Raw genomic sequence first — 57,671 nt, forward strand, 5'->3', positions numbered from 1 at the left:
TTCCTTAATGGAATTGCTTTCATCACATTTCCATTGCTTTGCACCAGATCTATTTGGCTTCGGTGAATCCGAACGTCCAAACATCCATCATTCGATAGATTTACACGTTGAATGTCTGGCAGAATTTTTGCAAGCGTTAAAGCTAGAAAGGGTATACTTGGTAGGGCATTCCCTCGGAAGTTGGATTGCTGCTAGTTATAGTTTGAAGTATCCAGAACAAGTTTGTGGTTTGGTGTTGATATCACCAGAAGGTATCGCAATTGAAGGGCAAAAAAAGCGTTTGCAACTGATGCGGCGTATTATTAAGTTTCCACTCACATTATTTCAAATCTTGAGAGTCCTCCGCCCAATTACTAAAATTTTTGGCTGGGACGATCAAATTGAACGAGATTGGAAGTTACGTCAGGCAATGCTCAATTATCCTACAGCCTGTGAATTACTCTTCGAGCGTCAGGAACCAGAAATTAAAGCAGAGTTGTTGCAAGAACAATTGTCCTCAATACTTGCTCCTGTTTTAATTTTAGAAGGTGGAAAAGACTCGAAAGAATTTCTAGACATGAGTCGAGCCTGTGCTCAGTACCTTCCTCAAGCAGAGTTGAAGGCGATCGCCCATGGTGCTAACGATCTACCTGAGTCTTGTGCAGGAGTTGTTGCTGGAGATATCCGTGACTTTATCAAATTAACAGTCAGCACTGACCAGTAACAAGTCATATCATTAAGAGTATTTTCCCCCCTTTTTAAGGGGGGCTAGGGGGGATCGAAACTGCTAGAAGGCATTTTAGGAGACTTGTGTACACCACCGCAGCTTTGTTTAAGGGGGGCAGGGGGAGCACTGAGTGCCTAAAATCACAGATAACTACTTCTCAAACAACCTCTAAGAACTTTCTATACTCGTCGTTTACTCATACATTCCAGTCAGTAGTGCTTGCATTCCCCAAAAAATCAAATTCTGTTCCACGTAGAAACGTGCTGCGATCGCAGGAAATCGTGCTTGCAAATAATTGACTAACAAAGTGCGATCGCCTCCTGTAATTGCAATCTTCCCTTCAGGATAATCCCGCCACCACGCCTCAACAAAGTCTTTGATTCCAGCAACCAGAGTGTAGACAACTCCACTTTGTATGGCTTCTTCGGTTTTTAAAGCAAACCTTTGTGGAAGATGCTTTTGTAGTTCAACCACTGGCAATTGTCCGGTTTTTTGAGCAAGAGTTGCAAGCTGCAGACCCAACCCAGGAAGAATAGCACCGCCAACTAAACATTTGTTAGCATCTGCACCTGTAAAAGTCAGTGCAGTTCCCGCATCGATCGCTAACATGGGAAAACCCCATTTCTCGCCCGCACCCCACAAAGCTAAGGCGCGATCGACTCCTAATGTAGGATAAAGACCTTGTAAGGGGATGTGGTCTAAGGTGATGACGCGAACATTTGGGTAAGATTCCCACAGTTGTGTTTGACTCGGAACCACGGAAGCTAGGAGAAGGGGGGGAGGGTAGGAGGGGGAGAGAGGGGGAGGGGAGGAGGGGGAGGTGGGAAAATGGGTAATGAAGTCCTCTAATGTTTTACAGTTAGATAGTTGATGTATAACTTTTTGTGGCAAATGTTCTGTGTCCCAAGCACAAATGCGCGATTTGCCTTTCAACCACGCCCAATGCAGTCGGGAATTTCCGATCGTCAATCCTAGCCACAAAGTACTGTCTGTCATTCTGTTTTTTTGACCGAATTGGGGGTGAGGGGTTGGGGGTTGGGGGAGATCTAAAAATTACGAGACTAAACGAGTTGTGTGAAAACACAGCCTGGAAATTACCTATTTCCTATCTTTCGCTAACCCCCGACCCTTTCCTTAGAGTTTTTTTAACCAAATTATAGAATTTTTAATAAAACGTTACAAAAAACTCGTGTCACAATAGAAAAAGAGTAATAAATACTCATTCTCTTAGGAGGGGATATATGGTAGCACTCACTGAAAAAACTAACAAAAGGCTAACCATGCAGGTTGTCGATATTGCTTCCGACACAACAGCAATTCGCTCTCTGGATTGGGATAGAGACCGCTTTGATATTGAGTTCGGGCTGCAAAATGGAACTACCTACAACTCATTCCTCATACGCGGCGAGCAAACAGCGTTGGTAGATACTTCTCACGAAAAGTTTCGCCAACTGTTTTTAGATACCCTCAAGGGTTTGGTCAATCCCACCGATATCAGTTATTTAATTATCAGTCATACCGAGCCAGACCACAGTGGTTTAGTTAAAGATGTTTTACAACTAGCTCCAAATATTACGGTTGTTGGTTCTAAAGTTGCTATTCAATTTCTCGAAAATTTGGTGCATCAGCCTTTCAAACGGCAAATTGTGAAAAATGGCGATCGCTTGGATTTGGGCAACGGACACGAACTAGAATTTGTGATTGCACCCAATTTACACTGGCCCGACACCATCTTTACATTTGACCGCAAAACCCAAACTCTCTTCACTTGCGATGCTTTTGGATTGCACTACTGCTCGGACAGTACTTATGACGAAGATCTAAAAGCGATTGAAGCTGATTTTGAATATTACTACGAGTGCTTAATGGCTCCTAACGCCCGTTCGGTCTTATCTGCTCTCAAGCGCATGGCTGAACTGGAAAAGATTAATTTAATTGCCACGGGTCACGGTCCCTTATTATATCATAATGTTGAAGAATTAACCGGACGCTACCGTAATTGGAGCCAAACACAAACTAAAGCAGAAACAACAGTTGGGGTCTTTTACATATCCGATTACGGTTACAGTTATCGTCTGGCTCAAGCAATAGCTTTAGGGATTACAAAAACAGGCGTTGCGGTGGAACTGGTAGATCTACGCTCTGTTGGTGACTTGGTAGAATTGCGAGAGCTTGTGAGTCGCTGTGCGGGAATTGCCGTTGGAATGCCCCCAGCTTCAGATGTCAGTCAGCTTCAAGGTGCTCTCAGTACGATCTTAGGTTCTGCTAATGAAAAACAAGCGGTAGGCATTTTTGAGTCAGGCGGTGGAGATGACGAACCAATCGATCCGTTACTCAGTAAATTTCGGAATTTAGGTTTAACAACCGCCTTCCCAGCCATTCGGATTAAACAAACGCCCGCAGAAAACACCTACAAGCTTTGTGAAGAGGCTGGAACAGACTTGGGACAATGGGTGACACGCGATCGCAGCATCAAGCAGATGAAATCTTTAGGTGCTGACCTCGACAAAGCTTTAGGGAGAATCAGTGGCGGGCTTTATATTATCACTGCGAAAAAGGGTGATGTATCCAGTGCCATGTTAGCTTCTTGGGTAAGCCAAGCCAGTTTCAAACCGATAGGTATCACAATAGCAGTTGCTAAAGACAGGGCAATTGAATCACTCATGCAAGTGGGGGATAAGTTTGTACTTAACGTCCTAGAAGAAAACAACTACCAGCGCCTGATGAAGCACTTCCTCAAACGATTTGCTCCAGGAGCCGACCGTTTTGAAGGAGTCAAAACCCAAGCAGCGGAAAATGGAGCACCCATCCTCGCAGAAGCTTTGGCATATATGGAATGCGAAGTGTTAAGCAGAATGGATGGTGGCGATCACTGGATTGTATACAGCACGGTTTACGCAGGACGGGTGAGCAAAGCAGAAGCCCTTACCGCCGTCCACCATCGTAAGGTTGGCAATCACTATTAATTAGGGACAAGGGGGACAAGATAGAAGTTTCTTCCTTGTCTACCCCCTCTCCCCAATCTCCAATCTAAAATCCACGTATCTAAAATCGCTATGACCTCCACAAAACCCCGTGACGTTCAAGTTCTGCCCATCGCTACAGATACCACTGTACTCCGTTCTCGCAGTTGGACTCGCCTGAGATTTGAAATTGAATATGCGCTGGCAAAGGGTACAACAGCTAATTCCTATTTAATCAAAGGAGATAAAACTGCCCTTATCGATCCTCCTGGTGAAACATTCACAGAAATTTATCTGGATGCGGTGCAGAAACGGTTTGATTTGCAATCTGTTGATTACGTAATTCTGGGTCATGTGAATCCCAACCGTGCAGCAACTTTAAAAGCGATGCTTGAAATTGCACCTCAAATTACCTTTGTTTGTTCTAACCCAGGAGCCATCAATTTGCGAGGTGCGTTGGAAAACCCAGATTTACCAGTTCTGGTTATGCGAGGGGAAGATACTCTCGATTTAGGGAAAGGGCATCTTTTACAATTCATTCCTACTCCTAACCCTCGCTATCCAGATCAACTCTGTACTTACGATCCACAAACAGAAATTCTCTATACCGATAAGCTATTTGGAGCGCATATTTGTGGCGATCAAGTGTTTGATGAGGGTTGGGAGATATTTCAAGAAGATCGACGCTATTACTATGATTGCTTAATGGCTCCTCATGCCCGTCAGATTGAGACAGCGTTGGAAAAACTTTCTGAGTTTCCCGTGAGAGTGTATGCAACCGGACACGGTCCTTTGGTACGCTATGGCTTGCTCGAGCTGACAAAGGCTTACCAGCAGTGGAGCCAACAGCAAACATCTCAGGATACTTCTGTTGCATTGATTTATGCTTCTGCTTACGGGAATACGGCAACTTTAGCCCAAGCGATCGCTCGCGGTATCACCAAAGCAGGTGTTGGGGTAGAATCAATAAATTGTGAAGTTGCCGAACCAGAGGAAATCCGGATGGCTTTGGAAAAAGCATCTGGTTTTGTCATAGGTTCCCCAACTTTAGGCGGTCATGCACCAACACCAGTTCAAACAGCTTTGGGGATTGTTCTCTCAACTGTAACAAACAACAAACTTGCTGGGGTGTTTGGTTCTTTTGGTTGGAGTGGGGAAGCAGTCGATTTCCTAGAAGATAAGTTGAAGGACGCAGGTTATCGTTTTGGTTTTGAAACCATCCGAGTCAAGTTCAAACCAGATGATACCACCTTACAAATGTGTGAAGAAGCAGGAACCGACTTTGCTCAAGCACTCAAAAAAGCCAAAAAAGTCAGAGCGCAAAGTGTACCTGCTACAACAACAGAACAAGCTGTTGGTAGAATTGTAGGCTCGCTGTGCGTATTGACAGCCAAGCAAGGCGATATCTCCAGTGCCATGTTAGCTTCTTGGGTCTCTCAAGCAAGCTTTAATCCCCCGGCGTTAACCATTGCAGTAGCTAAAGACCGTGCTGTGGAATCACTGACGCACTCTGGCAACAAATTCGTGCTCAATGTTTTAAAAGAAGGCAATCACTTGGGTTTAATGAAGCACTTCTTAAAACCCTTTACTCCCGGACAAAACCGATTTGTTGATGTTGCAACAGAAGAAGCTGAAAATGGTTGTTCAATTTTGACTGATGCACTTGCATATATGGAGTGTACTGTCACAAACCGTATGGAATGCGGCGATCACTGGCTGATTTACGCAGTTGTCAAAGATGGTAAGCTACTAGATAACGAGGGAATAACCGCAGTACACCATCGCAAATCAGGCAGTCATTATTAAGTAGGTTAGGTTGAGGAACGAAACCCAACGTTGTGCCGAAGTTGTTGGTCAACATCGTGGCAAATTTGTTGGTCAACATTGGACGAATAGGTTGGGTTTCGCAAAGCCTCAACCCAACCTACGTTGATAAATTTTCTTCTAAGTCTCACTCGCTAATAACTGATATGTGTTCGGGTTGAGACAAATACATATCTGAGTTCTGGGCATTGCAGTAAGCTAGCTTGCTACCAAAGAGATATCCCGTACTGATAAGTAAAGATAAAAACGCAAAAGTTACAGGAGTCATTAAACGATCGCTTTCCACTTTCCATTGAGGCTGAATTCCTAGAAATTCGTGTACGCTTTTAATTGCTAAGAGCAAAGAATTTCTGTCAATTCTCTTCCAGATCATTAAATCTCCATTTCTATTAGAGTTGAGATAAGCACATAGATAACCGGGCATTGACTCATCTTTTTTGATAATAAATGAATACCCATTAGTCAGTTTGGCAACGAGCCTCTTTTGTCCTTGTTGTTGAAATGTACTGGGCTTCATATTATTTTCTTCAAGTATCCCGATCGCTTCTTTCTCTGATAGCATTTTGCACCCCTACACTTTTGTGATGGAAGCTTGACAAAATCTTCTTTTTAAAAATTTAAACCTCTTTATTTAAACATTATTTTTGCAGGGCAATACATCTTTCTCTTGAAAGAGAAAATACTTTCAATAAAGAAGATTTACCGATTGCTTGTCACCGCTCAAAAATATTCAACTCTTGCATCTAGACCCTGAGAGCGCAAATATTCCGACTGTTTTTCTGCTTCAGAACGACTGCTATACTGTCCGGCATTGACATAAGTACCCAGTCGCGAGTCTGCTTGAAAAGCAGACGGTACGTACTGACGCACTCTGCTTAAAGTGTCGTAACTGCGAATTGGTACAATGACCACATAGCGATTTTCACGTCCGGGAGACCATTCAGGAGGATTTCCTGTATTACCGGGAAAATCGGGATACCCAGATGTATTACCTGGGTTACCTCCGAGATCATCCAATCTCAAGGCTTGCCAAGTTTGATAATTTACAATTCCGTTAGCTTCTAGTCCGCGACTTCTTTGAAATTGAGCTACAGCATTCCTAGTTGCCGAACCGTAATAGTTTGTGATTCGACCTTGAAACAATCCTAAATCCTGCAAACGCCGTTGCACGATTTCAACACGTTGGCTCCTTTCACCCAAACAGATATCACCTTGATTAACCGAACAATTAGAATTGGTCGAATTTGTTCCTCCTATCAAAGCATCTGATATTCTGGCTAGGGTTTGTGAGTCAGCAACACCATTGCGTGTCAGCCCATAATTTTGTTGGAAACGTTCGACAGCTTCCTGAGTCGTGGGACCATAATATCCCGTAGGATTTGCACGAAAATAGCCCAATTGCTGCAAGTCATCTTGCAATTTTCTAACTTGTTGACCGGAATCACCCTGTTTTAAATAGGAACTGTCTGCGCTATTTGGATAATCGGGTTGATTTGGTGGGTAATTCGGTTGGTTTGGTGGATAGTAATCGGGTTGATTTGGTGGGTAATTCGGTTGGTTTGGTGGATAGTAATCGGGTTGATTTGGTGGGTAATTCGGTTGGTTTGGTGGATAATAATCGGGTTGATTTGGTGGGTAATTCGGTTGGTTTAAACTGACACGAATAGCTTCTTCTGTTCTCGTACCAACAATACCATCCGGGCTAATGCCATTAGATTGCTGAAATTGAGAGACAGCTCGCTCTGTTTCCGAGCCAAAATAACCTGTTATTGCACCGTTAAAATACCCCAAACGTTGTAAATCTTGTTGCAATCTTCTGACGGATGCACCACTGCTACCCCGTTGCAAACCCTCACTGACACGACCTCCAGAAGTTCTGCTTTGACACTGCGATCGCAGAAGCCGTTGAGTTTGACTACCTACCACCCCAACAGTCGGAAGCCTGTTATCTTGTTGGAAACGAATAACAGCTTCTCGTGTTTTGGAAGCAAATTTACCCGTGACCTTACCGTTAAAATACCCCAATTGTTTTAAACATCTTTGTATGCTAGCAACTTCAGGTCCATCACTACCTACTTTCTGACCAGCTAGAGCTTGTTCCACCACACCGAGAACAGACAAAGTTAAGGCTACAGCCAATAAATACCTTGCAGCATTGCCAGATAGCTTCATCCAATGCAACTGCGTCAAAAAATTTCCAGTCAATTTAACAGGTGTATGTGAATAGCTAGATAACAGTTCATTTGCTGATTCTGGACAATAACATCTAATAATTTCCATAGTTGTTCGCTCGCTGTGGTTTACAAACCTGGACACGAATTTTTAGGGATTGGGATGCAACTGAACGCTTACTTTTATTGTGGGTGCTTCATGATACCAAATTTTTTCATAATTTACCAGTACATATCTTGAATTCAAAATTTCTTACACATAATCTTGTCCAAAATGCCATAAGTGATTGGTTATAACTCACTGGTTAAAGATGTTATATAGAATATTTGACAGCAAAAGAAGTAAAATCTTCACTTGTTGTACGAATTGTTTTAGAAAGCCAGGAAACTGAGAAAGATTCTTTACCTTATATTGCGACAATCATCTCAGTTTTAGGTCTAGGGCGTACTAGGAGCAGATCGAGACTCCAACAGTCATCATGGAAGACTTCGGAAGTTTGATTGATACTCCCGTAACACCGCTAGAAAAAGATCGTAGAAAGAACCGCAAATAGTTACTGATTAATAGCCATTAGCCCTTCGGGTATCTCCTTACGGAGACGCTTCGCGATGCGAAGCTATGCCCGCAAGGGCTATACGCCAGTCCCCAGGGCGCGGGAAACCCGCCTACTTTCTCTGGTCTCACCATTAGCCATTAGCCATTAGCCATTAGCCATTAGCCATTAGCCATTAGCCCTTCGGGTTCGCCAGTCCCCAGGGCGCGGGAAACCCGCCTACTTTCTCTGGTCTCACCATTAGCCATTAGCCATTAGCCATTAGCTATTAACCATTAGCCATAACTGTCATCAATTCTTCTGACATATCAAAATTAGTGGTAACATTTTGTACGTCATCTAAACTTTCTAAAGAGTCAATTAACTTTAAAAGCGATCGCGCTTGATCTAAATCTGTGACTTCTACGTTATTACCGGGAATCCAGCGCAATTCAACATCACTCACTTGAAAACCTTTGTCTTTAAGAATTTGGCTGAGGCTTTCCAAATTTGGAACTGCGGTAAATACCTCAGCTGTTTTATCCTCAGTCATCTCATAAGTATCAGCACCGCCCTCTAAGGAAGCTTCTAAAAGCTGTTCTTCATCCACAACTCCCCGTACCGTACAAACGCCTTTCTGAGAAAACATCCAACTGACACAACCTGTTTCACCCAGGTTTCCACCATTTTTACTAAAGGCGGTACGCAAGTCAGCCGCAGTTCGGTTGCGATTGTCCGTTAGTGCTTCGATGAGAACTGCAACTCCAAGAGGACCGTATCCTTCATAGCGAATTGATTCTAAACTAGAGTTATCGCCTGCAAACGTACCAGCACCCTTGGCGATCGCTCTTTCGATATTATCATTGGGTATCCCGGCTGCCTTTGCCTTTTCAATAGCAGTACGTAATTGAAAATTACCAGCAGGGTCAGGGACTCCACTTCTCGCAGCTACAATAATTGCACGTGACAGTTGGGTAAAAGTCTTACCTTTTTTTGCGTCTACCACTGCTTTTTGACGTTTAATATTTGCCCATTTACTGTGTCCTGCCATATGCGGAAACTATCAATACAAGCTTTTCAATATGAGGATATAACCTGATTTTATCCTTTGCCTAGTTCTGTTTATGAAAAAGCTAGTGCCATTACACATTAACTGCGTCAAAATAAAGACAGAAAAGTCTGCTATAAACGGCTACATATCCTCTCTGTACTGACAACCCAATTCCCATGACCTCCTCTGCTTCTACCTCAGCATTGACATCAACAAAAACTTGGATATGGCAAGGATTTCCCATTTGTTATCAAACCCAGGGAACCTCCGGACCTGCTGTTGTTTTAGTACATGGCTTTGGCGCATCATGGTGGCACTGGCGAAAAAATATACCTATATTGGCAGAACATTGCCGTGTGTTTGCGATTGATTTAATTGGTTTTGGGAGTTCTGCAAAACCAAAACCGGGCGAAAAAATTTCTTATACTTTTGAAACCTGGGGACAGCAAATTGCGGATTTTTGCCATGAAGTTGTGGGCGAACCAGCATTTTTAGTTGGGAACTCTGTTGGTTGTATTGTTGTGATGCAAACAGCAGTGGATAATCCAGAAATAGTTTTGGGAGTTGCTTTGCTCAATTGTTCCCTGCGACTGTTACACGATCGCAAACGCATGGCTTTACCCTGGTATCGTCGCTTTGGAGCACCCCTACTCCAACAAATACTCTCGATTCAACCAATAGGAAACTTCTTTTTCAACCAAATTGCCAAACCAAAAACAGTACGGCAAATTCTCCTCAAAGCCTATGCTAATTCTGAGGTAGTGACAGAAGAACTCGTAGATATTTTAATGGCTCCCGCACAAGACCCCGGTGCAGTCGCAGTATTCCTTGCCTTCACTGCATATTCTACCGGACCCTTACCGGAAGACCTATTACCTCAACTCCCATGCCCTGCAATTATTCTATGGGGAGCAGCCGACCCTTGGGAACCCATAGAATTGGGTAGAGAATTGGCTAATTACCCACAAGTCCAAAAGTTTATTCCGTTAGAAGGGGTTGGGCATTGTCCGCAAGACGAAGCTCCTGAAGTGGTCAATCCAATCTTACAAGATTGGATTTGGGAGTTAGCAGCAAAGCTCTAAGAAGGCAGCTAGCTAGCTATGCAGAAGGAAATTAAAGAATAAATAAATTCAAGGGTTTTAGATCTTATGGCAAAGAGTTACCTTTTACTTTTCTCTCATAGCTGCCATCTGCCATCTGCCATCTGCCCTCTGCCTTACCCACACAATTAAGGTGCAACAGGGTTTTCTAAATTGCGTATTTTTTCCACCCAATCTTTCCCCACTTGAATACTAATATCAGAACCGAGGTTACCCGTACTTTCTACACGAACTTCCCCAAATCCTAAAGAATTGCGAATCGATTCAGCACTGTTACCATCACCTTGTTGGGCGACAATGTGAGTCACTTCCAATGGTTCGCCCCAACTTTTAGCTATGTAAACGTTATTGTAACCTGCATTTTGCAGTGCCTTAATTAAAGGTCGAAGATTGGTATTTTGACTACCCGTACTGTCTTGAACCGCAACACGCAATGAGCTAGGCTCGCTAGTCAGAGGAATCAACTCCGATTTAACTTCAAAGTGTTGAGCCATCATAGCACTGATACGCTTTTTATCTGGTACCCAGTAGCTGGCTTCAAACTCCCCTAGTTGACTGAACCGACCGGGTAGCATCATCATTTGCATATTGGAGCGGTTTGTTCTCACTCCATAACCGACTAGTGCTAATAACTCCTCAACTGTTAAATTAGTATCAATATTGTCTTTAACTACGTTCAGAATTTTAGGTAATTGCGCGACAGTAGCTGGAGTCAGGGATTGATCCATTAAAGCTCTCATTACCATTTGCTGCCGTTGAATGCGACCAATATCCCCATTTTCGTCATGACGAAAGCGCAAAAGTTGTAATGCTTGGTCACCATTGAGATGCTGTTTTCCTGCTTTTAAATTGATAAATAAGTGTTGAGATTCATCCTTGTACTTCATATCCTTGGGAACGTAAACCGTGACTCCACCCAAGGCATCAATTAACTTAGCAACTCCCAAAACATTAATTCGGATATAGCGATCGATTCCGACTCCATCCAATACATTACTAACAGTTTTGGCAGTTAATGCTGGTCCACCAAGAACATTTGTGGCGTTGATTTTCCTAGCACTATGTCCTTCTATTTTTGTACGGGTATCTCTAGGAATGGAAAGCATGACTAATTTTTTCTTCTCTGGATCGAATCGGATCAAGAGCATGACATCAGCTAGCCCATCAAAAGAATTAACTTGGGGATGATATCGCAGCTTGAGGCTTTCACTCGGAGGATTCTGAATATCTTGCGGGAGTACGCTCATTCCCATGATCAATATGTTGACAGGGCGGGTTAATTCTGAAAACCGCAGCCCACTCCCTGAGATGCGATCTGCATCAAACACTGCTGCTTCATCTGGGCTGAGGTTGGTTTGCATTAAAGGCGTACTTGTTAAAGAAACCGCTAACAACGCCCCAGCTGTTGCTGACACCATTGCAATACCACTCATTCCAACCCAAAACCACAACCAGCGCCCGGATTTATGGCTTTGAGTATTGCGATCGCTTGGCTCGGGGCGGGGTGCTGAGTGGTTTCCTTGCGCCGAAGTTCTTTGAATGGTCACTGACTTCCTCACACTTACTGATAAAAAGTGAAAAATACGCTGTCTTCTAAAAAACAGCTAAATCGACTTATAATAACTAACTCTTTTTGATTATTAGCGGTAACTTTACCACTTGAGTGTTAACCAAAACACTTATTGCAGTAATTCTCCTACTTTTCAGTAAATCCGGAGATGTTTTATTGAAGTATGGCAATAGAAAACTTGAATTGCCTAGAGCTGATTTGAAGAAAATGTCAAAGAATACGAAAATTAAGTGAAAACACCGAAAAACGTTTTTCATTATGGTTCTTAAGACAAGTATTTTCCCAACCATCGTTCGGCAAATTCACTAAATCCAGATAGACGGTGAGACTTGCCTTTAACTACACGAACAATCAACCAAGTACTCACTAAAAAGTATCCAGAGGTAAGAAAGCTATTGAGAATCAGTAGACGCAGTGCAAAAAAATCTGAACTTTCCGCAACCGTTGTTAACAAAAAGTATCCCAGAAGCCAGGTAAACGCCAAAGTTATAGACAGACGACTGACTGCAAGTTGTTCCCGAGTTCCTTGATGACGGTAGAGAGTCCATAGAGACGGGAAAAAACCAATGACTGGAATTAAATACAGAAGTAGCTGTGGGGATTGGGGATTGGCGGTTGGGGTTTGGGGGTCGAGCATAAAACTTTGAGAGCGGGTATTGGGTATTGGGTATTGCGTATTAGGTACTGACAATATTCTTCCCTATGTCGGCACTCAATTCCTCATTCCACACCCAAGAATCGCAAATTTTTGTTTTTTAAGGAAAAGGCCGTAATACCTATATCCTTAATGACGGGTGGAGAAGATGCTAAGTGTAATCCTAAGTTAGGGGGATGATCGCGGGAGTATAGTCAGAGATAATAAGCTTAAAAGAATAATATTATTTAGTTGTATCCCGCAATCGGCAGATGCAGACACGCAAGCTCTTCGACTGGTGGCAAACACTCTCACCGATATCGCGAATTAGCGCTATCGCTTTGTTCGCTCCACTACTCGTGCTCAATGGTTGGGCAGTTTCAGCAATTTTTCATTACTTTCACTCTCTGATTGTCATTTTAGTCGGTGCGTCAGTGCTAGCGTTTCTGCTCAACTATCCCGTAAGCTGGATGGAGCGTCACGGCGCTAGGCGAGAACAAGTCGCTGTTTTAGTGTTTTTACTCGCCTTATCGGTTTTATTAGCTTTGGGGGTGACTCTCATCCCACTGGCTTTAACTCAAGCCCAGCAACTGGTGGCTCGCATACCAGAATTGATTGATTCGGGGCGATCGCAGTTGATGATGTTAAATGAGAAAGCGGAAAGCCTTGGCTTACCGATTAACCTTGATGCTTTGGTCGTACAAATTAACGATCGGGTCAAGGGACAATTGCAGGCGATTTCCGGACAAGTTTTAAATCTGGCTGTCATAACAGTGACTAGCTTGCTTGACTTTCTCTTAACAATGGTTTTGACCTTCTATCTTTTGCAGCACGGGGATGAGTTGTGGCAGAGTTTAGTAGACTGGCTACCTACGAGATTTCGTAACGCTTTTTCCGAAACAGTCCGCCTGAGTTTCCAAAATTTCTTTATTACTCAATTAATTGCGTCAACTTGTATGGCGTCAGCCCTGATTCCCACCTTTTTGTGGCTAAAAGTACCGTTTGGTCTGCTGTTTGGTTTGACCATTGGTATCATGGCTCTAGTTCCTTTTGGTGGATCTGTGGGGATAGCTCTGACTACTCTTATTGTGGCCCTACAAGATTTTTCCATGGGCGCTAGGGTACTCATTGCAGCAGTGATTGTCCAGCAAATTTTAGAAAACTTAATTGCTCCTAGAATTTTAGGTAGTTTTACTGGTTTAAATCCCGTCTGGGTTCTGATTTCTGTGTTAACAGGCGCGAGAATTGGAGGACTTTTGGGTGTTATTGTGGCAGTACCCACAGCTGTCGTTATTAAAACTGCTCTCAGTGCAGTGCGTCCTGCAACTAGTACCGAAGAAGTGGACGATACAGAAACTATCTGCGTTCAACCACAAAATACGGCTAATGACAGTACAACGACATCATCAGGTAACCATTCTGTAGAGGTAGCTGCACCCATTGTCTCAGAATCGCCTCCTACAGGTTCTCAAAGCAATCGCAGTGAGATAAATCCTAAGAAAGTGGCTCCACAATTGAACCCATAAACAAAAGACTTCCTGTCCGATTATCCCGAATCGTACAGAAGAAGGGGCGATCGACAATCATACTGAACGGTTCTTCCGATGGCACTTTAGCTGATAATGGCACTATTCCCACAGAAGTAGCAGCAGCAGCCTCAGTGCCTTCTTCATTAACTTCAACAAATGTTTTATGCTTAACTTCGCTAATTTTAAGATTTTTCCCCATGGCAGAAAAGTTAGCTTTATTACTAAAAGCCTCGCCCATTCCTAACGCTGTTAGGGCTTTATTCAGGGTAATATCATAATCCATTTTAAAGCGAGGCAAGCTCACAAATCCTTCTCTTTTCCTAAACTGAGTCATCCAATTTTCCCAGTTTTCTGCACTCAAATTTTGATAAAAGCTTTTTAAGCTAGATTTCTGTTTGGGAAGAAAAATATAAAAGCTCACTTTACCATCTTTACCATAAGGTAAACTGACAGCCTGAAATTGCTGATTTTCATAATACCTATAGTCACCTCTTTGTGACATCATAGGATGTTGTTTTTGCCGACCCGATGTCAGGTAAAATGGGCGATCGCTCGTTTGAGCTTTATCAAATTTATCCGACCAACGACCTTTAAAATAAATAGCATTAATAAGAAACAACACGCGATCGGGATCGATTCTTTCTACAATTTTGTTAATTTTGCCTTCAGTACTATCGTTAACCCAGCTATTGATAATACTAGGTGCATTTTTGTCTTTAAAGTTTAAATTGGTTATCCTAGCAGTATAAAAATCTTGATTTCTTTGGATAAATTCTCGGTCAAGGCTCGCTTCTTTATTAGCCCAAAGCGAATTTGCAATCGTCAGTTTTACTTCAGGATCTGCATTTTCCAAACTTTTCTTCAGCGCCGCGTTAGAGGAGTTGATTTGTTGTAAAGTCAACTCCTGTAACTCCAGCGCTTTTATCATTGCTTCTCTAGTCGTTCCACTTGCTCCGTTATAAGTCATAGCTAAAGCAATAGATACACTTGAGGGAGAAACAAAAATATTGCGATCGCTCTGTTCATTTAAAACTTGAGAAAATAGTTTAAAGCCAAACTTTGTGTTAGCATTAACGAGTTTCGGATCGGGAGTCGAGGGTTGTTTTGACATGGGAGATTCTGAAGGAGGTAAACTCGTTTGTGCGTATGCGCTCGTGTTATTACCAATTTGCGAACATCCTATAACACTCATAAGAACAACGCTAGCTGCAGTCAGAACATAACGTCTTCCCAGACGAACACCATAACGTCTTTGCAAAAAATTTTCACGAGCATTGCTATTTTGCTTCATTTGACTCCACAATCTCCTGAGACTTTGTTTTGACTATGCCATCCCAAGTGACTTGTTTATTATATGGTTACAGTTTTGGCAACAGGGGGGAATAGGGGATAGAGGACAAGGGGGAGGGGTAGACAAGGTAGACAAGGGAGAAAAATATACCATGTCCCCCATGTCCCCTTGTTCCCTCTACTTCACACCTACAGTCCACCAAGCTAGGGCGTAAGCTTGCGTGGCTTCGTTAACTTTTTGACGGGACTGAACGCGAATTTTGTAGTTACCTGTTGCAGGAACGGGACAAAAAATATGCTCTACACTATCAACATCACTGATGGAGGAACAAACAGCTGCACTCTCAATACCTTCTGGTGCATCTGCTTTCACTAAATAAAGATCGAGATTGTTTAAACCGCGATCGCGAAAATCATCACCCGCATCAAATTGACCGTTATTATTTTTATCGTTAAGTTCTACCAATCTATCCCAAGTTAAGGTAATAGCAACAAAACTGCCCTGTTGTAAAGGTTTCGCTATTGTATAATCTACGTAAGATAGTGCATTCACTGTACGATAATCCCATCCAATACTAGGTACAGGTTGTGTTGGATTCCATTGACCGACACTGAATTGCTGGTATGCTCGAAATGCGTTTAAATGACCTGTTCCCATCTGAGCATCTAAAGGTATTTTGGGGTTTTTGTAAGCATCAGAGTCAAGCCAGTCTTTGTTGAGCTTATCAATCAGCGTCCGCGTCATTCCCAAATATAACCCGTTGCCAATGTCTTTGATTTTGTCCGCAGAGTTCATGAGTACAGCTTTCATCACTTCATGGCGGCGGGAATCTACACTCCAATTTGTTCGTTTTGTTCGCAATTGTCGATCGCCCAATTCTTGCAACAAGGCTACTGTTGCTGTTACTTGAGGAGCTGCAAAACTCGTTCCCGTTACTTTAGTAAATTTACCGTCTGGGTTAAGCAAGGTGATATTATTACCAGGGGCAACTAAAGCGATCGCGCGACGCGGACCTATATTAATTTCTTTTCCTGCAAGTCGAACAGCTAGCCCTTCGCTCACAGCCGCTAAATTAGAAACATCAACTTTATTAAAAATTCCCCCGCGACGAGATGAAAAAGCCACATTCATTCCGTTATAGTTGTCTGTAGGGATGGGAATTCCTCCCTTGCCTTGATTACCTGCAATAATATATAGAGTATCGTGAACGCGACTCGACCAGTCAATGCACATTGTTAAGAGAGCTTTACCATCAAGAACAGGTGATGGACGAGAATCGCGGTTCAGTGGTTCGCCAAAGCTAAAATTAATTGCGCGGATATCTCCACCATTTTGTCCTGCGATATGTTGTGCAGACATGCATTCTTCTGGTTGACCCAAGTTTTTACCAGACCCCACCGCTGAGGAATAGAGACGTGCTTGTGGAGCAATACCGGGCAAAGCTTTATTATTGCTTACCATAACACTGGCTACATTATAAGCATGCGGATCGACGCCAGTATTTGATTTAGCTAATGCATTCCGTAAAAATACGCCTGCAAGAGATACAGAGCGATTCTTAGAAACAGCCTTATCTAAGCCAAATTGACCGGGACGCCCGATTTCTACCTGACCGATCGCTATCTTGCGCCCTGTTAAATTATACGGTGGTTTGTGTAACTTCAAAGCATCAATACCGTTAGTTCCAAAAGGACTTTCCAAGGCAATAGCTAGTACGGGTACACTCAAACAAGAGACACCAAAACCCCAAATTATCCAAGTGTGTTTGTTTGCCATAATCAATATATAGTTGCTGGTTAGTGGTTAGTCGTTAGTTGTTGGTCGTTAGTGGTTAGTTGAGAAGTCCCACTAACCCTTCGGATTCGCTAGTCCCTGACGGCGCGGGAAAGCCGCCGTGGGGGCTAGACTCACCACTAACCTCTAACCTCTAATTATTAACAAATGCTCAACTTTTGTTACAATGTTGACAGACGAGGACGCTTAAAAACCCACTAGCCATGACCCAAACCCTATCTACAAAGCCCATTGTAATCTCTCCATCCATCCTATCAGCAGATTTTAGCCGTCTGGGAGAAGAAATTCGAGCAGTAGACGAAGCAGGTGCAGATTGGATTCACGTAGACGTAATGGACGGTCGCTTCGTCCCCAATATCACGATTGGTCCTCTGATTGTAGAAGCGATTCGTCCTGTCACCAAAAAGCCACTGGATGTCCACTTAATGATTGTGGAACCAGAAAAATATGTAGAAGACTTTGCCAAAGCAGGCGCTGATATCATTTCAGTCCATTGCGAACACAACGCTTCACCACACCTACACCGTACTCTCGGTCAGATTAAAGAATTAGGTAAGCAAGCTGGTGTTGTGCTCAACCCATCGACACCATTAGAACTCATTGAATATGTTCTAGATATTTGCGATCTCATATTGATTATGAGCGTCAACCCTGGTTTTGGCGGTCAAAGCTTTATTCCTGGTGTAGTTCCCAAAATTCAAAAATTGCGTCAAATTTGCGATGAACGCGGTCTCAACCCCTGGATTGAAGTGGATGGGGGGCTGAAGGGTAATAATACTTGGCAAGTGTTAGAAGCAGGAGCAAATGCGATCGTGGCTGGTTCCGCAGTCTTCAAAGCCAAAGACTATGCTGAAGCTATTGAAGGTATCCGCAACAGCAAGCGTCCAACTCCACAATTAGCAACAGCGTAATTCATGATTCGTAATTCGTAATTCGTAATTGAAGACAATCATTACGAATTATGACTCATTTTTTAGTCATTTCGTTCCCAGGCTCTGCCTGGGAATGCCTTAAGAGGCTCCCTCCGCCTCCTAGACGCGATTTTACCTCCTCGCCCAACCAGTCCCTTTCCAAATATTGATAAATAAAACTGCAGCAACCAAAGCTCCAAGATTCCATTTAGCAGAAGACTTAATCAAATTTAGACCTCGAAGAGATTGAACCGATTGTGCTTGATTCTTTATTTGTTGCTTGGCTTGAGATACTTGTGACAACAATTGTTTTTTCACTTCTTCAGGTTTTTTATTATCTAAAGAACGACCTTGAATCTTAAGAAATTTGTCAATTTGGTCAGGCGTGACCTGATTCAGCTGTTTTTCTAAATCTTCTGCACGAGAAATTTGCTGATTGGATGCAGTTGTAATCTGAGAAACACTTTGGTTATTGAGACGAACAGTATTAATGATTCCTAAAGGAATGAATAGGATAAATATTACTCCCAACAATAAAGTCAGCCAAGATAATGTCTTTAGAATAGAAATTTCTAACTTCGTTCTTGAATGCAACTCTCCAAAAAATACCAATACAAATCCAATTAAAGAAACAGGAACTCGCTCAACCAATGTACCTATAGTTTGAAATTCCCATCCTGGATTTAGAAAATTGGGTGGAATAAGTATTTCAATGATATCAAACAATGCCAAAACTAATAAACCGTAGCCAAGCATCCTCAAAATAGTCATGGAGCCTTGCTGACTGAAAGCAAAGTGTTGTAATTCTTGAATAGCAGAAACAGATTTGTCACTATTTGATTTAGTCATTTTCCTAGCCAAATGAAACAGAAAAATAAACAACAGTTAAGGAACCTAAGAGATTTAGAATTGGAAGACTTTATAACTTACCAGTACTTATATTTTAAGCTTTTCAATTTAGGATGTATTTGTCATTTTATATACTTATTTATCTAATAACACTTGAGTAAAGCGTGGTCGCCACCATTGATACCAAGAAAACCAAACATTCTCTAAAACTTCGTAAGCAGCTTCAGGAGAAGAATTATTTAATGGAATTGATAAATGCGCCCAAAGACAGCGCTTATGTTGTAATTGTCTCTGACCTATCAGCCAAGAAAGTATATGTTGAGGTCGCATTTCATAATGAAATCTATTTTGATTAAATTGTTCCTCAGTAAAGGTACTATTACCATATGGGTTAATACAAGCACTCAAGTATGCTCGATTCTGGTTAACCCCAAGACCGTAATACCCTATCCCTTCTTGCTGACGTAAAACAGCAGAGGATGAGATAGAAGTAAAATTCTTAAGAAACACAGGGACATTTCCCTCTGTCACATAACTCATTTCAATGTCTAGAGGTAAATTATTTTGAATATATTGATAATACTTTTGAGCCTTGAGTTCAAGATGAGATTTTTTTGAATTTGGAAAAGAGCGACTTTTGCTCAATTGCCATTGCGGTAAGGGTACTTTTTCTGGAAAAACAAAGGAGGTAAGTGTTTTCTTTTCCGGTATAGGAAGCAGGATGACTTTTACCATAACTAGTAAAACGCTACTAAAAGTTAGAGCTAAAAGCGGAGTGCGGAGTTGTTTCCAGATAATCACTGTTTCACCCCTGTAGCGTTTTGAGTTTTTGATTCACCTCGTCCAATTAAAAACCAGCAAAATAACCCGAAAAGCACGACAGCAATCATGTAAAAAACTAGAGAACCATCTCCTTCATGCCAGTATTTAAATGCTTCTTGTTGGTTTTTCGCCACTAGGATAGCCATCAGGACAACCCGTATCCCATTCACAATAAATCCAAGGGAGGCAGCTACTATAGGTGTAATGATTTTTTGCTTCCCATTTTGAGGAAACATTAACAGAAAAAGTAATGATAAGCCCAGCATCTGGAAAATTTGTTCTATTCCAGAACAACCAGACAAAACTTCTACACTTCCAGTAGGGAGATAAATGATGACTCCAGAGAGAGCAACTTGAGAACCTGTATACCAAAGCATGAAAGCTGCAAACTTGGCGGTGAGAGAAGATAGAGTACCAATCAGCGATGAAGGAACTATTTTGAATGCACCTAGAAAAAATAAAGCAATTAATTCTCCTTTATATTGCTTTAATCCTTTAAAGCCGGAAGCTAAGAGAGCAAGACTGAAGGCAATAATTAAAGGTGTAAAATATAAGAACAAACCAAAACTTGTTAAAGTTGCACTTTTTAAAAGTACCAGGCAAATCAATACTAGACTAAAAAAACTAGAAAAAATTCCACTTTCTAGATTTAACGTATGGTGTTTGTCCCAGATGAGAGAAGATATGGATATCCAGTATAAAATACAGCTACTTAACAGATTAGAATTATCCGCTTTCCAAGTTACAGTTAAGTGAATTATAATTAAACATGCTCCTATTCCTAGTAACCATAATTGAGGGTATTTTAGTTGTTGAACTGAGGTCAAAGGAATTGTTTTCATCTAGATGTAGCAGCAATTTTTTAACTTTCTCATCCCCTAGCAAAGATGGAGAATGATTAATCAGAGGTAGAGATTCACGAAAACCATTCTCAGGTGGAACCTGGGAACTAGAAGAAACCTAACTGCTTGGCAGTTATACCAATTCGCTAAAATAGGGCAACAGATGAAAATAGACTAATAATTACGCTTAACGGCGATTAATAATTATGTGTTGCTTTCATTTAGAGAATTGGTATTAGATTTTCAACTTATGCTTTTGCGTTATCTTTTTGCTGCTGGTACTTGCGGCGTAAAGCAACACCAATACTACCAGCTGCCAACGAACCCAGTATAGTTAGAGGCTCGGGAACTTCCTCTTTGGGAGGCTCGCCTACTCCTGCGAAGCCGAATGCAAAGGTGTTTGGTTCACCAGTACTAGCACCACCTGGCACATTTGCTTGCCCTAATGAGTAGACTCGATCCGCACCAACGGCTGCTAGTGCGGCTAAGGCTTGCGCTTCGTTCGGAGCTGCTCCATAGAAGATATTGAATGTACGGCTTGCTCCGGCAGCTAGTTCACCAAAACCAAAATCAAATAAAGCCCCATGGTCTGTGGGACCAGAATCAACAGCCTCCCCTGTAAATAAAATTTGGCTAGGTCCACTTAATGGATTTGGGTTAGCGAATCCATTGTCACTAGTAAAGAGGACATTTGTTGCACCGCTTGTCTTTACAGTTGAAAATTCGCTAAAAGCAGTTGGCTGAATGTCCCAATCCATAACTCGGCGGTAGCGCAAATCTCCAACAGCCTTTGTTCCAATGTTCTCAATAGTAACAGCAGCTTTATACAAAAAGGCTGTTTCTGCTACAGGTGCATAGTCGTGCGTAACTTTAAAAGTACTACCGACATTCACAACAGAAGTGGCTCTAATACCATCAGTAATAAAATCCACTACATTAATATTACTGATTCCACCAAGGTCAATGCTGGCGTAACCACTGACACCACTAACCGCATCTGCTATACCCCAGCCTTCACAAGCACATCCAGGAGAAATTCCATCGTTACCAGTTGGTAAGAAATTTATACCAATTTGAGTAGGTGAATCAATGATATGTCCTTGTGGATTAATACCTAGTTGTATAGTGCCGTTACTAACAACAGCCGCATTAGCAGCACTTACTAATCCTAGACTCAGTGGTGTACCAATACTCAACAATGTCAATGTTTTTAGACTAGCTTTGCGTATGCTTGGTTTTGAACTACCTTGATTATCACGGTCTTGTTCAATGCCAAATGTTGCTAAGATAGTATATCTCGCCTTAGAACAAGCCTTGCGTAACTTTTTTCTAACTTGAAATTGACTCATTGAAACTCACTCCCGTAAATTTAGGTAAAGGTTGATGGTAGATTTACCTGGCAGTGAGATTTTTAGCACCTTACAACAACTGCGTACAGCATCTTCTACAACAGGCAATTAAACAACCTGTTGTATCCCTTGACGAATAACGACTAAAAGACTGATAAGAGGGTCGAAGTGTCCCGCTTGCTTTCGCTTTTAAGGTGCTAGCAGTGCTTTCAGTAATACTTATTAAGTGGAATGAATTTGATACTACTCGATCGCTAGAAAAAGTCAAATATTTTTCAATTGTCTTAATCTAAAATTAATCACTCCGGTTATTTAACTAGAGCTCGCATACTACTAAAAGTCTAATAATAGCGAAATTATACAACTAATATCACTTGTTGGTTATATAAAGTTTTTGTAAATTTAACAACACTATTGCATTAATACTATCATCTGTAAAGTATTTTTTTTTACTAGTATAAAGGCTTCAGAGTCTACTGGTATTTAACAGCTTATGATTGTGATAGACCAGATAAATTAAGTTTTGTTTCTTAAGAAGCTCTACTCAAAGCATCAGAAATGCCAAATTTATTCTTTAAATAAATAATAAAAAAGGTGGGCATTACCCACCTTATATAACCCAGCAAACTACCTTTAACGGTGGTGACCGCCCAACCATTTAGCTGCAGCCAGCCCCAAAATAGCTCCCACAACAGGGTTGCTCAAAAATCTCATAATACCTGGCTGCTCTGCCAGGACTTCGCGGAAAACATCGGGATGGTTGTGATATGCAAAGGATGCTAGTTTGCTCACGTCATCAGCACTCATGCGACCTGCATGGTGAGTCGAAAGACCGAGTTGCTGTTCCAGATGTTTTTCATCTAGCCCTCTTTGTTTGAAGTGCTTGAAAAAGGCGCGGGCTACGTCATCACGTTCGTTAGGTTTAATTTGAGAAATTGCCTTTTGCAATTCAGGTTCCATTTGATTGGTAGGAATTCGGTCTGGATGCAAAGACCGACCAAACAACTGACGTCTCTGGTCTGTTGTTGTCCTTTGAGCAAAATCGTCAAAATTTTCGTACTCTGTTCCTGAAGAGGTTGAAGTATCATCAAGTGATTCAGAATCACCTTGAGCCAAATCTTTCATGATTTGACTTCTATATTGTTCGCTGCTAGTCATTGTGAAATCTCCTTATTAATTGCTAATGGCTAATGGCTAACGGCTAATGGTTGATTGTAGATATCCTTGACTATTAGCTATTAGCAATTAGCCATTAGCTATATTGAATTTGATTTGTTTGCACATCGTATTGAACAGTCAAAATTCGCTGTTTATCTGGTGCAAATACAAGAACTGTTAAATCTTGTTTTGGAAAGTTCCGATGAAAACCTTCAACGAGAGATTTTGCTAAAGAACGAACTTCATTGGGAGGAACTTGAGAGGAAATGACGACCCCAAGCTTATTGTTGTCACGCACGTAAGCATCTGAAATGAGCCCCTTCGATGCTTGGACAACCCAATTACCAAAACTTTCTCCGCCTGCAGTATTCCCTCGCTCTAATTCACCATAGGCGAGATCTCGACTCACTGTAGGCTGATGATTTGTGCGATTAACTTGGGCTACAGCACCACCCGAACAAGCAGTGGTAATTGTCAAGATTAAAATCAAAACGGAAGCTACCAAGATTCTACGGCTCTGTTGAAGCCAACCCATTTTTCTTGCCTCCAAAAAAAATTTTCAAAATTGTTCTATTGAGCAGTTTATTAAAGGCGATGCATTTAAAAAATTGGAATCACCTCGTTTCCAGGCTCAGCCTGGGAATGCCTGCTCGGGAGGCTCCGCCTCCTAATATCGCGAGGCTGAGCCTCGCCAACTGCGTTCCCAGATAGAACCTGGGAACGAGAGTGGGTAATGCGTTCACTTACCCAGCTAAATTAATGGGACAGACTACTAGTCAATCTTTCTCTTGATGTTGTCTTTTACGTCTTCAACACCATGACGTACTTCGCTTTCAGCTTGCTTTGCTTTACCTTCAGCTTTGTCTTCTGGGTCTCCAGAAATATTTCCCAACGCTTCTTGAGCTTTTCCTTCAATATTTTTAGCAGTTGCTTTTGCGCGATCTTCTATACTCATATTATCCTCCTTATTTCTTTCAAAGCTTCTTACCAACTTTGAAATTCTTTGTTATTACTCTTACAAATTAACTTAATCTTTTTCCTAAAGCCTTCCGTCACAAGATACATTAGTTGTCTAACCTAAAAGATGGAGAAAGGCATACGTTACTATTCCTGCCTTTATAAATAGTAAATTGTTAAGAAATAATTAGACAAATCGAAAAACATAATTGAAAAGGGCATTCCCCGAGCGATGCAATAGCCTGTAAGAATAGAACTTTGGGGTGATACAAACAAAACCCACATTGGTGGGCTTTTAGGGGGTTGGAGGATCGAATTAGTCTCAAAGATTGAGGGAATTGGTATAAGTTGAGTTATTTAGCCTATTGCCAGGGATCAATTTTTAGAATTCAAGAATTCATGAAAAAACTCAGTTCTTTGCAAAACCGAGTTTGGAAAATTATATGTAATATTACTTATCTTTGTCTAATCAAGAAAACCCATGAGTGTTTCAGTATCGCCAACTTCATTTGATGCTACCGGACGATTGCCCATAACGGAATAAGTTTGAGAGATAACCAGTTCGCTGGAGCCAATTGGACGAACTCCAGATAGGTTGAGAGTGTCAACAATATCAAATGTATGTGCGCCAATAGGACGCACGCCCATCACATTTCTTGTTTCTACAACTTGCAAATTACTAGCACTCACGGGACGAATACCAGAAATTGCTAGTGTGTTACGTACCTCTAATGTACCTGGAGATTCTAATGGCACTGGTTTATCACCATTCTTTTCAACTTGCTCTGTGTTCCCATTCTGCGCTTGATTATTGTCTTCCACAGTTGTTTCCCCCTTTTGCTTGGTGCGAAGTATATTTTGAACTGACTGCTTGACCAGGACGGATAGAGATTTATCTTGTGTTACCTGGAATTATTAACTTATTTTACAATACTCGGGAAATTCCAAATTTTTCCTTAACATTCCGAGTGTAGCCTTGATACTCCTGCTAGGAGTACAAATATTTTTAAAGATACACATAACTAAAATAAATTCTTAATTTATGTAAACTTATTTAACAAGATGAAAAAGTAATTGGGAGATAACTTTCTACTCAGTCAGGTGGGGAATACCTACCAATATTGAAGAGGGGGGATGGTCAACCGTACTTTACTTTTTTCATTGCGACTGTCTGAGAATTATTGATTCTCCATTCCCGGATATCCTCCGGTTCCTGTCGTACAAGTGTACTGTATTCGCTACTATAGGATGGGGTATTTTCAATCTAAAATTTATTTATGAAAGAGTTTTGTCTTCAGGCTCCCTTTCAACCAACAGGCGATCAACCACAAGCTATCACTCAACTTGTAACGAGTCTCAATGACGGGAACAGATATCAAACTCTTTTAGGTGCTACGGGAACAGGAAAAACTTTTACCGTTGCATCTGTCATCGAAAAAGTGGGGAAGCCCACCCTAGTCCTAGCTCACAACAAAACTCTAGCCGCACAACTGTGTAATGAGTTGCGCGAATTCTTTCCCAATAACGCAGTTGAGTATTTCATCAGCTATTACGATTACTACCAACCGGAAGCTTATATTCCCGTCACTGACACTTATATAGAAAAAACAGCTTCAATTAACGATGAAATTGATATGTTGCGTCACTCTGCAACGCGATCGCTCTTTGAACGTCGGGATGTGATAGTTGTTGCTTCGATTAGCTGCATCTACGGTTTGGGGATGCCTTCAGAATACTTAAAAGCTGCCATTCCTTTTCAAGTGGGTATGGAAGTTGACCAACGGGAAATACTGAAAGATTTAGTATCAGTTCAGTACGGTCGTAACGATATAGAAATTGGTCGCGGACGTTTTCGGGTTCGGGGCGATGTTTTAGAAATAGGTCCGGCTTATGAAGACCGAATCATTCGTGTCGAATTTTTTGGTGATGAGATTGACGCGATTCGTTATGTCGATCCGGTTACGGGTGAAATTCTCAAGAGTGTGGAAGCAGTGAATATTTACCCCGCACGTCACTTTGTCACCCCAGAAGAAAGGCTAGACGCGGCTTGCGATGCGATCGCCGCAGAACTCAAAGAGCAGAAAGCGCAACTAGAGGAAGCCGGAAAATTACTGGAAGCGCAACGTATAGACCAGCGTACTCGTTATGACTTAGAGATGTTACGGGAAGTCGGTTACTGCAATGGTGTAGAAAACTATTCCCGTCACCTAGCAGGACGAGAAGCAGGCGCACCCCCGGAGTGTTTAATCGATTATTTTCCTAAAGACTGGCTGTTGGTCATAGACGAATCTCACGTCACCGTACCCCAAATAAGGGGAATGTATAACGGCGACCAAGCACGAAAGCGAGTGTTAATCGAACATGGCTTTCGTCTTCCGAGTGCTGCTGATAATCGTCCGTTGAAAGCGGACGAATTTTGGACAAAGGTAGACCAGTGTATTTTTGTGTCTGCAACTCCAGGAGATTGGGAGTTAGAGATTTCTGAGTCTCATGTGGCGGAACAAATCATTAGACCAACGGGAGTGATTGACCCAGAAATCATCGTGCGTCCCACAGAAGGACAAATTGATGATTTGTTAGGTGAAATTAGAGATAGAATTGACCGCAGCGAACGAGTGCTGATTACAACGTTAACCAAGCGCATGGCAGAAGATTTAACTGAGTATTTAGAAGACAATGGTGTTCGAGTTAGATATCTGCATTCAGAGATTAATTCAATTCAGCGAATTGAGATTTTGCAGGATTTGCGTGATGGGAATTTTGATGTCTTAGTAGGTGTGAACTTGCTGCGGGAAGGTCTCGATTTACCAGAAGTTTCCCTTGTGGCAATTTTGGATGCTGACAAAGAAGGATTTTTGCGTGCAGAGCGCTCTTTGATTCAAACTATTGGTAGAGCCGCACGTCACATTCGAGGACAAGCCATTTTATATGCTGATAATCTGACCGACAGCATGAGTAAAGCTATTTCGGAAACTGAGAGGCGTCGAAGCATTCAAATCGCTTACAACGAAAAGCACGGGATTACACCCAAACCAATTGTTAAAAAATCTAAAAATGCAATTTTATCTTTTTTGGAAGTCTCAAGACGGTTGAATGCAACTGAGTTAGAAACAATCGAAGAAAACGTAAATGATTTACCGTTAGAAGAAATTCCACAGGTCATTACTCAGTTAGAAGAATTAATGAAAGAAGCAGCAAAGAAACTGGAGTTTGAAGAAGCAGCAAAGTTACGCGATCGCATTAAGCAATTGCGAGATAAATTGGTGGGAAATTAGTACAAAAGTCTTATGCTAATGGTAGAGAGAATCGAAACGTAGTACCCTTGTTGAGTTCGCTTTCTACCTGAATCTCACCTTGCTGTAATTGAACAAGACGTTGGGAGATAGCCAAACCCATTCCAGTCCCCGCAGGATGGCGTATGCGCGATCGCTCCGACCGCCAAAATCGATTAAAGACAAAGGGTAAATCTTCTGCTTTCAAGCCATGACCTGTATCGATGACTGCAATCCATAACTTGGAAGGTTCGCTCCAAACTCGTACTGTAATAGAACCTTGAAGGGTGTAGCGTACTGCATTGCCAAGTAGGTTGACCAAAATCTGTTCTACTCGTTCGGGATCGGCGCAGACGAGGGGAGGATTGGGGGGACACTCCAAACGCAACTCTGGACCTTCTTCTAAAAGCTGATCCGAGAATCTTTGAATGAGAGAGCGCAGTAGTGGATGTATGTCAAAAACTTGAAGATGAATCGGTAAATACCCCGCTTCAGCTTTAGAAAGTTCTTGCGTATCGTTAACCAACCGATGCAATCGAGTTGTTTCTCTAGTTAACCTTTGAAACACTTCTGCTGAAGGTTCAATTGTCCCATCTGCCAAACCCTCCAAATAACCTTCTAAGATTGTCAGAGGTGTCCGCAGTTCGTGAGTTAAGTCTCCTACAAGTTCTCGACGACGCTGTTCCACACCTTCAAGGTGCGACGCCATTCGATTAAAGCTAATAGCAAGGCGATTTAACTCGGGAATTTCCGTTTCAGGTACGCGTGCTGTCAGCTCTCCCTGTCCTAACTCGTGGGTAATTTTTTCCATCTCAACAAGAGGTTTGAGGATGTGCTTGGCGATTACGTAACTCATACCACTTGCAACAGTCACACTTGTAAGAAATAACCACCAAGCTCCCCACATTGAAGTTTCTTGAAATTCCTCAACTAGCTCGTAGCGAATTTTACCAATATCAAACCCTCGCCCTTCAAGACGTTGTAAGTGCAAATCAAAAATATGGAATGAGAATAACTTACTAACAATGACTAAAGAACTTAGTCCAGCTAGCATCACAAGTATATGAGAAAATAGCAATCGATATCGCAAGCTCAGTTTAGTCACAATTTGTCTTGAACAAGGGGGTCTTCAAATTTATAACCGACTCCAATCACAGTTTTGACAAAGGTTGGATTGGCGGGATCGGGTTCTATCTTTTTCCTGAGTCGTGCGACATGAGTATCAACAACCCGTTCATCCCCATAAAAGTCACTACCCCAAAGTTTATCAATTAATTGAGTTCGATTCCAAACCCGACCGGGATAACTCATAAATGTTCCAAGTAGTTCAAATTCCAAAGCTGTAAGATCTAAGGGAGATGTTTGATTGGTATTTAGAACTCGACTAGCTAAACGCTGCTCCAAATTAATTATAAAATTTTGACTGCGGTAAATTTGACTTTGTTTGCCATGACGTAGTGTCCGTCTTAACAGAGCTCGCACGCGAGCTACGAGTTCCTTGGGGCTGAAGGGCTTGACTACATAGTCATCAGCTCCTGTCGATAGCCCGATAACGCGATCGTGTTCTTCCCCCTTTGCTGTCAGCATGAGGATGTAGGGATCTTTAGAGATTGGCTGCTGTCGAATACGCGCACAGACCTCCAATCCGTCCAAATGTGGAATCATCAAATCTAAAATAATTAGGTCGGGTGTTTGCTCTTGAAACGCTTGAATTGCACTCGTTCCATCTCGACAGTGATGGCAAGAAAATCCTTCCTTTTCTAAATAAAGCTGGATCAATTGAGCAATCTCAAATTCATCTTCAACAATCAAAATCTCCATAACTTCCGATGTGGTTCTGTTTATCTAAGCGTCATCACTAGTAAAACACGTTTCTTTAAGAACTGGCGTCAGATAATAGACGGCTTTACAAGGAGTTTACTGATTTTTGAATAAACTTGTTGAATTTGTCATAGCTTTGCCACAAAATCTACACGCTTTTGCTACAAGAAACTTAGAGTTTATATGTATGTAAATACCATTTTATCTGAGAAAAAATACTGTTCTTTAAAAAACCGATATCTGGGAAATACTGGGTTTCTTTATTTTCTAAACCATTAAGGATTGCTAGAAAAGCCGAGAAAATTCAAAAAACTTTAATTCAAGTGGCTGAATAGACCTTGTGTAGTAGGACTAAGAGCCGTTACCTATTGTCTCATGCTTCCGCTACTTTCCTCCCTCTTTCTGATGTGGTCTGGGTACGATAACAATACTGCTAGTGCAAGAAACTCAACAGTTATTGTCCCTTGTTGTGACAAACACCGGATGCAGGGGGATGCACCTGCGTACAGGGCAGGAACAAAAGGCAAAACTTGTGTAGTACTCAGTACGATAAAGTCAAAACCTGAAAAGATTAAGTACCGTTTGAACAAACAACAAGATTTATCGTAATAACGGTAGTATAAAAATGTATATTACCGAAGTACATATTGTTGACTATTTGAGGCTTAATATGGAATCTTTAAATTTCATGAAGCTATTAGAAAATTCCATCAATGAACCGGGCTTGGGATGGACTCTGTGTTTTATAGGAGAAGATCAGTCAAAGAAGCTTGCAGAACTGACACAGGAATTGAGAGGAGAATTTTCTGAAACAGGTGATGGTAAAGAAATTTTATCTGGTTTTTCGTACTGGGGGATAGGTCCAACAATAGCTTGGAATAACGCTTGCCATGATAGATTTTACCTTGTCATGAAAGAGAGTATAGAGTCATTTAGATATCGATGGTCTCAACTCTATGCCAATAGAATAGGAGATCGGAAATATCATTACGTTAGTTTGGGCGTTGGTACGGGAGAAAAAGATAAAAGCATTTTAAGTTTATTACTTAATTCCAACCCCGACCTAATTTACTTTCCCGTTGATATGAGTTCGGAAATGTTGAGACTGGGCGTTCAACAAGCAATCCAAGAAACAAAATTAAAAGGAAACCATGTGTTCCCCATTCAAATCGACTTTTCAATTGAAAGAAATGTCAGTGAATTGCGGAAACTCTTTGATGATATTCTAAAAGATACTCCTATTATATTTTCATTACTTGGCAATACATTAGCAAACTTTCAACGAGATACAGAGCTTCTACAAACTCTTTCTCAAATCATGCGACCTGATGATAGATTTCTTATAGAAGTAGCGACAACTGAAGAATTAAATGAAGAAGCTGCTCAAAAGGCAACTAAAGAGTACGAGAGCGCTAAGTCTTTTAGAGAATTTGTCACTAGTGCATTACTTCAAAATACCGATTTACATATTGACCTAAACAGTGTCTCCTTTGATGGTTATATAGAGGCAGATAGAGCTATTCTGATAAAAATACTGTATCGCAACTTAACTGGAAATAAAATTGATGTGATGCTGCCAGATCGCTCAGTTATAAATTTTGAAGCTCGAGATACGATTCGTTTGCTTTTGACTCGTAAATATACTTCAACTGGCATTAATAAATGTATATCAGACAGTAACTTTATAGTGGTTGATAGCTTACATACACCCTTAGAACCTCGTTTAAAAAACGGATTTGGCATGGCTTTAATGTTACTTTCTCCTGACTCTTCAAGAATCAACAACAGTTCTCCAATAGCAAGTGATATATGGTCTAAGCGGTAAAAATTTCTCAAAAGAGCATATGTATAAATAGCAGATGATACAAGTATGAAAATATTAGTAACCTTGATTACATTTTTCCCTTTACTTCTTGGATTTATTCTAGCCACGATCTGGTGGACTAGGGAAAAAAATTTTGAGCCACTACTAACAGCTCTTGGATTATTAGCAACAATCACAGGAATTTTTGCCGAACGATGGGCAACAGCTTACGAAAAGAGGGTAGAGTTTATGCGTGCTTTACTCAATGAGTGCAGATCGAATGAGGCAATTCTATCTGATAACCGATTTAACTCAAACTCACACAAGCCCGGACGACCGGTAGTTTTTCCGCGATTAATTGTGTCAGTTACTGAAACAGCGCTCGCATCTGGTGTCTTTGCAGAGCGTAAGGATAGAGAATTATTTTCGCTCTTACACCAATGGCGGCATACTGTAAATGAGTTCAACCGAAGATTAGATATTACCGAACTGCGTGTCTTTACAAACCCATTGCCACAAGAGATCAACTCACTCTATGAGGCTCTACAGGAATCTAAAGAGTTTAATGATGCAGTAACTTTAACACGAGCCATCGAATCTATTGTATCCAGCCAATATCCAGATAAATTTAAACCGTTTGGAGCATTGCTATCAAATGTAAATAGAACAACTTAAAAAAACTAAACTATCAGAACATAATGGGAGGGTGAAAACCCCTGTGATTTATCCAGGGGATGAAATAATTTTTACATAAAACTCAAGTAGTGTTGATATGCTGGGGAAAATGTTAAGTATTCCACTCAGCTATTTTGCTTAGCAAATCTTCTACCTGTCTGTTATCTTGGAGCAGTTCCAAGTCAGGGTCAGTTTTAACAAACAATTGAAAATTTGGATTGATTTTTAAAGCTGTTTCTAGGCTTTCAATTGCTAACGCTTCGTTGCCTACTCGGGCTGCACAACAAGCCGTGTTGTAGAAGGAGTACTCATCATCTGAGTTGAATTCTGTTGCTTTTTGATATTTCTCAAGCGCTTCTTTATACCTACCTAGATATCTAAGAGTATCTCCTTGCTTGTAATAAACCCAAAATTCATCAGGGCGAAAATATTGTGCTTCATCATAACTTTTAAGTGCTTCTTCGTAGCGACTTAAATGTCTCAAAGCATCCCCCCGTCGCAACCATGACCAGTAATCGTTGGAACGTCTCGACAAAGCTTTCTCGTAATTGAAAACTGCTTCTTCAAAGCGATCTAAATGTCGTAGGGCTTCGGCTCGACGAAACCATGCCCAGAAGTCACGGGGACGGATTTCAAGTGCCTTATCAAAATTTGCGATCGCATCCTCAAACCATTCCAAATCCTCCAGTGCAATACAGCCCCGGTTATACCATCCCCAGTAATCATCAGAACGAATAGATAGTGCTCGATCGTAACTGACAATAGCCGCCACGTACTGACCTAATTCCCGTAAAGCGCTGCCTCTGTCATACCAAACCCAGTAGTTATCCGGGCTAGCTGCCAGAGCTTTATCGTAATACACGATCGCTTCTTCATAACGTTCTTGTTTGTCGAGCTGCTTACCCTGCTGATACCAGTATTTGTAGTCTTCAGAGACAAGTGAAGACATATCTGCCCCTGTCCTTAGCGCTTGACTCATCGCCAATTCTCCAAACCGTTACATACGTTACAGACAACCACACTTTCTATCTTATTTGCAGTTTGATGAATTCACTAACGGATAAACAGAAATAGAATCATAGCAACTGGAATGACAGCTATTAACAAGAGCGTAAAAACTAACGAATTGTTCTTTTGAGGCGTTTGGTTGCTGCTTGCAAGCGCTGGCTCTGACGGGTAACTTTTTTTATAAGGTTCAAGCCATCCCTCCCCCTGTACTAAATTAGATAACCCACGCCAAACATTTGCTTGTTTTAAAGCATTTGCCGATTTGATACCAGTAACGACCACAAGGGGAATGTTATTGAAGCCGTTACCTTTTGGCAAACGCCTTTCTTCTATCTCATAAGCTATATCGTTCCGTAAATACTCGGAATTTCTGCCAATTTTACTTTCCAATTTGGCATCAAAATGCCTGACTTCATCGATCTTTAAGTGGCTGATGGTATCAAAAGCAACTTCAAAACCAAACTCACCGCCAAATTGTACGGCTTTGTCAACGTCGGTATCCAACAATCCGCGTAAGGAATAAGCTGCGATCGCACGTAACTTTTGCTCGTTGGCTTCACTATCTTCACCAACCCATGCTACAGAATTACGAATTCTCCTTCCCTGAAAATCTACCCTTTCACTAGCCTCAAGACCGGTCACTAGTAATAGCAATTTATTGTCATAGCGCCCTAAAACAACAGAGGGTGATTCACTCTGAATAACATCGCTAATTCGGTATTGTCTCAAAATAGGTGGTACTTCTGGCAACCAGCAGTAATCATAGTCTTGTGAAAAACCGCGACTTTGTACGTAAATCTTCATAAGTTATACCATTTTAGATTTTAGTTTGGTTCGTTAAACTTTTAATAAATCTTCTCCTTGTAAAATGGCAAATCCATTGTTAGTTTTACATTCACTGGCAAACTGACGAATTGCTTCTTTCAGGTAATAATCTCTGCCCAATAAATCGCGAAGAAAATTAAACAAACCCCAATTCCGAGTATCTAAATGAAGTTTTAATAAAAATCTCAAGAGATACCGCAAAGGTTGCTCGCTATCGGTTGGGCTATAGGCTGCATCATGACTGGTTTTCCGAAAGAGAAAATGAGGTATGTTACTCTCTATCTCTACTCTCGAAAAAACGACGCTTCCCACGGTTTGTACGGGGGTGACAACAACTGCTACTTTGGTTAGTAATGCTGATGCATTAAACAAATCTATTAATTTTGCATATCCTTCTTTAATACGTATTAATAGCTCTTGCGCCGTTTTTTCATCTTTTAAATACTTCTCACATTTTACAGGTGCAAAAATAACCAATCTTGGTGATTCTAAATCTTGATAAGCTATTTTAAATAAGTCAGTCATTTGTTGCACTCTATTAATTTGCTCGTGCCACTTTCCTTTTTGTTCCATTAAAGCAGGTGCATCTATAGCAATTAATACGGCAACACATTCTGTCAGCATTTTCTTAACAAATTGCTTTTTTTCAGGAGTGGCTTTGGCAGCATGGTAACCTCCTGGATAATCCTGAAAGTGAAGTTCTAAGGAGGGCTTTTTACCTTTTTTTCCCAAACCAAACACAAAAGACCGAAGATGTTCGGGTTCTCCTTCTGTTCCTCTGACTCCTCCTCTTGGTTCAAAATCATTCAGCAGACTTTTGAGTTCCATTAAACGTTCTTGCAAAATTGCCGAACTTTCTTCGTCAGGTGTTAGTTGTAAATCTGTTTTACCAATCGTATTTTCAAATTGTTCGTAGAGAGCAGTTAAAAGAGTGGTTTTACCTACGCCACTCGGTCCCAACATTGTGATTTTCAGTTCGTCCATTGATATTTCCTGACATTGTGATTGCAAAAATTGCAAAAAATCTATTAAGATACCTAACTTCTCAAAAAAGTCGAGTATCTGATTTCTTACAAAATATGATGGGCTATCATCGCCTTGTCTACTGAGTGAAGCCACTCCCGGCGCAATCGAGTGCGATCGCCAAGCTGTTCAAATTCATCATGCCAAACAATGGCTCTGATTTCTTCTAAAAAAATGCGCCATTCTGTCTTTGCTCCCTCAGCACGCAGTACGCGATCGACAAACTCTTCTACTATGGCAAATGCTGCTAGGCTGGGTTCGCATAACAGATCTTCTAAAGCTGTTTCACAATTGTATAAAGCTTCTGCATGCAAGGTTTTCAGGTTGGTGAAGATTTCTTTTGCAGAGGGAGATTTTGACAATTGCAGTGAGGTTTCGTCTGGTGTCAAACCATCTAAATGTTTGCGGATGCGGTGCTGGATGAGCCCACGATAGGAAATATCAAATTCTGCAAGGATTTCAAATCCTAACTTTAATTTTGGTAAAGATTCGGGTAACTCTTTGGCGATTTCATTCAAAAATTCATAACCTCTGGTTTCTGTCAGTCCCCCCAATCGTCCCCGCTCTATCAAAACTTCTGCTACTTGAGATTTAACTTTAAAAAGCAATTGCTTCAATCCGCTATCTAGGGCTAAGAAATGTTGTGACAGGTAGGCGCGAAGTTCGTTTAAGTATTCGTAGTAGGCGTTGGGATAGCCACCAACGCGATCGCGTCTTTTCTCAATCTCTTCTAAACTAGGGATAGCAGTGTCTGTACGACAAGCTTCAACAGCTGCTTCTACTTGCTGTTTAAAATGAATGTCTTGAGAGTTTCTTTGTTGTTTGAGATGTCTCAGCAGTTTTTCCAAACCACTGGTTACATCGTTCCACACACCGTCAAAAAGCTGTAAGAACAAGGGGAACCAATTGTCTTGTTGTACTGCTTCACCCAGAGCTTTGCGAGCTTTTTCTAATTCTGCGATCGCCCCATTTTGGAGTTGCATTAACCTGTTTTGGGAGGAAGAGGCGTATTGCTCATCTAATGAAGTAATCTTATCGGCTAAATAATTGAGTATTTCATCCAACACTTCACTTGCTGCATCTATATTGGCACAGTTAGCAGTCAAACAACGAACCACCTGCAGATGTTTTTCCATTAATGTATCTGCTAAATCCTGACAGTTGTTGTAATTATCCCCATTTTTTGACTCAGCAGTTGTCCGATTGAGAATCATGAAAGACCATAACTCAACAGGTAAATCTACGAGGGAAGCCCGTGCTGTATCGTACAAACGCACATCGACATCGGCCCAGTAGTCACCAGATGACTTTGGCATTCGCACAAAGAGGATACCATCAACTTCTTGTCCCAAAGTTTTCATCAGTCGTTCTTCATCCCCAACACCTGTATCTCCCAATCCAGGCATATCGACCAAGGCAATTTGTCCGACATCTTTGTTAGGAAACTGACAAACAATTTTTACTTCCCGCACTGCTAAATAGTTGAAAAAAACTCTTTGACCATCAGGGGTATCTTGAGCGACATACTCGCGAATTTCGTTACGAGAAATGAGGCGGGGTGAAGGTTCTTGTAAAAGATGGCGGTACTTATCGAAATGGGTATGGTATCGGCTCAAATGTTCGTACATCGCCCCCGGTTCCGCATATCCGGGAAGATTGTGAGGGAGTGGAGGTAGAGGATGAGCGGCAAATTCAGCAATTGCGATCGGTTTTGCACCCAAGTATAGCTTTTCGTAATAGGGAGCAATAACCTCATCTAAAAACGATCGCTCGGAGTGAAACCAGACTTCACCATAAGTTTCTACATTGGGATTATGATGAATGATGCTGCGGACACCCGTACAATGCTGCCTGTCTCCATCGGGAATTTCAGCAGCCGTCAGCCCTGTTAAGCTTTGTAGCAGGCGACTTTTTCCTTGTCTGGCTCGTCCCACAACTCCTATGTTGAGAGTGTCTCGGCAAAAACGCACTTTTAGCTTGTTTAAGACTTCTAATTCAATAGTGATGCTGAGTTGCAGCCTCCCCAAATCAATTTCTTTCAAACGCCCGATCGCATTTGCGTCTTCCACTCGTGCTAGCAATTCATTGCGATGGTTTTCAAGAGAACGAAGTGCAGAGGCGAGAGATTTTAAATTAGCCTCCACCCGTTCAATTTTTTGGGCTAGGGGACGTCGTTTTTCAATAATGCTGACAATTTTTTCAGCCCGATTTGTTGCGTTCATGTAAAAGCTTGTGTATATCAGTTGTTTTATCGAGAAAGGCAGAGGGCAGGAGGCAGGAGGCAAAAGGGAATACCAGGCAAGGGCTATAAGGATTCTAGCCCACGTAGGTGGGCTTCGTTTGTGCAGCCACAGACTTCCAGTCTGCAAGAGTTTTCAGGAATTGGCAAAGGTATTGTTATTTGCGATAGACTCTATATTATATGTAGTTAAAAATTCTTTTAACGTGACAGAAGATTTAGTACTGGTTGCTGGCGCTACGGGTGGGGTAGGTCAGTTAACAGTAGGCAAATTATTAGAGAAAGGCTTGAAAGTTCGCGTTTTGACACGCAATTCTACAAAAGCGGAGAAAATGTTTGAGCGCAAAGTAGACATTGCCATTGGTGACATACGCGATCCAAGTACTCTCCCCACAGCAGTACGGGATGTTGCCTATATCATCTGCTGTACTGGAACAACTGCCTTTCCTTCGGAAAGATGGGATTTTGAGCCGAAACCTAACTTAATTGAGTGGGCTCAGCTATTGCTTAACAGTAGCGATCGCGAAACAAGGGCAAGAAATAGCCCCTTACAAGTAGATGCACGAGGGGTCAGCCATTTAGTAGCAGCAGCACCCCGCAATTTGAAACGTTTTGTCTTCGTGTCTTCCTGTGGGGTTCTCCACAAATCTCAATTTCCTTACAGCGTCCTCAATGCTTTTGGTGTATTGGATGCCAAGCTTCAAGGTGAAGAAGCTATTATCAATTCTGGATTGCCCTATACTATAATCCGTCCCGGACGTTTGATCGACGGACCATATACTTCTTATGACCTCAATACTCTGTTAAAAGCAACAACAGCAGGCAAATATGGTGTTGTTTTGGGAACGGGAGACACATTAACAGGGCAAACCAGCCGTATTGATGTTGCTGCAGCCTGTGTGGAGTGCATTCAAAACCCTCACGCTGAAGGGAAAGCGTTTGAAATCATTAACAAAGGATCGAGACCTTCTGCGATCGACTGGGAAGGGCTTTTTGCCCAGCTTTAGGCTTCCTTGCGGAAATTACTACTTTGGATAGAGAATTTTCCGGAACTACCGAATGGGCAGTGGTAGATATTATCAGAGTAATCACTTATGTCTAAGCCTATAATTAGCCGAGGGCATTTAGCCCAACTATCATTATTACAAGCCCGGTCACTATAGATCGGGCTTTCGGCATTTTAATGCGATTGAAGTTTTTACACGAGCGCACGTTAATAAAGATTAAACTTTGTCTGAAGATTGGTAATATCCTATTTCTTCAAGTAATATGCGCCTAAGTTCGTCATTTTTTCTTTGAAGAAGCCAGCGAGAAAGTTTTAATATAAAATCTTTAAAAAAGAAGTTTAATTGCTGGGCTAAAAGACGTTGTAGTTGAGAAGCACGCGCATCTCAACTACAGACCAATAACCATTTCTGGTGCTGCTTTATTTAATTTGTAACTGCTGTGGGTTGAGCTAAATCAAGTACATCGCGTGATGTCAAAAGACGATCGCTTTCCTGGAGAATTTCTTGTTGGCTTTGTTCTCTGTCTTCTTGTAAAAAGATGCGCCACTCACGTTCTATATTTGTCCTGCGAAGGATGGTGTCAAAAAACTCTTCTACAATTGCATAAGCGGCTTGATTTGGTTCGCTGAGCAACTGCTTCAAAGTACTCTCACATTTACTGAGAGTTTCAGCACAAGCAATCTTGAGATTTAAGAGGACTTGTTCGGCGGAAGTCGATTTTGTGAGCTTGAGTGTTGCTGGTTCATTCGGAGTCAACCCATCAAGGGACTTACGGAGGCGATGCTGTATGAATCCTCGATAAGAAAGCTGATATTCAGCAAGTGTTTTAAATCCGTATTTTAGCTGGCTTGGTACCCCAGGAATCAGTTCGGGTGGTATTTGAGTGGCAACGGCATGAAGAAATTCAGTTCCTCGTTCTTGTGTCAAGCTCCCCAAACGTCCCTTGTCAATAAGTACTTTTGCTACTTGTGATTTGACTTTGTTGAGCGATCGCTTTAACCCTTCATCTAATAATAAAAGATGTTGTAATAAACGAGCGCGAATCTCGTGTAAATACTTCTCATAAACCACATGATAGTTTTTTTCAAGACTATACAGGTGTTCTATTTCTTGAATTGAAGGAATTCCCGTATCATTTCGATACGCTTGTAAAGCCGTTTCAATTTGCTTTTTGAATTCCAAATCAATGGACTCTCGGTTTTTTCGCAGTTCTTGAAGCAGCTTCTCAAGACCATTGGTCAAATCCCTTACAACTTCTTTGAACTGTATCTCAAATAATGCAGATTCCGGGGCATCTTGAGTTGCTAAATCTAGAGCTTTTACCACTTTATCTAACTCAGCATTAACTTTGCTTTGCACTATAGCTAATTTTTGCTGGCTCAACAAGATGTCTTTGTAACCTAATTCAAGATTTTTTTCCTCTATGGAATTTAGGGAACGTTCTAAAAGTTTGTAACTTTCTTGGCTGTTTGCACAGTTAGCTATTATGTATTCAGAAATATTTCTACTTTTATTGGTAATTTCTAATACTAAATCTTGACAAGTTTTTAAGTTATCTCGATAGGGTGAATGAGCTTCTGTACGATTGATTACCATAAGAGACCATACATGAGATGGTAAGTCAGCTATTGCAGCAAGTGTTTTTTCATATAAACTAATATCTACCTCTTTCCAGATATCTCCCATTGACTTTGGCATTCGTACAAACAAAATAGCATCAACTTCTTGTACTAATTTTTTGATAAGAGAATGCTCGTTGCAAATACCAGTATTCCCAAGACCGGGCAGATCCACAAAGACAAATTTTCCAACATCAGTGTTGGGAAATTTACAATAAATTTTTGCTTCTCTAACAGCTAAGTAGTTAAACAAGCTTTGCTGTCCGTAAGCTGTTTCTTGTGCGATATATTCTGGAATCTCATTTTTAGAAATGCGACGGGGAGAAGGTTGTCCGAGGAGATGACGGTACTTTTCTACATTGATGTGATACCTTACCAAGCGCAAATACATAGTTTCCTGGTCTACTTCTGAGGAAAAAACGCTTGGTAATAAAGGTAGAGTTTTGGCTGCAAATTCATCTATTGTCTTGGGCTTGAGCCCTAAAGACAACTTTTCATAGTAGGGATAAATAACTTCTGTAAGAAACGAATTTTCGGAGTAAAAATATACTTCTGCATAAGTTTCCTCCAAAAAGTTGTTGTGGATACTACAATAAACTCCCGTACAATGCTGTCTGTATCCATCTGGAATTTCAGCACTTGTTAACCCTGTTAAACTTTGTAATAATCGACTTTTTCCTTGTTTTGGTCGTCCGATAACGCCTATTTTTATTGTTTCTCGACAATAAAGTTCTTTAATTTTATGCAGTTTTTCTAATTCATGCCTAATACTTTGCTGTAGTTCTGCTAAGTTGTTATCTGGCAAAGTTTGAACGGTCTTTGAAACATGAGACGATGTTAACCACTGCTGGCGATTTTCTTCAAGGTTGTGTATCACAGATTCTAAAGATTGAAAATCTATCTCTGTACTTGTGATTTTTGCAGCCAGAGAACGGCGGTTTTCAAAAATATTAGTTGTGCCCCCAGTCTTAATTGTTGTGTTCATTTGTTATTTGTCAGGATTTTAGCTGGTTTTAGATTTCTTTGCATAGTTACTTTTGTCCTCGCCTAATCTATAAGCGAGTATTTCTCTCTTGAATAAATGCAGACCCTGAATTTCTCTAGGAAAATATTAAGTGTGAAGCCCTTTTATTTCTTAAAGCCGTATTTATACGATCGCGATACTTCATCTTTTATACTTTATCCTTTCCTCTTAGAACTTATGCAACCTCAATGATATTTTGAAGATTTCATATGTTGTAAATCTCCGAACCCCCCTTTTTAAGGAGGGCTATTGTATAAGCCCCTAATTCTTTCCACACCAACCGTGTTTTCTTATAACCTTTTTAACCTAAGATTTAAAGAAAAATAATTGGTCAGTAATAATTAATATTATTGTTAATTATTTTTACTTTTTTACCGATTGACTTTTATCCACTTCATCCAACGTAAGTTCGACAGACCTTACACTCACTCCCCCCTCACCTTTTTCTTAGGCTCAGCCAGGGAAAACCGTTGAGGTGGAGGACTCCTCTAGTTCCGGTAACTATCTGTCTCGCGAGGCTCAGCCTCGCAGACTTTATTCCCTGGCTCAGTCTGGGAACTCAGTAGGTAGAAGTCATTAAACTTGAAGATTAAGATTAACTTACCGCCACCAACTCGAGAGGAAAACGGGATTTATCTTCTTGCTCCGACTGAAAGTTCTTCTTCAGGGGGAGTGTTTGGTGGTTGTTGTAGAGCAGGAGGAGGTACGTTGACAACGATGTCTGCCCCATTGACAATTGTTCCCAACAGTGGTAGCTCTGATTCTGTTAATTGGTCAATAGCTTCAGTTAGCATATTTTCCTGTGTATAATTGGGTCGTGCTACGAGTACTATGCCATCACTATAAGGTTGAATTAACAGAGCATCGTTCGATAAGCTCATAGAATGGGTGTCTAATATAACAAAATCAAAGCGTTCGCGCACGTCTTCCATTAACCGCTTAAATTCGCTGGATTCGAGAACAGCAGCAGCTTGACGCACGGGACCGGGACTGGGCAAGATGTATAAATTTTCTATATCAGGTACTAGGCGGATACATTCGCTTAAACTAGTGTAGTAGCGTAATGGATCGACAATGGCGTCGGGGTCGGGGCTGACCTTCAAGGATGATGCACGAGAGGGCGATCGCAAATCAGTTTCAACAATCAAAGTGCGTTTTCCAGCTAGGGCGGAGGCGACTCCAAGGTTATAAGCGCTCGCAGTCTTACCTTCACTGCTAGTGGTGCTTGCGATTAACACGACCTTTAAGGTTCTACCACCAATCCGGCGCAGATTGCTGCGGAACTTCTCATAAAATTCCAGGTAGGGAGATTCTGGAGATAAGACAACTGGCAATGCTCCGGGGGGTAGATCGGCAACTGGCATCAAAGGCAATTCGCCCAAGAGGGGAACTTCGCGTTGTTTGAGGGTATCGCGGATATCTTCCTTGGTTTTGAAAGTTCCTTCGAGTGCTCCTAGCAAAAATATCACGCCACCACCAACGACTAGTCCCAGTAAACTACCCACACCTAAGGTAATGGCTGGATTCTTAGGTGGCGTCACTACAGGAAGTGCTACAGCTGGTCTGGCTATACCCAGGCTACTCACCGTTTCCGCTTCTGCTGTTTTGGCGTCGGTCAACTTCACCTGCATTTGGTCGTACACGGCTTTTTTCAGTCCGACTTCCTGTTCTAAGCGCGATCGCTCCAATTGCTTGTTTGGTATCAAAGCATACTCTCGCCGCAGTCGTGTCTCATCCTTTCCCAAATCTATTAATTGCTGTCGCAGCGTTTCCCGTTGAGTTTGCAAAGCCACCATTTGATTTGCCAGGTTTTGCCTTGCAGGGTCTAGGTTGCTTCGAGAACGAATGGATACCGTTCCTTGTAAAGGTGCTGCGCCATCAGGACCCCCGATCACCTCTCCACCACGTTGGCGTAATAGGTTTTCGTAAGCTTCTTTCTGACGCTGCAGCTGAATCATGGTTGGGTGGTCGGGTCGGAGATCTTTCCTGTAAACTTCTATTTGAGATTCCGTTTGATAGATTTGCGTTCGCAAGTTGGCAATAATCGGGTCTGCACTCAGAGCAGAAGAGACGTAAGCTTGGTTGACATTCAAACCCAATTTTTCTTGAATGCTCCGAATTTGAGCCTCAATTCCTGAAAGTGTAAGTTGAATTTGCCTCTGTTGAATTTGACTGCTAGTAATGGCGTTGAGCAAACTGCCATTTTCTGCTGCTAATATTGCCGGTCTTTCTCTGCGATCGTAAAGTTCTAGTTTGCGCTCTGCAACTTGTAAATCCCTTTTCGCTGCTGGTATGCGTTCGTTAACTTTTGTAATAATTGCGTTTAATCGCCTTGTATTGATCTCACCGCTTAAACGGATCATTGCCTCCATCAATTCTGCTAAGGTGTCCCTTGCTCGCTGGCGATCGCTATCTCTGTATCTCAATTCAATTGTCGTTGGTTGTTGTGCATCTGCTGCTTCCTTTGCTCTTTCAGGTAGTTTGAGGCTAACACTTGTCGCGATTTTCTTGGGACTAATGTTTAATTTTGTAGCGACAGATTCAACGATCTGATCTGACAGTAAAATTTCCTCACTGAGTTCTTGCCCTTGCAGGTTAATTTCAGTACCAGTTGTCGAAAAAGAAACTGGCGGACGAGCGTAGGTCAACGCACCATTTGCCATATAGGTAGGTGCTGGTTCTGGTTGCAAAGCCACCACCGTTGAACCCACTACAACCAAACCAAAACTGGCAATACCAATCCATTTATATTTATCAAAGGCGATGAGGTAGCGTTTAACAATCGGTGGAGTCATAGCAACATTTAAGAAAAACAGGTCGAGCTTGAAATTTTAGATGTGAGGTCCGATCTCCGGTCACTGTTAGCTCCTCACCCTACTATGTTATGCCAAACACTTAATCACGACCAAAGTCGTTAAAGAAGTCGAGGAAAGCATTGATACTGATGAAAGGACGGGTAATCAGACTGATAGCATTTGTAATTTTACCTATCAAGTTCCGACCTATTACGATGACATCGTTATCTTGAAGTGGTACATTCTGAGATGAGTCGCCTGAAAGTGCTTTTCTGGCATTGAGGGTTTGAGCAATAGCTCTACCGCGTTCCGGATCGAAACGAAACAGTTTGATCCCTCTGAGGTTAGCAGTATCAAGATTCACCCCTGCTAAGGCGTCTAAAAAATTACTCCCATTCGGTAGTGGTATTGTGACGATCCCTCCTGAGGCATAATTTAATACCCTGACTCTTATTTGCTGTACTGCTAAAGTTGAACGAGACACCAAGTTGCGATCGTAACCATCGTCTGCAGCAATTTCCCGACGGGGAATCACAATAGCATCGCCATCTTGCAAGCGTAAATTTGGTACCGAACCTCCATTTTGCAAGGGAGTGTATAGGTCAACATTTTGTGTAGCGACAGAACCATCAACCAAGCGCCTGCGTATTTGTACTTGTCGCAGGTCTGCCGTCATCGAAGAACCTCCAGCTAAGATTAAAGCATCCCCAACACGAGGAAGCCCGGAAGCAATAGAATAAATTCCCGGTCGTGTCACTTCTCCACTAATGGTAATTTGAACCGGACGCTGTGCGGCTAGGGATACTGACACAACTGGATCGACATAGATGCGGCTTGAACTCAGACGAATTTTTTCTTGGGCTTCATCCAAAGTTAAACCTTGCAAAGATATTGTTCCCACTTGTGGCACGATAATATTGCCTTCTGGGTTTAGTTGAGCCGTAAAGCTTAACTCCGGACGTTGTATCGTCAGAGCTAATGCCACAATAGGATCGACAACAAATCGATTTAAGCCAACACGAATTTTTTCTTGAGCTTGTTCCAAGGTCAAGCCTCTGAGTGAAACTGTTCCTAATAAAGGGACTACAATGTTTCCTTCAGGGTTGATGATAGCTTGAAAGCTCAGATCCGGAAAGCGTTGAACTGAAACAGCGATACCATCTCCCGGTCCCAAGCGGTACTTACCAGAAGGGCGCTGAATTAAAACGTTGACACCATCCCCCGGTCCTAAGAGGTAGCGGGTAAATTGAGGTGATACGCCATCGCTTAGAGATGGATCGACCTCAGGACCAGAGGGAGGTGTAGGAGGTTCAATTTGTCTTGGTTCTTCTAAAATATTCCTTGGAGGCGTAGTAGACGATCCTGGTGGTAACTCTTGAGTTGGGATATTCTGAGCAGCAACAGGTTGAACAGTTGCTGCTATTAAATAGACGCCAACATGAAGACCTATGAAAGATAGGGCGCTAAATATACGCATAAAATAACCAGGAACTGTACAAATTAGTGTGAGCGCTGACGAATTTTTATTTTACTTCTATACAAGACACAGCACCCTTTCTAAATAAAAATATCGTACAAAATCTTATTTCGACTTTAAACTTTTGACTTTTGAATCATTCAAAGGTCCTGACATTAAAACACCCTGGATTGATTGACCGATTGACTTCACCTCATTCCAAGTCTTTTCTACTTGTCCCAAAGGTTCCATCGGAAGGAGAATACAAACTGCTACCCACTGAGCGCGATGCTTGTGCCATTGTGCTGACAAATCAGCTAAAAACCAAGATATCTGTGATGCACTGCCACCAGTAGGCCAAGCATACCATTGCAAAACCGCAAAACTTTGTTTGTTTGCTGTTGCACGGAAAAAGTTTGCTTGTACCTTAATTTCGGTATTTGCAGAAGCCGATGCTTGAGGTGATGTGACAGTAAATTCAGCAGCACGATTTTGAGCAGTTTGCCACTGCCACAGACTGTCAATTTCTGTCCATTCTACTTGAGGTTGATTTCTAGGTCCGTTTTGTGGTAGCAATAACACAATTGCTTTAGTCTGCTGACCTTCTTTTTCAATGAGTTGGTAAGACCACTTGTTTGAGCCAATTTCTTGCTCCCGTTGTTCTACAGTTTTCCAGCCAGGAATAGATATTCCTGTTTTGCGTATCTCCTTCAATTCTTTGAGAGTCACGATTCTTGGTGGTTCGTTCCACTCCCAGCGTCCTTTTAGATAACCAGGAATAGCTCCTAGAGCCAACAGTACGAGCAGCAGTAACAGCACCACTACTTGGGAAAACTGTTTTTCCTTAATGAATTTGGAAAAGGAAGTCATCGGGTAAAATTCACAGAACTTGGTAAAATTTTAAGTCTTCAATTGGGCATTGGCTCTAGTAATATTACAGGATTTAGGTATGAGGGAATGGGGATTGGGAGGTTGGAGAGCACTCAGTTTACTCAGATACTCCAGTTTCCAGCCCTTTCTCTTTTGGAACTTCATGAAAACGCTCGTCGAGCCAATTTAAAGTGGGTACTAATGCTAGTAACATCAAAGCAGAGTAAAGGTCTCCACCCCAACTGTCATGTAACCATTGGAAAGCACCCTCTTGTCCCGTACCGTGAAAGAAAGTCAGTAACGTATTGCGAATAATATTAGCGCTGACACTAATGACAACGGCTGTAGACAAAAACCAAACTGTTGTACGGCGGGAAGATAAAGCACCAGTCCAGTAAAGTAGCATTAAGCCCACATAAAGAGTCGTAAACAACATTTTTAATCCCGCACAATAGGGCGCAACCTCCACAATTCTTCCATTTGTATATATATTGATACCATCGACAGTAACTGGTAAGCCAAACTGACTCAATATAAAACCTGCAGTACCAGCGATAAAACTTTGGAGCGGTAAAGTATAAGGAGCAACAAGATAAGGTAGTGCTGTTGGTGTTGCTAAAAACACTAGCAACAAAGGAAATCCTTGTAGTTTAAAGCCGGGAACTCCTTTTAACCACAAGCATATTCCTGCTAGGATTGCAGGGAATGATATGTTCACCCATTCACTAACACCGCTCAGATAAAAAATTGCCCCTACTATCAGTAAAAAAGCTCCTACGGGATGGGACATATTGGGAAGCCTTTGCCATCTCGAGCGATTTTTCCAAGCTAAGTAAGCAGCAAATGGAATCCCAATAATACCATGGCTAAAATACTCGTGTTCCGTACTAATATTTTTTCTGATCCAACCTTCCCACCACTGCAGTAAAACCGGAGCGTAAAGCAATACTAGAATAGCCAGTATTGCTAGGATTATCAATTGTGAGGAATTTGTTTTTTTTAGCTGACGATGAATTTGCATTTTTCTCTCTAGCTATTGATATTTGCTCGTGGCTTATGATTAATACACCATCAGCCATCAGCCATTAGCCATTAGCTATTAGCCATTAGCCATTAGCCATTAGCCACTAGCCATTAGCCATTAGCCATTAGCCATTAGCTATTAGCCATTAGCCATTAGCCATTAGCCATTAGCCATTAGCCCTTCGGGTTCACCAGTCCCCTACGGCGGGAAACCCGCCTGCAGGGCTGGTCTCACCATTAGCAGATGCAACCAATTTCTGACACAACTTCTTTAACTTGAGTGCTACTTAAACCAGGATACATGGGTAAAGATAATATTTGCTCTGATAGCATTTCGGCTTTAGGGAAATCCCCAAGTTCATAACCTAGATAGGTAAAGGCTGGTTGAAGATGGCAGGGAATTGGGTAATGAATTCCCGTCTGAATTCCTGCTGCAGCTAATTTTTCTTGAATTTGTTGCCGTTTCACGGGACAAGAACTATCAACTTTGATAACGTAAAGGTGATAAATGTGTCCTTCTCCACTTTCATTTTGTATGGGAATAATGCCACTTGATGCGAGATGTGCTAGTTCGGCGTCGTACTGCTGTGCTGCATTCCAACGCTGGCGGTTCCATTCCGGTAAATGTGGAAGCTTTTGAAGCAGCACAGCAGCTTGCATCGTGTCCAAGCGGCTATTTGTACCTGGTTCAATGTGAATGTATTTTTGCGCTGCACCATAATTCCGCAAGCGAACCATTTTTTGTGCTATGTCTGGATCTTTTGTTAAGAGCATTCCTCCGTCTCCAAATGCTCCTAAATTTTTGCTTGGATAGAAACTAAAAGCTGCTGCTATCCCCACAGAGCCTGCTCGATATCCTTCTCTTGTTGCTAAATGTGCTTGCGCCGCATCTTCAAAGATGAGGAGTTTATGTGCGTCAGCAAAGTCTAATAACTGCTTTGGCGATACCATCTGACCGTAGAGATGTACGGGGATAATGGCTTTGGTGTTAGGGGTAACCACTCGGGCTGCTGACTCTAAATCAATTAATGCTGTTTGTGGATCGCAATCTGCAAAAATCGGTTTTGCTCCCGCACGTAACACCCCAATTAAAGTCGCTACAAAGGTGTTTGCTGGCAAAATTACTTCATCTCCAAGACCAATGTTACAGGCTTGCAAACCAAGAGCGATCGCATCAGTTCCCGAAGCAACACCAACACCGTATTCTGTTCCCGCTGCTTTGGCAAACGCTGCTTCAAAATCTTTCAGCGCCTGTCCCAATACAAAGTCTCCTTGTACTATTACAGATTGGATTGCCTGTTCTAATTGAGATTGAATTGCTTGATGTTGTATACTGAGGTCTACAAATGGAACTTTAACAGTTACGTTATTCATTGTTAAGACAATTCTCACAAATTAAAATATTGAAATACAGTTTTTAAGTTCGCCCAAGCAGATTGATGGAATTCAAACGCCCTGGCTGTCGTGCTTGTAGAACCACGAATTCTGTTTGCTAGCTCTGTTATGATACTGCGCTTCTCGAACATTCTCTTAAGCGTTTGTTACATTCTTGACTGAATCCTAAAGTTTAAAACAATTCCCTTTGTAAAGGAAATATGTTTTCTTTATGAATTTTTGATAAATCTTCCTTATTAACAAAATCTGCATTTAGTAATTTAAAAGATTATCTTTGACAACAAAGCGTTTACGTATACGATGACGAGAAAACAGGAATCATACACCGATTGTCGATCGCGTAGTTACTGGTTACTGTTTTAGCACAACCTTATCATACCCACGTCAAATCTGAAACTAACGCTATTCTTTCAGAAAATAGAACATAAGGGTTAGGGAAAAGTCATTTTCCGTCTTTGTAGCAAACAATTGCCCGTGGTCTATTTCCATTAAAACCCTACAGTATACTGAAATGTTTTGTGTATAATTTGCAAAACATCAAGTCAGACAACCTTTGTATAGCTAAAAACTTATACTGAAAAAAAAATTACCCTTTAGTATGTTTGTCTGGCAAAAAATTGGGGAATCTTAAAAATAGCAACTAACCAGACCTAGTGGTTATGTAAATTACAGTACCCTCGCTATCATCAAGGTAACAGTGGCAATGGTAGAGCCTGAAAACAAACTATTTACGCTCAAAGATGGTTGGGCTTCTCAAGAGACGAGAGAACAACAACGTCTTAAGGCATTGACCGATTTAGGTTTACGTCAACCAGAGACAATTCCAGTTTTTGAAGAAGCGACTCAAACAGCCGCGCACTTTCTAGAAGCACAAATTTGTGTCTTAGGGTTTGTAGATCAAGAGCGCCACTGGTTCAAATCAGCTATAGGCTTATCCAGACTTGGGCTGATGAACCAACTCGCACAAAGTCGTCAACTCTCACGTCGGGAATCTTTCTGCACGAAGGTCGTAGAAAGCTCGCAAATCGTTGTGATTGATGATACACATCTTCTCTCTGGTGCAGAACGTTCCACTTATAGTAAGTTGTTGCAAGATTACGGTATTCGCGCATATCTAGGAGCACCGTTGTTTGATGCTTCAGGTTATTGCTTGGGTGCGCTAGCAGTGATGGATTTAGTCCCGCGTAAATTTACCAACAGAGATATTGAATTTTTACAAATCATAGCTCGCTGGAGCATGAGTGAATTTGAACGCAATCGACTGCTACAGGCTGGCTCAAATACCAATATTCCCATGAATGTTTCTTCTTGGTCATTCCAAGATACTAGCAATGGTGAGATTCGGCTCAACCCAAGTGTTTTTCAAAAAGAATCAATTCCAGTTCCCACCAATCAGCTTAAATTAGCACTATTAGCGCAATTGACTCAAGAGTTACGTACTCCCTTGACATCTGTATTGGGTATGGCTGGTGTTTTAGGACGCGAGATTTACGGTCCTTTGACAACCAAACAGAGAGAGTATTTGGAAATAATTCAACACAGCGGTCGATATTTACTGTCCCTAGTGAATGAAATTTCTGAACTTGGAACAATAGATGAAAACCCATTAACACTCAATTTAGCTCCTGTAGATATTGAAATGCTCTGTCAACAAGCTATCAATACCTTAGAAGAAGCAGCTAACAGACGCGAACAAGATATTCGCTTATCCATAGAACCAGGGCGCAGTCGCATCTTACCTCTAGATAAAGATAAAGTACGACAAATTTTATATCATCTGGTTTTTAATGTAATTCAAGTTTCCGCTACAGGAAGTGTTGTTCGCATTCATGTTTCTTACAAAGACAATTTAGTTAATATCACAGTTTGGGTTTCACATCCCTGGCTTGGGGACGGTATAACAGACGTAGAGCCTTACTTCCGTCTTAAGAGTTTAGCTCCCATGCTGGAGTTTACAGCAAGTACTTCCACTTATAGTAATGGCAATAGTTATTCCGATTTACCTGAGGATGTCTCCGATTTACCTGTAATGGTGGAAGAACCAACAGAGTTAAGTTCGCCTGTTTCAGATGTCCTTGCGATCGTCTCTGACTTAAATTCTACTAAATCATCCGCAAATGTGTCTCGTGAGAGCTTGGGTTTAGAACTTAGCTGTCGTTTAGCACACTTGCACGGCGGACAAATTTCGGTTCAAGGTTCATCAGAATCGGGGTATCGCTATGTACTCAGTTTACCCTTGGTAAGTTCGAGCACAGTAGAATCTTCAAGCGAATTTTAATTTGGGGAGTGTAAAGTGACTGTGTTAGATTAGCATTGCAAATTGTCCAGATTATGGGGTACTTGGCTGACATATATATAGTTAGTGAGTGGTTATGGGTTAGTAGTTGGTACAAAAAATAGTACAGTTTGGCGTAAAGAAGGCAACCATTAGTAACAGATAATAAAGCTGCAATTAAAAGCTTTTGCGCCTTCTACCCTAGTAGCAAGCGTTTGGCTCTGCCTTCACGTACTAGAACCCACAACACCAGTCACTCTCATTGGAGACTGACAATTTGCAATCTGCGACATGAACTTTTAGAATCAGGGACTGTCATGATTATCAAAGTTGTGCGCGGGCGTGCTATCTATTCACAGTGTTGTATATGAATTTAATTTGGCAACAATTCACTTTATCTTACTTGCCGTTGAAAGAATACCTTAGCACCAGTTACCTGCACCGTTCTGTTGTGGGATTACTGCACTCTTGGCGGCAAAGTAGTATTTTCTTACAGTGGGGAGAAGCAATAGCAACAGCCTTGCTCAGCTTGATATATGGGCTAGCTCCTTTTGTGGCGAATGACCTACTCGGGTTGATATTGGTTGCTTGTGGAGGATTTTGGCTCCTGTTAACCGTATCTGACGAAACGACTTCACCAAATGCGCCCAGTGTGACTCCCATTCACCTGCCAATACTGCTTTATTGGGGGGTTGCTGTTGTAGCTACAGCACTATCACCTGTTAAGAAAGCGGCGATGACAGATTTAAGAAATTTTACGCTTTACTTGTTACTGTTTGTTCTTTGTGCGCGAGTTCTTAAGTTTCCTCGCTTTCGTTCCTGGTTGATTGGCTTGTATTTACACGTAGCTCTTATTGTAAGCGTGTATGGATTAAGACAATGGTTTTTTGGAGCACCAGCGCTGGCTACCTGGGTTGATCCAATGTCTCCTTTGTCAAAAACAACAAGAGTTTACAGTTATCTTGGCAATCCCAATTTATTAGCTGGATATCTTTTGCCAGCTGTCGCTTTAAGCGCAGTTGCCATTTTTGCATGGCGAAGTTGGTTGACGAAAGCTCTGGCTGTAACAATGCTAGTTGTTAATGGTGCATGTTTAATTCTAACTTTTAGCCGTGGCGGCTGGATTGGACTGGTTGTCTCTGTTTTAACTTTACTGGGATTGCTTTACTTTTGGTTCAGCGTACATATGCCACCTTTCTGGCGTAAATGGTCTTTGTGGTTAATATTAGGTAGTTTAACAGGCGTATTACTGCTGGCAATTTTACTTGTTGAACCCGTGAGAGAACGCTTCTTAAGTATTTTTGCTGACAGAAATGATAGTAGTAATAATTTTCGTAAGAATGTTTGGACTGCCGTTTTTAAGATGATTGAGGATTATCCCCTCACTGGGATTGGACCCGGTCACAACGCTTTTAACAAAGTCTATCCTCTTTACCAACTTCCCCGTTACACCGCCTTGAGTGCTTATTCTATTTTCTTAGAGATAGCTGTGGAAACTGGGTTTATTGGGTTAGCCAGTTTCTTGTGGCTGCTTGTTATCACTTTTAATACAGGTATTCTGCAATTACGGCGTTTGCGACAATCAAACAGTGTGGATGGCTTCTGGATTATTGGTGCGATCGCAGCCATAACAGGAACGCTCGGTCACAACACAGTTGATACCGTTTGGTTTCGTCCTGAGGTGAATACAGTTTGGTGGTTAATGGTCGCTTTGATTGCTAGCTACTACAAACCAATTAAACGCGAATCAGTAACAGCCTGAGCAGTTATTACTACTAAAATAAGCCTTAGAGTAATACATTCTAAGGCTTGCCTTCAAGTTGCTGTTTATTCAATTCAAAAAGTCCTAAGCTCCATTCTTTGCTAAATGGCTGCTAAGTAGAAACCGCAATTATTCTCTATAAGTAGAGGTACCAACTGCATTGGGGTCGCGATAACGAGCTGGTTCTTCATGGCGTCTTCCAGCCAAACCGCCTAAACCTAAAAGTCCAAGTAAACCCAACCAACCCCAATCAAAATCATTATCACCACGGTAAGTTGTCGTGTCAGTGGTGGTGTTGCCGGTGGTGGTTCCAGTTCCAGTATCGCTATTGTTGGTTTGAGCAGAAGCAGGTAAAGTGAGGGGCATCATAGCTAGGCTTAAACCGATAACGCCGGCACCAATTGCTGTAGTCAATTTGTTTTTCATAGTTAAATCCCAAATTCCTTTCGCGTTCAATCACAAATTTACCCAGCCCCTCCCCAAACAAAATCATTCTATGGCGGTAAAATAAGATCCGTTTGGACTCACCTGAAGATATATAAAATTTTTTAACGGCTGTATTGTGAAGGATAAAGGCTTGAAACTAAAGGCTTTTAAGGTATTCAAAAAACTATTTTATTTGCCCAATCGTTTCCAAACTTTACCTCAATAAAAGATTATTTAACAATACAAACCAGCAAAAACAGTAGAAAAAAGCTAAATTAGAAAGATAAAGGTAACATTCAAAGGAGTGCGTGACAAAAATTTATGTAAAATTTTCTTCTTTGTTATATTTATTCATATTAATTTTTTAACACACTGTACGTAAATATTATCCTCAATGAGTGAAAAAAGCGAAGGTTACAAAGTTATTAGCGACAATCGCCAAGCTCGGTATTTATACGAAATTCTGGAGACGTATGAAGCTGGTATTCAGCTTACAGGAACCGAGGTGAAGTCCATTCGTGCGGGTAAAGCAAATCTTCAAGATGGGTACGCTTTGCTTCGCGATGGAGAAGCATGGCTCATTAACGTCCATATTTCTCCTTACACGGCTAGCGGTCAGTATTTCAACCACGAACCCCGGCGCACGCGCAAGCTGTTGTTGCGTCGTGACGAACTTCGCAAGTTGATTGGCAAAGTCGAACAGCAAGGTTTAACGTTGATACCTCTTAAGATGTACCTCAAGCGGGGCTGGGTAAAAATTAGTATTGCCCTGGCAAAAGGTAAAAAAATTCACGATAAACGTGAAGACATTAAGAAACGCCAAGACCAGCGCGAGATGCAACGGGCGATGAAAGTCTATTAAAGAATTGGGGACAAGGGGGACAAGGTAGACAAGGTAGAATTGGCTCCCTTGTTCACTCCTAATCTCTAGTTAGGTCATAGGTTAGAAGAAAGTTTAAAAAAAATCAGATATTCTGAGCTAGTTCTTCAAAAATGGAGAAATAGTTCTGTGGTTCCAATTAGAGACGATAATCCTACGACAATTACGCCTTACGTCACTTACGGGCTGATTGCTGCCAACATCATAGCTTTTCTTTTTGAAGCAAGTCTGCCTGCACAAGAATTAGACGGATTTTTACACCTTGCTGCTGTTGTACCGCGAGAACTCACAGCTAGCTTTGCAGGAATTCCGGTTAATCAACCAGTACCAGAGTGGTCAACCTTGATTACCTCTCAATTCCTACACGCAGGTCTATTGCACCTGGGTGGTAATATGTTGTTTTTATGGATTTTTGGTAACAACGTTGAGGATAAGTTAGGGCACATTAAATATTTATTGTTCTATTTAACCTGTGGTGTTTTAGCATCTTTGAGTCAGTGGTATTTTGCACAAAATTCCTCAATTCCTTCTTTAGGAGCAAGTGGTGCGATCGCAGGTGTTATGGGTGCTTACATTCTTCGCTTTCCCAAAGCAGAAATTCTCGGTATTATCCCTCTAGGATTTTTCTTTCCCACATTTCGCGTCCCAGCATTCTTCTTCTTAGGGTTTTGGTTTCTTCAACAAGCCATTTCTGGAGCTGCTTCTTTAGAAGCATCCACCAGTGTTGATACTGGCGGTATTGCCTACTGGGCGCATGCAGGTGGTTTTCTCTTCGGTGCGGTTCTCGGTCCATTGCTCGGGTTGTTTAATGACAAACCAAAAGAAGAGTTTTGGTCAGGTAGTTAGAGTTTAACGAGTAGACAAGGGAGAAGAAGATATTATCTTCCTTGTCCTCCTGGTCCCCCTGGTCCCCTATCGTCCTACCCCTAACAAGTTATATTTCAGGTAGTGGCAAATTAGGAAAAGCACCTGTGTTTCCCCTTTACGACGAAAACCCGACCCGAATCACCCCATACATTACCTATGGGTTGATCGGTATGAACGTATTACTTTTTCTCCATGAAGTGAGTTTATCGGAGACGCAACTAGAACAGTTTCTACAGTTATATGCCGTAATTCCACGACAGTTAACGGCTAGTTTTGCTGGTGCGTCAGTTAATCCATCCGTACCTGAGTGGGCTACTTTATTTACGTCACAGTTTTTACACGGTGGCTGGTGGCATCTCATATCCAATATGGTTTTTTTATGGGTTTTTGGTAACAATATTGAAGACCGCTTGGGTCATTTTAAATACCTAATTTTCTATTTAAGTTGTGGTGCTCTAGCAGCTTTGTGTCAGTGGCTCGTTGGTGTAAATTCTACAATTCCTTCTTTAGGAGCAAGTGGTGCAATTTCAGGCATTTTGGGTGCTTACATTATTCGCTTTCCACGCACGGGAGTCGTTTCATTAGTCTTCTTAGGATTTTTCATTACGACAATTAGAGTTCCAGCGATGATTTTGATAGGACTGTTTATTGTCCAAAATGTCATATCCGGTCTTGCAAGCTTGCAACCAGCTGCTATGAGTATGGAGACAGGTGGAGTTGCGTATTGGGCGCATATAGGTGGCTTTGTGTTTGGTTTGATTCTCGGTCCTTTACTGGGTTTATTTAAACGAGATTATGACTAAACTGTTTGCAGTCCTGTGGGAAGATGATTAATGGGTTAAATCTTGTTAACAATCTGATGTTGCATTGAAGCCATCTCATGTTCAAAATATTGAAATCCTGGCTGAATAACAGTCTCATTGCACTGCTGCTGGTCACTCTATTTTTAGGAATAAGTGCAGCTGGATGGACACCATCTTGTAGTGCTGCGCTACCTGCTGGTAACGCCATTACTGACGGTAAATCTCTTTTACAGTACGCACTTCCAATAGAGAATAAACCCGTGCGGGAACTGCAAGCAAGTTTAGAAGACATATCAAACCAACTGCGAGCAAATCGACGCTGGGGTGCTGTTTCTAAAGATCTCAGCAAAGCATCGCGTATTCTTGAGAAACCCGCCCAACTTTTAGCCAGTGTCCCAGATGAAAGAAAACCTCAAGCTGAGGCTTGGATTTCCGAGTTAAAGTCTGGCGTTAACACTTTGCAAGAAGTGGTTAAAACAAAAAACAAAGAACAAGTTAAGGAACAAAGGGCTAAACTACTCAGTTTGGTAGGTCTTTTAGAAGAATCAATGGTGAAGAAATTTCCCTTTGAAGTACCAAGCGAATACAGTAATTTACCTCAACTTAAAGGTCGTGCAACTGTAGAAGTCAAAACCAATAAAGGCGATCTGACGCTTGTTGTAGATGGCTACAGCGCCCCCGTAACTTCTGGAAATTTTGTTGATTTGGTACAACGGGGTTTTTATAACGGTTTGGAATTCACCCGTTCTGAAGAATCTTACGTCTTACAAACCGGAGATCCACCAGGTCAAGACGCAGGTTTTATCGATCCAAAAACGGGTAAATATCGTGCTATTCCTTTGGAAGTCCTTGTCAAAGGCGATAAAAAACCGACTTACGGTATCACCTTAGAAGAAGCAGGTCGTTACACTGACTTACCTGTTCTTCCCTTCTCCGCCTTTGGTGCTTTAGCTTTAGCACGTCCCGAACGTGATGTAAATGGCGGTTCTTCACAAGTCTTCTTCTTTCTATTTGAACCAGAACTAACTCCCGCAGGACGCAACTTACTTGATGGTCGCTATGCTGTTTTTGGCTACGTTACTGAAGGAAAAGAAGTTTTGGACGAATTGAAAGCAGGTGACAAAATTGAATCTGCTAAAGTCATCCAAGGGCTTGAGAATTTAGTAGAACCCAACGTTGCTTAAACCATTTTTTATTGAAATCTAGGTAGGGTGGGTAATGCCCACCTTACGGCAATTGCAGATCGAAAATCGACATATTAATCAAGATTTCCTGCGGCAAAAACTTGTTTATCAGTCATGAATAATTCAGGAAACGTAGGCGATAGAATCTGCTGGTAGTCAGTTAAAACGCTTTTTTCAGAAGTTAAATATTCTTCAGATGTGAGATTTGATTGCTGGTATGGTTCCCATACAAATCAGATTCCAAAACAGTATTTTTATCATAACTTGAAATGTGAATAATGAATTTTCTTCGTTAGTTCGAGATATTGGCGAACAAGGTCTTTTAAAAAGATTGCAGCGTTATTGTCCTCCTGACATTGTTGGAGATGATGCTGCTGTGCTTTCTACTGAACCGGGAAAATCTTTAGTGGTAACGACTGATGTGTTAATTGACGGCGTCCACTTCAGCGATATTACGACATCTCCAGAGGATGTTGGTTGGCGAGCAGCAGCAGCTAATTTATCCGATATAGCAGCAATGGGAGCAACTCCATTGGGGATTACGGTTGGCTTGGGATTACCTGGTGAGGTTGCTGTCAGTTGGGTTGATACATTATACCAGGGTATGTCTCAGTGTTTGCAAAAATACAATACACCGATTGTTGGTGGAGATATAGTACGATCGCCCACAACAACCATAGCGATCGCAGCCTTCGGTCAAGTGAAGCCACAGCAAACTATCCGACGCAACAATGCCAAAGTTGGGGATGTTATTGTTGTGACAGGGGTTCACGGTGCTTCCTCTGCTGGCTTGCAATTACTTCTACATCCCGAACTAGGAAAAAATCTCAGTGCTAGCGATCGCACAGCCCTAATTAAAGCACATCAGCGTCCCCAACCGCGACTTGATGCCCTACCCATACTTTGGGAAATCTTAAATTCTCTGTTCCCCCCTGTGTCCCTCTCTCCCTCGCTTCCCATTTCCGGAATGGACAGCAGTGATGGCTTAGCAGATGCTGTTATCCAAATTTGCCACAACAGTCAAGCAGGTGCTGTTATTGAGAGTACGCAAATTCCCTTACCCGAAGCATTCCATTCCTGGTTAAGCAAAGAACAAGCCCTAGAATATGCTTTATATGGCGGTGAAGATTTTGAACTTGTATTGTGTATGCCCAAAGAAGTAGCAGAAAAGTTTGTACAAACACTGGGAAACAATGCTGCGATCGTGGGAACAATTACCAGCGAGCCAACAGTAATTTTACGCGAGCCAGACAAAAAAAATCCCGATCGAGTTCTCACACTTAATCGGGGATTTCAGCATTTTGGTTAGTTGATAGTTGATAGTTGTGAGTTGCTCAAACCACTCACTGCCAACAGCTATCCACTAACCACTAACAAATAACTATTTAACCCACTTCTCACCTACCAATTCGGCAAGATCGAGTACGCGTTGGCTGTAGCCCCATTCGTTATCATACCAAGCCATCACCTTAACTAAGTCGCCGCCCAAGACCATGGTTAAGCTTGAATCAACAATCGAAGATTCATCAGTACCTTGGTAATCAGAAGATACCAGTGCTTCCTC

Annotated in this window: 47 protein-coding genes (2 of these 47 only partly in view); 17 read left to right on the top strand and 30 right to left on the bottom strand. The window is 41.6% G+C overall.

Translation table 11 applies throughout. From position 1 onward, the window contains the following. A protein-coding gene (locus tag AB0756_RS31260; RefSeq protein WP_038082976.1) for an alpha/beta fold hydrolase crosses the window boundary here: on the top strand, positions 1-703 show its 3' portion. The gene continues 125 nt to the left of window position 1, outside the view; the window shows 703 of its 828 coding nt (coding positions 126-828); its start codon lies off the left edge, out of view; the stop codon is at positions 701-703. Between the two features lie 195 nt (positions 704-898). Here AB0756_RS31260 and AB0756_RS31265 read toward each other — a convergent pair whose 3' ends face one another. After that, on the bottom strand, positions 899-1,702 hold the full coding sequence (locus AB0756_RS31265; RefSeq protein ID WP_202048662.1) for a pantothenate kinase: 804 nt from the start codon (positions 1,700-1,702) through the stop codon (positions 899-901). Positions 1,703-1,947: 245 nt separating this feature from the next. On the opposite strand from AB0756_RS31265, the gene AB0756_RS31270 reads away from it, so the two are divergent. Next, complete coding sequence (locus AB0756_RS31270) at positions 1,948-3,672, top strand: diflavin flavoprotein (protein ID WP_038083112.1); 1,725 nt, start codon at positions 1,948-1,950, stop codon at positions 3,670-3,672. Positions 3,673-3,762: 90 nt separating this feature from the next. Next, positions 3,763-5,475: a diflavin flavoprotein gene (locus AB0756_RS31275; protein WP_038083110.1), complete on the top strand. Its 1,713-nt coding sequence runs from the start codon at positions 3,763-3,765 to the stop codon at positions 5,473-5,475. A 145-nt stretch (positions 5,476-5,620) separates the two neighbouring features. Here the strand turns inward: AB0756_RS31275 and AB0756_RS31280 are convergent, their stop codons facing one another. The 3 genes from AB0756_RS31280 to AB0756_RS31290 all read right to left on the bottom strand — a co-directional run bounded on the left by AB0756_RS31280 (position 5,621) and on the right by AB0756_RS31290 (position 9,248). Continuing rightward, a complete protein-coding gene (locus tag AB0756_RS31280) occupies positions 5,621-6,055 on the bottom strand; it encodes a hypothetical protein (RefSeq protein WP_038083109.1) in 435 nt (144 codons plus the stop codon). A gap of 158 nt (positions 6,056-6,213) precedes the next feature. Then, positions 6,214-7,773 carry a peptidoglycan-binding domain-containing protein gene (locus AB0756_RS31285; protein ID WP_050046803.1) on the bottom strand — a complete coding sequence of 520 codons (1,560 nt, stop codon included), beginning with the start codon at positions 7,771-7,773 and terminating at the stop codon, positions 6,214-6,216. 713 nt (positions 7,774-8,486) lie between these two features. Beyond that, a complete protein-coding gene (locus AB0756_RS31290) occupies positions 8,487-9,248 on the bottom strand; it encodes a YebC/PmpR family DNA-binding transcriptional regulator (protein ID WP_038082573.1) in 762 nt (253 codons plus the stop codon). Between the two features lie 176 nt (positions 9,249-9,424). On the opposite strand from AB0756_RS31290, the gene AB0756_RS31295 reads away from it, so the two are divergent. Further along, entirely contained in the window at positions 9,425-10,330 is a 906-nt protein-coding gene (locus AB0756_RS31295; protein ID WP_038082572.1) for an alpha/beta fold hydrolase, read from the top strand. Between the two features lie 146 nt (positions 10,331-10,476). On the opposite strand, the gene AB0756_RS31300 is transcribed toward AB0756_RS31295, so the two are convergent. Together AB0756_RS31300 and AB0756_RS31305 are read right to left on the bottom strand one after the other, a co-directional pair. Then, entirely contained in the window at positions 10,477-11,895 is a 1,419-nt protein-coding gene (locus AB0756_RS31300) for an LCP family protein (protein ID WP_038082571.1), read from the bottom strand. A 288-nt stretch (positions 11,896-12,183) separates the two neighbouring features. Next, positions 12,184-12,555 (bottom strand): hypothetical protein, encoded by a 372-nt coding sequence (locus AB0756_RS31305; RefSeq protein WP_038082570.1) that lies wholly within the window; start codon positions 12,553-12,555, stop codon positions 12,184-12,186. 269 nt (positions 12,556-12,824) lie between these two features. Between AB0756_RS31305 and AB0756_RS31310 the strand changes: the two genes are divergently transcribed. Beyond that, positions 12,825-14,078 (top strand): AI-2E family transporter, encoded by a 1,254-nt coding sequence (locus AB0756_RS31310; RefSeq protein ID WP_038082569.1) that lies wholly within the window; start codon positions 12,825-12,827, stop codon positions 14,076-14,078. Here AB0756_RS31310 and AB0756_RS31315 read toward each other — a convergent pair. Together AB0756_RS31315 and AB0756_RS31320 are read right to left on the bottom strand one after the other, a co-directional pair. Further along, positions 14,047-15,372, bottom strand: a complete 1,326-nt coding sequence (locus AB0756_RS31315; RefSeq protein ID WP_038082568.1) for a serpin family protein — start codon at positions 15,370-15,372, stop codon at positions 14,047-14,049. The two genes, AB0756_RS31310 and AB0756_RS31315, sit on opposite strands and share 32 nt — an antisense overlap. Before the next feature lie 177 nt (positions 15,373-15,549). Beyond that, positions 15,550-17,148, bottom strand: a complete 1,599-nt coding sequence (locus AB0756_RS31320; protein ID WP_038082567.1) for a S8 family serine peptidase — start codon at positions 17,146-17,148, stop codon at positions 15,550-15,552. A 221-nt stretch (positions 17,149-17,369) separates the two neighbouring features. Here AB0756_RS31320 and rpe point away from each other — a divergent pair, with 221 nt between their 5' ends. Then, positions 17,370-18,077 carry a ribulose-phosphate 3-epimerase gene (rpe, locus tag AB0756_RS31325; protein WP_038082566.1) on the top strand — a complete coding sequence of 236 codons (708 nt, stop codon included), beginning with the start codon at positions 17,370-17,372 and terminating at the stop codon, positions 18,075-18,077. A 132-nt stretch (positions 18,078-18,209) separates the two neighbouring features. On the opposite strand, the gene hpsJ-A is transcribed toward rpe, so the two are convergent. From hpsJ-A to AB0756_RS31365, 8 genes are all read right to left on the bottom strand, one after another. Beyond that, positions 18,210-18,926 carry an HpsJ-like protein, cyanoexosortase A-associated gene (gene hpsJ-A / locus AB0756_RS31330; RefSeq protein ID WP_038082565.1) on the bottom strand — a complete coding sequence of 239 codons (717 nt, stop codon included), beginning with the start codon at positions 18,924-18,926 and terminating at the stop codon, positions 18,210-18,212. 135 nt (positions 18,927-19,061) lie between these two features. Next, positions 19,062-19,727, bottom strand: a complete 666-nt coding sequence (locus AB0756_RS31335) for a cyanoexosortase A system-associated protein (protein ID WP_038082564.1) — start codon at positions 19,725-19,727, stop codon at positions 19,062-19,064. After that, entirely contained in the window at positions 19,724-20,590 is an 867-nt protein-coding gene (gene crtA / locus AB0756_RS31340; RefSeq protein ID WP_038082563.1) for a cyanoexosortase A, read from the bottom strand. The genes AB0756_RS31335 and crtA overlap by 4 nt, the downstream gene beginning before the upstream one ends. Positions 20,591-20,838: 248 nt before the next feature. Beyond that, positions 20,839-21,939: a PEP-CTERM sorting domain-containing protein gene (locus AB0756_RS31345; RefSeq protein WP_050046804.1), complete on the bottom strand. Its 1,101-nt coding sequence runs from the start codon at positions 21,937-21,939 to the stop codon at positions 20,839-20,841. 633 nt (positions 21,940-22,572) lie between these two features. Further along, positions 22,573-23,097, bottom strand: a complete 525-nt coding sequence (locus AB0756_RS31350) for a hypothetical protein (protein ID WP_038082562.1) — start codon at positions 23,095-23,097, stop codon at positions 22,573-22,575. A 94-nt stretch (positions 23,098-23,191) separates the two neighbouring features. Further along, complete coding sequence (locus AB0756_RS31355; protein WP_038082561.1) at positions 23,192-23,632, bottom strand: hypothetical protein; 441 nt, start codon at positions 23,630-23,632, stop codon at positions 23,192-23,194. Between the two features lie 237 nt (positions 23,633-23,869). Further along, entirely contained in the window at positions 23,870-24,052 is a 183-nt protein-coding gene (locus AB0756_RS31360) for a CsbD family protein (protein ID WP_038082560.1), read from the bottom strand. Positions 24,053-24,519: 467 nt separating this feature from the next. Then, on the bottom strand, positions 24,520-24,876 hold the full coding sequence (locus AB0756_RS31365; RefSeq protein ID WP_038082559.1) for a hypothetical protein: 357 nt from the start codon (positions 24,874-24,876) through the stop codon (positions 24,520-24,522). A gap of 455 nt (positions 24,877-25,331) precedes the next feature. On the opposite strand from AB0756_RS31365, the gene uvrB reads away from it, so the two are divergent. Continuing rightward, complete coding sequence (gene uvrB / locus AB0756_RS31370; protein WP_038082558.1) at positions 25,332-27,329, top strand: excinuclease ABC subunit UvrB; 1,998 nt, start codon at positions 25,332-25,334, stop codon at positions 27,327-27,329. A 10-nt stretch (positions 27,330-27,339) separates the two neighbouring features. On the opposite strand, the gene AB0756_RS31375 is transcribed toward uvrB, so the two are convergent. Both AB0756_RS31375 and AB0756_RS31380 read right to left on the bottom strand, forming a co-directional pair. After that, on the bottom strand, positions 27,340-28,380 hold the full coding sequence (locus AB0756_RS31375; RefSeq protein WP_038082557.1) for a sensor histidine kinase: 1,041 nt from the start codon (positions 28,378-28,380) through the stop codon (positions 27,340-27,342). A 47-nt stretch (positions 28,381-28,427) separates the two neighbouring features. Continuing rightward, on the bottom strand, positions 28,428-29,147 hold the full coding sequence (locus AB0756_RS31380) for a response regulator (RefSeq protein WP_038082556.1): 720 nt from the start codon (positions 29,145-29,147) through the stop codon (positions 28,428-28,430). 625 nt (positions 29,148-29,772) lie between these two features. On the opposite strand from AB0756_RS31380, the gene AB0756_RS31385 reads away from it, so the two are divergent. Together AB0756_RS31385 and AB0756_RS31390 are read left to right on the top strand one after the other, a co-directional pair. Further along, on the top strand, positions 29,773-30,972 hold the full coding sequence (locus tag AB0756_RS31385; protein ID WP_038082555.1) for an L-histidine N(alpha)-methyltransferase: 1,200 nt from the start codon (positions 29,773-29,775) through the stop codon (positions 30,970-30,972). Between the two features lie 45 nt (positions 30,973-31,017). Next, positions 31,018-31,626, top strand: coding sequence for a hypothetical protein (locus AB0756_RS31390; RefSeq protein ID WP_038082554.1), 609 nt, complete (start codon positions 31,018-31,020; stop codon positions 31,624-31,626). Between the two features lie 112 nt (positions 31,627-31,738). Here the strand turns inward: AB0756_RS31390 and AB0756_RS31395 are convergent, their stop codons facing one another. The 4 genes from AB0756_RS31395 to AB0756_RS31410 all read right to left on the bottom strand — a co-directional run bounded on the left by AB0756_RS31395 (position 31,739) and on the right by AB0756_RS31410 (position 36,704). Beyond that, the gene (locus AB0756_RS31395) at positions 31,739-32,605 is read right to left on the bottom strand and encodes a tetratricopeptide repeat protein (RefSeq protein ID WP_038082553.1); all 867 of its coding nucleotides are present in this window, start codon (positions 32,603-32,605) and stop codon (positions 31,739-31,741) included. 74 nt (positions 32,606-32,679) lie between these two features. Then, a complete protein-coding gene (locus AB0756_RS31400; protein WP_038082552.1) occupies positions 32,680-33,438 on the bottom strand; it encodes a hypothetical protein in 759 nt (252 codons plus the stop codon). 33 nt (positions 33,439-33,471) lie between these two features. Beyond that, positions 33,472-34,443 (bottom strand): TRAFAC clade GTPase domain-containing protein, encoded by a 972-nt coding sequence (locus tag AB0756_RS31405; RefSeq protein ID WP_038082551.1) that lies wholly within the window; start codon positions 34,441-34,443, stop codon positions 33,472-33,474. 86 nt (positions 34,444-34,529) lie between these two features. Continuing rightward, entirely contained in the window at positions 34,530-36,704 is a 2,175-nt protein-coding gene (locus AB0756_RS31410; protein WP_038082550.1) for a BAR domain-containing protein, read from the bottom strand. Between the two features lie 223 nt (positions 36,705-36,927). On the opposite strand from AB0756_RS31410, the gene AB0756_RS31415 reads away from it, so the two are divergent. After that, positions 36,928-37,728: an SDR family oxidoreductase gene (locus tag AB0756_RS31415; RefSeq protein WP_137986595.1), complete on the top strand. Its 801-nt coding sequence runs from the start codon at positions 36,928-36,930 to the stop codon at positions 37,726-37,728. Between the two features lie 423 nt (positions 37,729-38,151). Here the strand turns inward: AB0756_RS31415 and AB0756_RS31420 are convergent, their stop codons facing one another. The 6 genes from AB0756_RS31420 to AB0756_RS31445 all read right to left on the bottom strand — a co-directional run bounded on the left by AB0756_RS31420 (position 38,152) and on the right by AB0756_RS31445 (position 47,889). Beyond that, positions 38,152-40,332, bottom strand: coding sequence for a hypothetical protein (locus AB0756_RS31420; protein WP_038082549.1), 2,181 nt, complete (start codon positions 40,330-40,332; stop codon positions 38,152-38,154). Between the two features lie 671 nt (positions 40,333-41,003). Beyond that, entirely contained in the window at positions 41,004-43,166 is a 2,163-nt protein-coding gene (locus AB0756_RS31425; protein ID WP_038082548.1) for a GumC family protein, read from the bottom strand. A gap of 100 nt (positions 43,167-43,266) precedes the next feature. Next, positions 43,267-44,643 carry a polysaccharide biosynthesis/export family protein gene (locus tag AB0756_RS31430; RefSeq protein WP_038082547.1) on the bottom strand — a complete coding sequence of 459 codons (1,377 nt, stop codon included), beginning with the start codon at positions 44,641-44,643 and terminating at the stop codon, positions 43,267-43,269. 105 nt (positions 44,644-44,748) lie between these two features. Beyond that, positions 44,749-45,492, bottom strand: a complete 744-nt coding sequence (locus AB0756_RS31435) for a cyanoexosortase B system-associated protein (protein WP_038082546.1) — start codon at positions 45,490-45,492, stop codon at positions 44,749-44,751. Between the two features lie 118 nt (positions 45,493-45,610). Beyond that, positions 45,611-46,513 carry a cyanoexosortase B gene (gene crtB / locus AB0756_RS31440; RefSeq protein ID WP_038082545.1) on the bottom strand — a complete coding sequence of 301 codons (903 nt, stop codon included), beginning with the start codon at positions 46,511-46,513 and terminating at the stop codon, positions 45,611-45,613. A 239-nt stretch (positions 46,514-46,752) separates the two neighbouring features. Next, on the bottom strand, positions 46,753-47,889 hold the full coding sequence (locus AB0756_RS31445; protein WP_038109358.1) for a DegT/DnrJ/EryC1/StrS family aminotransferase: 1,137 nt from the start codon (positions 47,887-47,889) through the stop codon (positions 46,753-46,755). A gap of 724 nt (positions 47,890-48,613) precedes the next feature. Here AB0756_RS31445 and AB0756_RS31450 point away from each other — a divergent pair. Together AB0756_RS31450 and AB0756_RS31455 are read left to right on the top strand one after the other, a co-directional pair. Then, the gene (locus AB0756_RS31450; protein ID WP_038089659.1) at positions 48,614-50,188 is read left to right on the top strand and encodes a GAF domain-containing sensor histidine kinase; all 1,575 of its coding nucleotides are present in this window, start codon (positions 48,614-48,616) and stop codon (positions 50,186-50,188) included. Between the two features lie 364 nt (positions 50,189-50,552). Then, a complete protein-coding gene (locus AB0756_RS31455; RefSeq protein ID WP_050046806.1) occupies positions 50,553-51,947 on the top strand; it encodes an IctB family putative bicarbonate transporter in 1,395 nt (464 codons plus the stop codon). A 129-nt stretch (positions 51,948-52,076) separates the two neighbouring features. Here the strand turns inward: AB0756_RS31455 and AB0756_RS31460 are convergent, their stop codons facing one another. Then, positions 52,077-52,373 carry a WGxxGxxG family protein gene (locus AB0756_RS31460; protein WP_038089662.1) on the bottom strand — a complete coding sequence of 99 codons (297 nt, stop codon included), beginning with the start codon at positions 52,371-52,373 and terminating at the stop codon, positions 52,077-52,079. 394 nt (positions 52,374-52,767) lie between these two features. Here AB0756_RS31460 and smpB point away from each other — a divergent pair, with 394 nt between their 5' ends. The 5 genes from smpB (at position 52,768) to thiL (ending at position 57,416) form a co-directional block, all read left to right on the top strand. Then, the gene (gene smpB / locus AB0756_RS31465; protein ID WP_038089665.1) at positions 52,768-53,235 is read left to right on the top strand and encodes an SsrA-binding protein SmpB; all 468 of its coding nucleotides are present in this window, start codon (positions 52,768-52,770) and stop codon (positions 53,233-53,235) included. A gap of 147 nt (positions 53,236-53,382) precedes the next feature. Continuing rightward, a complete protein-coding gene (locus AB0756_RS31470; RefSeq protein WP_038089667.1) occupies positions 53,383-54,099 on the top strand; it encodes a rhomboid family intramembrane serine protease in 717 nt (238 codons plus the stop codon). A 125-nt stretch (positions 54,100-54,224) separates the two neighbouring features. Next, complete coding sequence (locus AB0756_RS31475; protein ID WP_038089670.1) at positions 54,225-54,923, top strand: rhomboid family intramembrane serine protease; 699 nt, start codon at positions 54,225-54,227, stop codon at positions 54,921-54,923. Between the two features lie 77 nt (positions 54,924-55,000). Then, positions 55,001-56,107, top strand: coding sequence for a peptidylprolyl isomerase (locus AB0756_RS31480; RefSeq protein ID WP_038089672.1), 1,107 nt, complete (start codon positions 55,001-55,003; stop codon positions 56,105-56,107). 271 nt (positions 56,108-56,378) lie between these two features. After that, positions 56,379-57,416, top strand: a complete 1,038-nt coding sequence (gene thiL, locus AB0756_RS31485) for a thiamine-phosphate kinase (protein ID WP_038089673.1) — start codon at positions 56,379-56,381, stop codon at positions 57,414-57,416. 72 nt (positions 57,417-57,488) lie between these two features. On the opposite strand, the gene AB0756_RS31490 is transcribed toward thiL, so the two are convergent. Continuing rightward, positions 57,489-57,671 carry the 3' portion of a type I glyceraldehyde-3-phosphate dehydrogenase gene (locus AB0756_RS31490; protein WP_038089676.1) on the bottom strand. Its footprint extends 834 nt past the window's final position, so 183 of the gene's 1,017 nt are visible here — the last part of the coding sequence; its start codon lies beyond the right edge, outside the window; its stop codon occupies positions 57,489-57,491.

This window comes from Tolypothrix campylonemoides VB511288_2 (genome assembly GCF_045999855.1).
Lineage (GTDB): Bacteria > Cyanobacteriota > Cyanobacteriia > Cyanobacteriales > Nostocaceae > Scytonema > Scytonema bouteillei_A.

Coding starts and splice junctions, on each gene's coding strand:
- AB0756_RS31265 (WP_202048662.1), bottom strand. CDS start 1,702: ATGACAGACAGTACTTTGTGGCTAGGATTGACGATCGGAAATTCCCGA.
- AB0756_RS31270 (WP_038083112.1), top strand. CDS start 1,948: ATGGTAGCACTCACTGAAAAAACTAACAAAAGGCTAACCATGCAGGTT.
- AB0756_RS31275 (WP_038083110.1), top strand. CDS start 3,763: ATGACCTCCACAAAACCCCGTGACGTTCAAGTTCTGCCCATCGCTACA.
- AB0756_RS31280 (WP_038083109.1), bottom strand. CDS start 6,055: ATGCTATCAGAGAAAGAAGCGATCGGGATACTTGAAGAAAATAATATG.
- AB0756_RS31285 (WP_050046803.1), bottom strand. CDS start 7,773: ATGGAAATTATTAGATGTTATTGTCCAGAATCAGCAAATGAACTGTTA.
- AB0756_RS31290 (WP_038082573.1), bottom strand. CDS start 9,248: ATGGCAGGACACAGTAAATGGGCAAATATTAAACGTCAAAAAGCAGTG.
- AB0756_RS31295 (WP_038082572.1), top strand. CDS start 9,425: ATGACCTCCTCTGCTTCTACCTCAGCATTGACATCAACAAAAACTTGG.
- AB0756_RS31305 (WP_038082570.1), bottom strand. CDS start 12,555: ATGCTCGACCCCCAAACCCCAACCGCCAATCCCCAATCCCCACAGCTA.
- AB0756_RS31310 (WP_038082569.1), top strand. CDS start 12,825: ATGCAGACACGCAAGCTCTTCGACTGGTGGCAAACACTCTCACCGATA.
- AB0756_RS31315 (WP_038082568.1), bottom strand. CDS start 15,372: ATGAAGCAAAATAGCAATGCTCGTGAAAATTTTTTGCAAAGACGTTAT.
- AB0756_RS31320 (WP_038082567.1), bottom strand. CDS start 17,148: ATGGCAAACAAACACACTTGGATAATTTGGGGTTTTGGTGTCTCTTGT.
- rpe (WP_038082566.1), top strand. CDS start 17,370: ATGACCCAAACCCTATCTACAAAGCCCATTGTAATCTCTCCATCCATC.
- hpsJ-A (WP_038082565.1), bottom strand. CDS start 18,926: ATGACTAAATCAAATAGTGACAAATCTGTTTCTGCTATTCAAGAATTA.
- crtA (WP_038082563.1), bottom strand. CDS start 20,590: ATGAAAACAATTCCTTTGACCTCAGTTCAACAACTAAAATACCCTCAA.
- AB0756_RS31345 (WP_050046804.1), bottom strand. CDS start 21,939: ATGAGTCAATTTCAAGTTAGAAAAAAGTTACGCAAGGCTTGTTCTAAG.
- AB0756_RS31350 (WP_038082562.1), bottom strand. CDS start 23,097: ATGACTAGCAGCGAACAATATAGAAGTCAAATCATGAAAGATTTGGCT.
- AB0756_RS31355 (WP_038082561.1), bottom strand. CDS start 23,632: ATGGGTTGGCTTCAACAGAGCCGTAGAATCTTGGTAGCTTCCGTTTTG.
- AB0756_RS31360 (WP_038082560.1), bottom strand. CDS start 24,052: ATGAGTATAGAAGATCGCGCAAAAGCAACTGCTAAAAATATTGAAGGA.
- uvrB (WP_038082558.1), top strand. CDS start 25,332: ATGAAAGAGTTTTGTCTTCAGGCTCCCTTTCAACCAACAGGCGATCAA.
- AB0756_RS31375 (WP_038082557.1), bottom strand. CDS start 28,380: ATGCTAGCTGGACTAAGTTCTTTAGTCATTGTTAGTAAGTTATTCTCA.
- AB0756_RS31380 (WP_038082556.1), bottom strand. CDS start 29,147: ATGGAGATTTTGATTGTTGAAGATGAATTTGAGATTGCTCAATTGATC.
- AB0756_RS31385 (WP_038082555.1), top strand. CDS start 29,773: ATGTATATTACCGAAGTACATATTGTTGACTATTTGAGGCTTAATATG.
- AB0756_RS31390 (WP_038082554.1), top strand. CDS start 31,018: ATGAAAATATTAGTAACCTTGATTACATTTTTCCCTTTACTTCTTGGA.
- AB0756_RS31395 (WP_038082553.1), bottom strand. CDS start 32,605: ATGAGTCAAGCGCTAAGGACAGGGGCAGATATGTCTTCACTTGTCTCT.
- AB0756_RS31400 (WP_038082552.1), bottom strand. CDS start 33,438: ATGAAGATTTACGTACAAAGTCGCGGTTTTTCACAAGACTATGATTAC.
- AB0756_RS31405 (WP_038082551.1), bottom strand. CDS start 34,443: ATGGACGAACTGAAAATCACAATGTTGGGACCGAGTGGCGTAGGTAAA.
- AB0756_RS31410 (WP_038082550.1), bottom strand. CDS start 36,704: ATGAACGCAACAAATCGGGCTGAAAAAATTGTCAGCATTATTGAAAAA.
- AB0756_RS31420 (WP_038082549.1), bottom strand. CDS start 40,332: ATGAACACAACAATTAAGACTGGGGGCACAACTAATATTTTTGAAAAC.
- AB0756_RS31425 (WP_038082548.1), bottom strand. CDS start 43,166: ATGACTCCACCGATTGTTAAACGCTACCTCATCGCCTTTGATAAATAT.
- AB0756_RS31430 (WP_038082547.1), bottom strand. CDS start 44,643: ATGCGTATATTTAGCGCCCTATCTTTCATAGGTCTTCATGTTGGCGTC.
- AB0756_RS31435 (WP_038082546.1), bottom strand. CDS start 45,492: ATGACTTCCTTTTCCAAATTCATTAAGGAAAAACAGTTTTCCCAAGTA.
- crtB (WP_038082545.1), bottom strand. CDS start 46,513: ATGCAAATTCATCGTCAGCTAAAAAAAACAAATTCCTCACAATTGATA.
- AB0756_RS31445 (WP_038109358.1), bottom strand. CDS start 47,889: ATGAATAACGTAACTGTTAAAGTTCCATTTGTAGACCTCAGTATACAA.
- AB0756_RS31450 (WP_038089659.1), top strand. CDS start 48,614: ATGGTAGAGCCTGAAAACAAACTATTTACGCTCAAAGATGGTTGGGCT.
- AB0756_RS31455 (WP_050046806.1), top strand. CDS start 50,553: ATGAATTTAATTTGGCAACAATTCACTTTATCTTACTTGCCGTTGAAA.
- AB0756_RS31460 (WP_038089662.1), bottom strand. CDS start 52,373: ATGAAAAACAAATTGACTACAGCAATTGGTGCCGGCGTTATCGGTTTA.
- smpB (WP_038089665.1), top strand. CDS start 52,768: ATGAGTGAAAAAAGCGAAGGTTACAAAGTTATTAGCGACAATCGCCAA.
- AB0756_RS31480 (WP_038089672.1), top strand. CDS start 55,001: ATGTTCAAAATATTGAAATCCTGGCTGAATAACAGTCTCATTGCACTG.